39 protein-coding genes are annotated in these 49,480 nt (G+C 72.7%); 23 read left to right on the plus strand and 16 right to left on the minus strand.

Going from position 1 to position 49,480, the window contains the following annotated elements:
- Positions 1-335 precede the first annotated feature (335 nt).
- The 3 genes from ACIPJI_RS35295 to ACIPJI_RS35305 all read left to right on the plus strand — a co-directional run bounded on the left by ACIPJI_RS35295 (position 336) and on the right by ACIPJI_RS35305 (position 3,428).
- Entirely contained in the window at positions 336-1,712 is a 1,377-nt protein-coding gene (locus tag ACIPJI_RS35295; RefSeq protein WP_402251015.1) for a peptidase C39 family protein, read from the plus strand.
- A 150-nt stretch (positions 1,713-1,862) separates the two neighbouring features.
- Positions 1,863-2,012, plus strand: coding sequence for an SCO1431 family membrane protein (locus ACIPJI_RS35300; protein WP_307705354.1), 150 nt, complete (start codon positions 1,863-1,865; stop codon positions 2,010-2,012).
- Between the two features lie 243 nt (positions 2,013-2,255).
- Positions 2,256-3,428 carry an acyl-CoA dehydrogenase family protein gene (locus ACIPJI_RS35305; protein ID WP_307710287.1) on the plus strand — a complete coding sequence of 391 codons (1,173 nt, stop codon included), beginning with the start codon at positions 2,256-2,258 and terminating at the stop codon, positions 3,426-3,428.
- 402 nt (positions 3,429-3,830) lie between these two features.
- Here the strand turns inward: ACIPJI_RS35305 and ACIPJI_RS35310 are convergent, their stop codons facing one another.
- A complete protein-coding gene (locus tag ACIPJI_RS35310) occupies positions 3,831-4,247 on the minus strand; it encodes a hypothetical protein (RefSeq protein ID WP_402251017.1) in 417 nt (138 codons plus the stop codon).
- 205 nt (positions 4,248-4,452) lie between these two features.
- Between ACIPJI_RS35310 and ACIPJI_RS35315 the strand changes: the two genes are divergently transcribed.
- The 4 genes from ACIPJI_RS35315 (at position 4,453) to fxsA (ending at position 8,599) form a co-directional block, all read left to right on the plus strand.
- Positions 4,453-4,893, plus strand: a complete 441-nt coding sequence (locus ACIPJI_RS35315; protein WP_159693926.1) for an Lrp/AsnC family transcriptional regulator — start codon at positions 4,453-4,455, stop codon at positions 4,891-4,893.
- Positions 4,894-4,972: 79 nt separating this feature from the next.
- Positions 4,973-6,619 (plus strand): amidohydrolase, encoded by a 1,647-nt coding sequence (locus ACIPJI_RS35320; RefSeq protein WP_402251019.1) that lies wholly within the window; start codon positions 4,973-4,975, stop codon positions 6,617-6,619.
- Between the two features lie 545 nt (positions 6,620-7,164).
- Positions 7,165-7,980 carry a polyprenol monophosphomannose synthase gene (locus ACIPJI_RS35325; RefSeq protein WP_307705351.1) on the plus strand — a complete coding sequence of 272 codons (816 nt, stop codon included), beginning with the start codon at positions 7,165-7,167 and terminating at the stop codon, positions 7,978-7,980.
- 46 nt (positions 7,981-8,026) lie between these two features.
- The gene (gene fxsA, locus ACIPJI_RS35330; protein ID WP_402251020.1) at positions 8,027-8,599 is read left to right on the plus strand and encodes an FxsA family membrane protein; all 573 of its coding nucleotides are present in this window, start codon (positions 8,027-8,029) and stop codon (positions 8,597-8,599) included.
- A 395-nt stretch (positions 8,600-8,994) separates the two neighbouring features.
- Here fxsA and ACIPJI_RS35335 read toward each other — a convergent pair whose 3' ends face one another.
- The 4 genes from ACIPJI_RS35335 to ACIPJI_RS35350 all read right to left on the minus strand — a co-directional run bounded on the left by ACIPJI_RS35335 (position 8,995) and on the right by ACIPJI_RS35350 (position 12,536).
- Positions 8,995-9,369 (minus strand): RNA polymerase-binding protein RbpA, encoded by a 375-nt coding sequence (locus tag ACIPJI_RS35335; RefSeq protein ID WP_003959706.1) that lies wholly within the window; start codon positions 9,367-9,369, stop codon positions 8,995-8,997.
- 266 nt (positions 9,370-9,635) lie between these two features.
- The gene (locus ACIPJI_RS35340) at positions 9,636-10,994 is read right to left on the minus strand and encodes an MFS transporter (RefSeq protein ID WP_402251022.1); all 1,359 of its coding nucleotides are present in this window, start codon (positions 10,992-10,994) and stop codon (positions 9,636-9,638) included.
- Positions 10,995-11,055: 61 nt separating this feature from the next.
- Entirely contained in the window at positions 11,056-11,820 is a 765-nt protein-coding gene (locus ACIPJI_RS35345) for a glycerophosphodiester phosphodiesterase family protein (RefSeq protein WP_402251024.1), read from the minus strand.
- Positions 11,817-12,536, minus strand: a complete 720-nt coding sequence (locus ACIPJI_RS35350) for a YitT family protein (RefSeq protein ID WP_307710286.1) — start codon at positions 12,534-12,536, stop codon at positions 11,817-11,819. The genes ACIPJI_RS35345 and ACIPJI_RS35350 overlap by 4 nt, the downstream gene beginning before the upstream one ends.
- Before the next feature lie 30 nt (positions 12,537-12,566).
- Between ACIPJI_RS35350 and ACIPJI_RS35355 the strand changes: the two genes are divergently transcribed.
- Complete coding sequence (locus tag ACIPJI_RS35355; RefSeq protein WP_005320063.1) at positions 12,567-14,066, plus strand: PLP-dependent aminotransferase family protein; 1,500 nt, start codon at positions 12,567-12,569, stop codon at positions 14,064-14,066.
- Between the two features lie 73 nt (positions 14,067-14,139).
- Here ACIPJI_RS35355 and ACIPJI_RS35360 read toward each other — a convergent pair whose 3' ends face one another.
- Both ACIPJI_RS35360 and ACIPJI_RS35365 read right to left on the minus strand, forming a co-directional pair.
- The gene (locus ACIPJI_RS35360; protein WP_307705346.1) at positions 14,140-15,723 is read right to left on the minus strand and encodes a hypothetical protein; all 1,584 of its coding nucleotides are present in this window, start codon (positions 15,721-15,723) and stop codon (positions 14,140-14,142) included.
- A 33-nt stretch (positions 15,724-15,756) separates the two neighbouring features.
- Entirely contained in the window at positions 15,757-15,951 is a 195-nt protein-coding gene (locus ACIPJI_RS35365; protein WP_005320068.1) for a hypothetical protein, read from the minus strand.
- 295 nt (positions 15,952-16,246) lie between these two features.
- On the opposite strand from ACIPJI_RS35365, the gene ACIPJI_RS35370 reads away from it, so the two are divergent.
- The 5 genes from ACIPJI_RS35370 (at position 16,247) to ACIPJI_RS35390 (ending at position 21,842) form a co-directional block, all read left to right on the plus strand.
- Complete coding sequence (locus ACIPJI_RS35370) at positions 16,247-16,639, plus strand: ankyrin repeat domain-containing protein (RefSeq protein ID WP_307705345.1); 393 nt, start codon at positions 16,247-16,249, stop codon at positions 16,637-16,639.
- A 267-nt stretch (positions 16,640-16,906) separates the two neighbouring features.
- Entirely contained in the window at positions 16,907-18,325 is a 1,419-nt protein-coding gene (locus ACIPJI_RS35375; RefSeq protein ID WP_356625569.1) for a HEAT repeat domain-containing protein, read from the plus strand.
- A 207-nt stretch (positions 18,326-18,532) separates the two neighbouring features.
- Entirely contained in the window at positions 18,533-19,657 is a 1,125-nt protein-coding gene (locus tag ACIPJI_RS35380; RefSeq protein WP_402251026.1) for a glycosyltransferase family 4 protein, read from the plus strand.
- Entirely contained in the window at positions 19,654-20,823 is a 1,170-nt protein-coding gene (locus ACIPJI_RS35385) for a glycosyltransferase (protein WP_402251028.1), read from the plus strand. Before ACIPJI_RS35380 ends, ACIPJI_RS35385 begins: the two co-directional genes overlap by 4 nt.
- Positions 20,820-21,842: an SGNH/GDSL hydrolase family protein gene (locus tag ACIPJI_RS35390; RefSeq protein ID WP_402251030.1), complete on the plus strand. Its 1,023-nt coding sequence runs from the start codon at positions 20,820-20,822 to the stop codon at positions 21,840-21,842. Before ACIPJI_RS35385 ends, ACIPJI_RS35390 begins: the two co-directional genes overlap by 4 nt.
- 58 nt (positions 21,843-21,900) lie before the next feature.
- Here ACIPJI_RS35390 and ACIPJI_RS35395 read toward each other — a convergent pair whose 3' ends face one another.
- The gene (locus tag ACIPJI_RS35395) at positions 21,901-23,178 is read right to left on the minus strand and encodes an MFS transporter (RefSeq protein ID WP_402251032.1); all 1,278 of its coding nucleotides are present in this window, start codon (positions 23,176-23,178) and stop codon (positions 21,901-21,903) included.
- A 363-nt stretch (positions 23,179-23,541) separates the two neighbouring features.
- Between ACIPJI_RS35395 and ACIPJI_RS35400 the strand changes: the two genes are divergently transcribed.
- From ACIPJI_RS35400 to ACIPJI_RS35410, 3 genes are all read left to right on the plus strand, one after another.
- The gene (locus tag ACIPJI_RS35400; RefSeq protein WP_402251034.1) at positions 23,542-25,086 is read left to right on the plus strand and encodes a hypothetical protein; all 1,545 of its coding nucleotides are present in this window, start codon (positions 23,542-23,544) and stop codon (positions 25,084-25,086) included.
- Between the two features lie 85 nt (positions 25,087-25,171).
- Positions 25,172-26,095, plus strand: a complete 924-nt coding sequence (locus ACIPJI_RS35405; protein ID WP_356625262.1) for a hypothetical protein — start codon at positions 25,172-25,174, stop codon at positions 26,093-26,095.
- A 39-nt stretch (positions 26,096-26,134) separates the two neighbouring features.
- Entirely contained in the window at positions 26,135-30,940 is a 4,806-nt protein-coding gene (locus ACIPJI_RS35410) for a hypothetical protein (protein ID WP_402251036.1), read from the plus strand.
- Positions 30,941-31,104: 164 nt separating this feature from the next.
- Here ACIPJI_RS35410 and ACIPJI_RS35415 read toward each other — a convergent pair whose 3' ends face one another.
- Positions 31,105-31,545 carry a hypothetical protein gene (locus ACIPJI_RS35415; RefSeq protein WP_356625259.1) on the minus strand — a complete coding sequence of 147 codons (441 nt, stop codon included), beginning with the start codon at positions 31,543-31,545 and terminating at the stop codon, positions 31,105-31,107.
- Between the two features lie 487 nt (positions 31,546-32,032).
- On the opposite strand from ACIPJI_RS35415, the gene ACIPJI_RS35420 reads away from it, so the two are divergent.
- Genes ACIPJI_RS35420 through ACIPJI_RS35435 form a run of 4 tightly spaced genes read left to right on the plus strand, consistent with a single transcriptional unit; the run spans position 32,033 to position 36,314 of the window.
- A complete protein-coding gene (locus tag ACIPJI_RS35420) occupies positions 32,033-34,858 on the plus strand; it encodes a nitrate- and nitrite sensing domain-containing protein (protein ID WP_402251048.1) in 2,826 nt (941 codons plus the stop codon).
- Positions 34,855-35,310 carry a roadblock/LC7 domain-containing protein gene (locus tag ACIPJI_RS35425; RefSeq protein ID WP_307705336.1) on the plus strand — a complete coding sequence of 152 codons (456 nt, stop codon included), beginning with the start codon at positions 34,855-34,857 and terminating at the stop codon, positions 35,308-35,310. Before ACIPJI_RS35420 ends, ACIPJI_RS35425 begins: the two co-directional genes overlap by 4 nt.
- Before the next feature lie 4 nt (positions 35,311-35,314).
- On the plus strand, positions 35,315-35,719 hold the full coding sequence (locus tag ACIPJI_RS35430) for a DUF742 domain-containing protein (RefSeq protein ID WP_356625258.1): 405 nt from the start codon (positions 35,315-35,317) through the stop codon (positions 35,717-35,719).
- Positions 35,700-36,314, plus strand: a complete 615-nt coding sequence (locus ACIPJI_RS35435; protein WP_005320097.1) for an ATP/GTP-binding protein — start codon at positions 35,700-35,702, stop codon at positions 36,312-36,314. The genes ACIPJI_RS35430 and ACIPJI_RS35435 overlap by 20 nt, the downstream gene beginning before the upstream one ends.
- Positions 36,315-36,525: 211 nt before the next feature.
- On the opposite strand, the gene glpK is transcribed toward ACIPJI_RS35435, so the two are convergent.
- From glpK to ACIPJI_RS35455, 4 genes are all read right to left on the minus strand, one after another.
- On the minus strand, positions 36,526-38,040 hold the full coding sequence (gene glpK / locus ACIPJI_RS35440) for a glycerol kinase GlpK (protein ID WP_356625255.1): 1,515 nt from the start codon (positions 38,038-38,040) through the stop codon (positions 36,526-36,528).
- A gap of 78 nt (positions 38,041-38,118) precedes the next feature.
- On the minus strand, positions 38,119-38,880 hold the full coding sequence (locus tag ACIPJI_RS35445; RefSeq protein ID WP_307705331.1) for an MIP/aquaporin family protein: 762 nt from the start codon (positions 38,878-38,880) through the stop codon (positions 38,119-38,121).
- Positions 38,881-39,345: 465 nt separating this feature from the next.
- On the minus strand, positions 39,346-39,696 hold the full coding sequence (locus ACIPJI_RS35450) for an Mpo1-like protein (RefSeq protein WP_402251039.1): 351 nt from the start codon (positions 39,694-39,696) through the stop codon (positions 39,346-39,348).
- A gap of 31 nt (positions 39,697-39,727) precedes the next feature.
- Positions 39,728-40,543 carry a M15 family metallopeptidase gene (locus tag ACIPJI_RS35455; RefSeq protein ID WP_402251041.1) on the minus strand — a complete coding sequence of 272 codons (816 nt, stop codon included), beginning with the start codon at positions 40,541-40,543 and terminating at the stop codon, positions 39,728-39,730.
- A gap of 59 nt (positions 40,544-40,602) precedes the next feature.
- On the opposite strand from ACIPJI_RS35455, the gene ACIPJI_RS35460 reads away from it, so the two are divergent.
- Entirely contained in the window at positions 40,603-41,112 is a 510-nt protein-coding gene (locus tag ACIPJI_RS35460; RefSeq protein WP_356625253.1) for an NUDIX domain-containing protein, read from the plus strand.
- Positions 41,113-41,125: 13 nt separating this feature from the next.
- Here the strand turns inward: ACIPJI_RS35460 and ACIPJI_RS35465 are convergent, their stop codons facing one another.
- Positions 41,126-43,501, minus strand: a complete 2,376-nt coding sequence (locus ACIPJI_RS35465; protein WP_402251043.1) for a glycoside hydrolase family 31 protein — start codon at positions 43,499-43,501, stop codon at positions 41,126-41,128.
- Between the two features lie 214 nt (positions 43,502-43,715).
- On the opposite strand from ACIPJI_RS35465, the gene ACIPJI_RS35470 reads away from it, so the two are divergent.
- Both ACIPJI_RS35470 and ACIPJI_RS35475 read left to right on the plus strand, forming a co-directional pair.
- A complete protein-coding gene (locus ACIPJI_RS35470) occupies positions 43,716-45,692 on the plus strand; it encodes an acetoacetate--CoA ligase (protein ID WP_402251045.1) in 1,977 nt (658 codons plus the stop codon).
- 135 nt (positions 45,693-45,827) lie between these two features.
- Positions 45,828-46,736 (plus strand): hypothetical protein, encoded by a 909-nt coding sequence (locus ACIPJI_RS35475; protein WP_402251047.1) that lies wholly within the window; start codon positions 45,828-45,830, stop codon positions 46,734-46,736.
- A gap of 88 nt (positions 46,737-46,824) precedes the next feature.
- Here the strand turns inward: ACIPJI_RS35475 and ptsP are convergent, their stop codons facing one another.
- A complete protein-coding gene (gene ptsP, locus ACIPJI_RS35480; protein WP_356625247.1) occupies positions 46,825-48,495 on the minus strand; it encodes a phosphoenolpyruvate--protein phosphotransferase in 1,671 nt (556 codons plus the stop codon).
- Positions 48,496-48,569: 74 nt separating this feature from the next.
- On the minus strand, positions 48,570-49,019 hold the full coding sequence (locus ACIPJI_RS35485; RefSeq protein WP_159693978.1) for a PTS glucose transporter subunit IIA: 450 nt from the start codon (positions 49,017-49,019) through the stop codon (positions 48,570-48,572).
- Between the last annotated feature and the right edge of the window lie 461 nt (positions 49,020-49,480).

The following is a 49,480-nucleotide window of genomic DNA, read 5'->3' on the forward strand; positions in this document are numbered from 1 at the left end:
TGCCGCCGCGGCGGACGAGCAGGCAACAGCGGAGCCACACGTTCCCACAGGTCATCAGGCACAAGATCAGCAGACACCCAACAGATCCTGCCGACGCAACACCCAACTGCCAAGGCCCACAACGAACTTCATTCTGAAACGATCAGTAAGAGGCAGTTGTCCGGCGCGGCAGGCCGGTCCGGTACGGCGCCGCAGGTCACCTGCCTGACCCGGACGGCGCAGCCGCCGGTGGACCAGACCAATATTGCTTGTGCGACGCGAGGCGAATCCCTGGCAGAAGCGAGGCGCGAACCGCGATAGTGGCCCCACTGTCGCGCTCCTTACTTGGGGGTCCCATGGCCAGACCTACTTCGCGCAGAGACGTTCTGGGTGCCGCGCTCGCGGTAGCCGCCACCGCCGGAACCCTTTCCGTCGCCGCCGGCCGGGCGGCCGCCGCGAGCGGTACGGCCGCCGTCCCCGCGGCTCCTGCCAGGCGCCCGCAGCCGCTCGTCGACAACCGCTTCTGGTCCTCCTACACGGACTGGCGCTGCGGCGACCGCGCCGGCACCAAGGCCGTCGCCGGTAGCCGTCCGGGAGTGGTGATCGCCCAGCCCGTCGGCACCGCCGACTACACCGACCCGCACACCGGCACGACCGCGAGCTGGGAGTACGCGACCTGGACATCGCCGGTGCACCGCTCACGCGTACCCGCCACCGAGGTCATCGCCTCCTGGAACGCGGACACCCCCGCCGGGACATGGCTTCAGGTGGAGCTGAGCGGCACGTACTCGGACGGCACCGCGACGCCCTGGTTCGTGATGGGCCGCTGGGCCGCGGGTGACCAGGACATCCGCCGGACCTCGGTGGACGACCAGGGCGACGGCAGGGCGAGCATCTGGACGGACACCTTCTCCGTCGACGACGCCGCGAGCGGGCTGCGCCTCGACTCGTACCGGCTGCGGCTCACGCTCTACCGCCGGCCGGGGACCTCCCTCACGCCCACGGTGTGGCGGCTGGGCGCGATGGCCTCCGACATCCCGGACCGCTTCGGCGTGCCCGCGTCGGAGCCGGGCCTCGCCCGCGAGCTGATCGTGCCGAGGTACTCCCAGAACATGCACGTGGGCCAGTACCCGGAGTACGACAACGGCGGCGAGGCATGGTGCAGCCCCACGTCGTCGCAGATGATCATCGAGTACTGGGGCCGCCGGCCCACCGCCGACGACCTGGCGTGGGTCGATCCCGCCTTCGCCGATCCGCAGGTCTGTCACGCCGCCCGTTTCACCTTCGACCACCAGTACGAAGGCTGCGGCAACTGGCCCTTCAACGCCGCCTATGCCGCGACCTACCGCGACATGAGCGCCGTCGTCACCCGGCTGACCTCGCTGACCGACCTGGAGACACTGATCGCCGCCGGCATCCCGGCCATAACGTCCCAGTCGTTCCTGAAGGAGGAGCTGACGGGGGCCGGCTACGGCACCGCCGGCCACCTCATGACGGTGATCGGCTTCACCGCCGACGGTGATGTGATCGCCAACGACCCGGCTTCCCCGAGCAACGAGGCGGTGCGCCGCGTCTACCGCCGTGCGGAGTGGGAGAAGATCTGGCTCCGTACCAAGCGCTACAACGCGAGCGGGAAAGTGGTCTCCGGCACAGGAGGCGTCTGCTATCTGTACTGGCCCGCACACCCCACGGCCGCCCAGCGTGCGGCTCTGGCGGCCGTCGGCGTCCACTGACGCACCGCGCGGCCCCCGACGGCAGTGACGAATGTCTCTACCCCGGGGGCCTCCGCCGCTGGCACTGTGGTGTGGCCAGGATCTTCCGCCCGATCCGGACGAAAGATCCCCAGGGGGAGCCACCTGCCGGACGACCGAACGAGACGCACCATGACCTCGAACGCAGCAACCGCCGACCGCACCCTGCCGACGACCCGCACCGGCGGCCCGGACGACGGACCCGACCTCCTCGAGCACGTCCTCGGCTGGACGCTCGTCGTGGTCCTGGCCATGCTCATCACCCAGGTCGGTCTGATCTAGTCCCACGCCTGTCGCCCGCGACGCCCTCACCTCCCGGGAAGCGCCCCGCGGGCTGCGGCTTTCGCCTCCGGCACACCCGTGACGCCCGCCTTCCGATCGGGCATACTCATGCGCGCCACAAGCCGCTATGCAGCCTCTTTCGTGATCCGGAAGGGCACCATCGGCCTGGCAGAACAACCGGCGGCGCGCCCACACCCTTCGCGCGTGACCGCCGCAGCGCCCGACAGGGAGGAGAGCGCCGCCATGCCCGACCGCGCCCCGCAGCCGGTGGACCGTCAGCTGCCCACCGAAGAGGCCAGGGATCTGATCACCCTGGTCCGCGACATCGTCCAGCGGGAGATCGCCCCGCGCGCGGCCGAGGAGGAGGACGCCGGGCACTTCCCGCGCGAGATCTTCTCGCTGCTGTCCGAATCAGGACTGCTCGGCCTTCCCTACGACTCCGAGTTCGGCGGCGGGGACCAGCCGTACGAGGTGTATCTCCAGGTCCTCGAGGAGCTCGCCGCGGCCCGCCTCACCGTCGGTCTCGGCGTGAGCGTCCATTCCCTGTCGTGTCATGCGCTGGCCGGATACGGCACCAAGGAGCAGCAGGGCGAGCATCTGCCCGCGATGCTCGGCGGCGGTCTGCTCGGCGCCTACTGCCTCTCCGAGCCCGCCTCCGGGTCCGACGCCGCGTCGCTGCGCACCAAGGCGGTCCGGGACGGCGACGACTGGGTCATCACCGGGACGAAGGCCTGGATCACCCACGGCGGTGTCGCCGACTTCTACACGGTCCTCGCCCGCACCGGCGTGGAAGGCCCGCGCGGCATCACCGCGTTCCTGGTGCCGGGCGACGCGCCGGGGCTGAACCCCGCGGCACCCGAGAAGAAGATGGGCATGAAGGGATCGCCCACGGCCCAGCTCCACTTCGACGGGGTCCGGATCCCCGACTCGCGCCGTATCGGTGAGGAGGGCCAAGGCTTCGCCATCGCGCTGTCCGCCCTCGACTCGGGCCGTCTCGGCATCGCCGCCTGCGCCATCGGTGTCGCGCAGGCCGCGCTGGACGAGTCGCTCGACTACGCCACCGGACGCAAGCAGTTCGGACGTCCCATCGCCGACTTCCAGGGCCTGCGCTTCATGCTCGCGGACATGGCCACCCGGATCGAGGCGGGGCGCGCGCTGTACCTCGCCGCTGCCCGGCTGAGGGACGCGGGACAGCCGTTCTCCCGGCAGGCCGCCATGGCGAAGCTGTTCTGCACGGACGCGGCGATGAGCGTCACCACCGACGCCGTCCAGGTCCTCGGCGGCTACGGCTACACGCAGGACTTCCCCGTGGAGCGCTTCATGCGCGAGGCCAAGGTGCTGCAGATCGTCGAGGGGACGAACCAGATCCAGCGGATGGTCATCGCCCGCCACCTGGCCGGCCCTGAGACGCGCTGACCCGCCCGCTCTCCGCCGGCGGCGCCGCGAGTCTGACCCACTCGGGGTCGCGGCGCCCCGGCAGCGTTCTGCCCCGGCTCGCCCAGAGTTGGAGAAGCTCACGGTAGATGGGCGGATCGGCCGGGCGCGGAACCGATTCTTCACGAACGGGCACGACGAGGCGCCGACGGCCTTGCGTGGTCGGGGGGTGCAGGCTCATGCCCGGCCAACGCGCCACGCGCGGAAGCGGTTACCGGCAGGACTATTCGAGCGCCAGTGCAGGGGCTACACCACCCGCCGACCTCGGCGCGGGACCTGCGCGGTCGCGTTCATACGGCGCCGGGAGCGCGTGCGGCCCCCGGGGCACGTGTGCGGTCACGCTCACTGTCCGGGGAGCGCGTCGGGCTCCCCGGGGCACGTCCTTCAGGCGGCCCGTCGCATCGGCGGCACCTTCAGCGGCCGTGAGCCGGGGCCGCCGACGTGCGAGAACGGCTGGGTGCGCCAGTCAAGGCCCTGCGGCAGCGTCAGCAGGAGCGCGGTGTCCTGCTCCTGGGCCTCCAGCGACTCGTCGGCGGGACGGGCGAGGGCGGCGTCCCGGCCGGTGCCCGAGCAGACCGTCAGGCCGAACGGGTTCCACGGGGTGGGGCACAGCGCGTGCTCGGGCAGGACGTCCTCGTCCGCCAGCAGCGCGATCGGCTGAGCGCAGTCCGGGCAGATCACCCGGTACATCTCGAAGGTGTCGTACGCGTCCAGGACGTCCGTCTCGTCCGGCTCGGCCGGATCAACAGGCTCCGGTTCGGTACGTCCGGTCTTGGAAGACACATTCTTGACACTCTGCATGGAGAATCTCCCCCTTGGATGGGCCGACCAGGCATGTGCGGCCTCGACCACAGCAAGCAATGCCCACCGTGCCGGTCGGGTAACCGTGGGGTCACGGCGCATCGGCCGGGCAAACCTGTGGCGTTGGTCACATGGAGGCCTCTGGCGCCCGTCCGGACGCTCCGGGACTGTGCCGGAAGCGATCCAGGGCCATAGGTTGATCCGCATGGAGGAGCTGGATCGTCAGATCGTGGACCTGCTCGTCAAGGACGGGCGGATGAGCTACACCGACCTGGGCAAGGCCACCGGCCTGTCCACATCGGCGGTGCACCAGCGCGTCCGCCGCCTCGAGCAGCGGGGCGTCATCCGCGGCTACGCGGCGGTCGTCGACCCGGAGGCCGTCGGGCTGCCGCTCACCGCGTTCATCTCGGTGAAGCCGTTCGACCCCAGCGCTCCCGACGACATCGCGGACCGGCTCGCCGGCGTGCCGGAGATCGAGGCCTGCCACAGCGTCGCCGGTGACGAGAACTACATCCTCAAGGTGCGCGTCTCGACGCCCCTCGAACTGGAGCACCTGCTCACCCGTATCCGCTCGCTCTCCGGTGTCTCCACCCGCACCACGGTCGTCCTCTCCACCCCCTACGAGGCCCGCCCGCCGCGGATCTGACACCCGGTGGTCCAAGGCCCGTGGCCGTGGACCACCGGCCCGGTACGGGGCGTGCCCACCGGCTCTCTAGGCTTGCTCCATGACCGAGAGCACCGCCCCCCAGAGCGAACACCGCACCGTGCTGCTGCGCGGTGGAGAAGTCCACAGCCCCGCCGACCCCTTCGCCACCGCGATGGTCGTCGAGAAGGGACACGTCGCCTGGGTGGGCTCGGAAGGCGCCGCCGACGCATTCGCCACCGGCGTCGACGAAGTGGTCGACCTCGAAGGGGCCCTGGTCACTCCCGCGTTCACCGACGCCCACGTTCACACCACCTCGACCGGCCTCGCCCTCACCGGCCTCGACCTGTCAGGTGCGACCTCCCTCGCCGAGGCCCTCCGCCTCGTACGGGAGTACGGCGCCGCCCACCCCGCCGCCGGCCAGGTCCTTCTCGGGCACGGCTGGGACGCGACTCGCTGGCCCGAGCAGAGGCCCCCGAGCCGCGCGGAACTGGACGAGGCGGCCGGTGGACGGCCGCTGTACCTGCCGCGGGTCGACGTCCACTCGGCGGTCGTCACCACCGCGCTGCTCGACCTCGTTCCCGGCGTCACCGGCCTGGCCGGCTTCCACCCGGACGCCCCGCTGACCGCGGCGGCGCACCACGCCGTGCGCGCCGCCGCCCATGCGGCCGTCACCCCCGCCCAACGGCGGGCGGCGCAGCGGGAAGCGCTCTCCCGCGCCGCGTCCCTCGGCATCGGCAGCATCCACGAGTGCGCGGGCCCCGAGATCTCCGACGAGGCCGATTTCACGTCCCTGCTCGTGCTCTCCCGTTCGGAGCCGGGCCCTCGGGTCGTGGGCTACTGGGCCGAACAGGTCACCGACGAGAAGGACGCCCGGCGCATCCGCGAACTCGGCGCCTCCGGCGCGGCAGGGGACCTGTTCGTCGACGGCTCGCTCGGCTCGCACACCGCGTGCCTGCACGCCCCGTACGCCGACGCCCCCGCCACCACCGGAAGCGCCCATCTCGACGCGGCGGCCGTCGCCGCCCATGTGACCGCGTGCACCCGGGCGGGGCTGCAGGCCGGGTTCCACGCCATCGGCGACGCCGCCCTGAGCACGGTCGTCGACGGTGTCCGGGCAGCGGCCGACCGGCTCGGGCTCGAGCGGGTCCGTGCCGCGAGGCACCGGATCGAGCACGTCGAGATGCTCACCCCGGAAACCATCGCCGCCTTCGCCGAGTTCGGCCTCACCGCATCCGTCCAGCCCGCCTTCGACGCGGCCTGGGGCGGCGAGGACGGCATGTACGCCCGGCGCCTGGGCGCCGAGCGGGCACGCACCCTCAACCCGTACGCGGCGCTGCTGCGCGCCGGTGTGCCGCTCGCGTTCGGCTCCGACAGCCCGGTGACCCCCCTCGACCCGTGGGGCACGGTACGGGCCGCCGCCTTCCACCGGACGCCCGAGCACCGCATCTCCGTACGGGCGGCCTTCACCGCCCATACCCGCGGCGGCTGGCGTGCCGTCGGCCACGACGACGCCGGCGTGCTCGTGCCGGGCGCCCCGGCCGACTACGCGGTCTGGCGCACCGGGGCCCTGATCGTCCAGGCGCCCGACGACCGGGTCGCCCGCTGGTCCACCGACCCGCGCTCCGGCACGCCCGGTCTGCCCGACCTCGGACCCGGTGCCGAACTGCCCGTATGCGTCCGGACGGTGGTGGGCGGACGAACCGTCTTCGAGGGACCGAACGGGTGACGTAAGGACATTTCGCACCGCCGGGCCGCGTTCCCGTCGTTCCGCCTCGACCTGCGGATCTTCGCCTCTGACCTGGCGGTTCCGGTAATTCTCGCTGATCAGGCGACTGTTGACAGCGAGCGGCCACCGGCCGGTAGGTTCGGGACAGTCCACCGAAGAACTCCGACCGGCAACCTCCACGCAAGTCGTCGAACGCCGCTGGGTCATGGGGTGGTGTGCCGCACCGGCGCACCACCGCTGGGAGCCAGGTTCAGCGCCCGCGCCTCGGGGGCAGAGGGAAGGTTTCCGCCGGTCGGCAGGTGAGACCCGGGTGGGGCCCGGCGTTCAGTAGACAACGGCTCTCGGTCGACCCGCAGCCAGCGGGCCCCAGGTCGGCCCGAAGGACGCCGGGCCCGATCCGCTGCGTCCGGCCGGCCCCGCGCACCGTTCCGTCCCCTGCGTGGCGCCCTCGTCGTTCCGCCGCAGCCGCGAAGATCCGTGCCGCCGGGAGCGCCCCGCGGGGGCTCGCTATGGTTGGGCTCTGCGACGGACTTTAAGGGGCAGCAGTGAACGACGGTGGTGCGGTTCCCCATGGTGGACCCCAGGGGAGGCGGTACGGCCCGCTCGGCCGAGCGTTGGTGATCATTCCCACCTACAACGAAGCCGAGAACATCCGGTCGATCGTCTCCCGGGTGCGCGCCGCCGTGCCCGACGCGGACGTGCTCGTCGCCGACGACAACAGTCCTGACGGCACGGGCAAGTTCGCCGACGAGCTCGCCGTGCAGGACGAGCAGGTGCACGTCCTGCACCGCAAGGGCAAGGAAGGGCTCGGCGCGGCCTACCTGGCCGGCTTTCGCTGGGGCATCGAGCACGACTACGGCGTCCTGGTCGAGATGGACGCCGACGGCTCCCACCAGCCCGAGGAACTGCCCAGGCTGCTGACCGCCCTCAAGGGCGCCGATCTCGTCCTCGGGTCCCGCTGGGTACCCGGCGGGCGTGTCGTCAACTGGCCCAAGCACCGCGAGATCCTCTCGCGCGGCGGCAGTACCTACTCCCGTCTGCTGCTCGGTGTGCCGCTGCGGGACGTCACGGGCGGCTTCCGGGCCTTCCGCGCCGAGACCCTGGAAGGCCTGGGGCTCGACGACGTCGCCTCCCAGGGCTACTGCTTCCAGGTCGACCTGGCCCGGCGGGCCGTGGCCGCCGGATTCCATGTCGTCGAGGTCCCGATCACCTTCGTCGAGCGGGAGCTGGGCGACTCGAAGATGAACAGGGACATCGTCGTCGAGGCCCTGTGGCGTGTCACCGCGTGGGGCGTGGAGGAGCGGGCCGGCCGCCTCCTCGGCCGCAAGGGGTCACCGCCCCGGCCTCCCCGATCTTCCTGACCACCCCCTTACGCCGCTCCGGCAGGCGCCCAGGCACACTGGGGGCATGACGACCGGCGCACCGCCCCCGACCGCCCCGAGGCGCTCCCGCGCCCGCTCCTTCGTCCCCTTGGCCCTCGCCGCCTGGCTGGTCCTGGAGATCTGGCTGCTGACCGTCGTGGCGGACGTGGCGGGCGGCTTCGCCGTCCTCGGGCTGCTCGTCGGCGCCGCGGTGCTCGGTGCCGTGGTGGTCAAGAGGGCGGGGCGGCGGGCCTTCGCCAACCTCACCGCGACACTTCAGCAGCAGACGGGCAGCCAGGAGGCCGTGCCGCCCGGGCGCGCCGAGGGCAACGGGCTGCTGATGCTCGGCGGTCTGCTGCTGATGCTGCCGGGCCTCGTCTCGGACGTGGCCGGTCTGCTGCTTCTGGTGCCGCCGGTCCGGGCACGTCTGGGCCGGGCCGCCGAACGCTCGCTGGAGCGGCGGATGAACGCCGCGAGGGCCGGCGGTCTCGGCGACGCGTTCCAGCAGGCCCGCATGCGCCGCCCGGACGGCAAGGTCGTCCAGGGCGAGGTCATCCGCGAGGACGGCACGCGGCCCCGCGACGACGAAACTGGCCGACGGCCCCCGCTGACCCCCTGATCCTCGCCGGACCGGTGCCGGTGCGGCCCCTTCTCTGACGTCCGGGCGCCGCACCAGGCCGCGCGAAGCCCCCAGGTCCCCGGATGCCGACACGACGAGAGCCGCGGGGGGGGGGGCCCCGGGGGGGGGGGGGGGGGGGGGGGGGGGGGGGGGGGGGGGGGGGCCGCGCCGGCCGGCGCGGCGGGGGGGGGGGGGGCGGGGGGGGGCGCCCTACGTCCCCCCCCCCCCCCCCCCCCCCCCCCCCCCCCCCCCCCCCCCCCCCCCCCCCCCCACCCCCCCCCCCCCCCCCCCCCCCCCCCCCCCCCCCCCCCCCCCCCCCCCCCCCCCCCCCCCCCCCCGGGGGGGGGGCCCCCCCCCGCGGCTCTCGTGCTGCTCGCTTCGCGCGCCTGAACGCGCTACGCGGACTTGCGGCTGTCGCGCGGGTGCACCGCGATGTTCATGGCGCCGGAACGAAGGACCGCCAGCCGTTCGGCCAGCACCTCTTCCAGCTCCTCGCGGGTACGCCGCTCCATCAGCATGTCCCAGTGCGTGCGCGCCGGCTTGCCCTTCTTCTCTTCGGGGCCGTCCCCGTCGACCAGGAGTGCTTGGGCGCCACACGCCTTGCACTCCCACTCCGGCGGAATCTCCGCCTCGACCGAGAACGGCATCTCAAAACGATGTCCGTTCTGGCATGCGTACTCCACCGCCTGGCGCGGGGCCAGGTCGATGCCGCGGTCCGTCTCGTAGCTGGTAACCACAAGTCGCGTGCCGCGGAGAGCTCGCTCACTCATGAATCGTGCCTCCCGGGCTTGTCGCCCACAGGACAGGTGTCGCTGTCGTCGTCATCCGGTCAACGTCCGGTCGGCGGTAAAGATTCCCGTTCCGGGTCATGCGTCGCCCGTCGTGCCGCTGCTTTGCCATTGGTTGGGGTACCCACCAGTGCCCGGTTTGTCACATCTGACAGAAAGTGTCACCCACTGATTTCACTATTCCAGCACGCAGTAACGGTCCGCCTGGCAAGCCAAAGGCGTACACTACCGGCCTTTCACTCAGGCGTCTAAATCCGCTCCGGTACCGGGTTCCCCGCAGCGGCCACCGCACGCCTCACCGGAACCCTCGCGAGCAGCACGAATCCCGCTCCGAAGAAGATCACCAAAGAGATGATCGCGTCACGGTAGCTGCCCGACATCTGATACGCCAGGCCGAAGACGAGCGGTCCGAGCCAGCTGAGTCCCCGGTCGCTCATCTCGTAGGCCGAAAAGTACTCCGCCTCCTTGCCCCGCGGCACGAGATGCGAGAACAGCGACCGCGACAGCGCCTGGCTGCCGCCCAGGACCAGTCCGATGCCGGCCGCGAGGCAGTAGAACCACACCGGCTCGCCGGTGGGCAGGAAGTACCCCGCCGCCAGGATCAGGGTCCACACCGCGAGCGAGGCGAGGATCGTGCGCTTCGCCCCGTACGTACGGGCCAGCCTGCCCATGCCCAAAGCCCCCGCGACCGCGAGCACCTGCACCAGCAGCACCGCGGTGATCAGGGTGGTCTGGTCCAGGTCCAGTTCCTCCGAGCCGTAGACGGAGGCCTGCGAGATGACCGTCTGCACGCCGTCGTTGTAGACGAGGTACGCGAGCAGGAACGAGAGGGTGAGGGGGTGCCGGCGCATGTCCCGAAGCGTCGAGACGAGCTGCCGCCAACCCGAGCCGACCGCACCCTCGCCCGACGGTGCGATCCTGCGGTCACGCAGCCGGCGCAGCGGGATCAGCGTGAAGGCGCCCCACCACAGACCGGCGGAAGCCAGGCAGACGCGGACCGCGTCGCCCTCGGAGAGGCCGAACGACTCGTGGCCCGAGTAGACGATCAGGTTCAGCACCAGCACGAGGGCACCGGACGTGTAGCCGAAGGCCCAGCCGCGCGACGACACCGCGTCACGCTCCTCCGGGCCGGAGATCTGCGGCAGATACGCGTTGTAGAGCACCATCGACACGGCCAGCGCGGCGTTCGCCACGATCAGCAGGAGCGCGCCCAGCAGATAGCGGTCGCCGTCCAGGAAGAACATCCCGGTCGTCGCCGCCGCACCCACGTACGCGGCGACGGCGAGCAGCGGCTTCTTGCGGCCCGTACGGTCCGCGGCCGCCCCGGCGAGCGGCATGATCAGCACCGCGAGAAGCACCGAGACCGACACCGCGTACGGGAAGACGGAACCCGCACGCACCGGGATGCCCAGGGGATGGACGAAGCCGTCGGCGTCCGCCGCGGCCTTCGCCACCGACGTCAGATAGGGCCCGAGGAAGACGGTGAGCACGCTCGTCGAATAGACGGAGCACGCGAAGTCGTAGAAGTACCAGCCCCGTTGTTCGCGTCTGCGTGCGCTCTCGTCCTCGCCGGTGCCCTCCGTGCTGTCCGCCGTGTCCGCAGTCACTCGGCGCCCCCTCGCTCATGCCGTCGAAGGCGCCGGTGCCCCCGCGGCCGCGCGGGCGCGATCAGACCCACACTCCCCGGTCGGTCAGCACCGTGCGCAACGTCTCAAGATGATCGGTCATGATGCCATCCACGCCAAGGTCCAGGAGCCGGGCCATCCGGTCGGCGTCGTTCACCGTCCACACATGGACCTGCAGACCCCGCCGGTGGGCCGCGCGCACGAAACGCCGGTCCACCACGCGGATCCCGCCCTGCGTCTCCGGCACCTGCGCGCACACCGCGCCGCTGCGCACCGCCGCCGGTATCCCGTAGGAACCGAGCCGCAGGCCGAGCACGCCCCGCACCCCGTACGAGGTCGCCAGGCGCGGACCCGCGAGCCGCGTCGCCCGGGCCACCCGGGCCTCGGAGAACGAGCCGACGCACACCCGGTCCCAGGCCGCCGTCCGGCGGATCAGCTCCACCAGCGGCACCAGCGCGGACTCCGCCTTCAGATCCACGTTCCACCGGGCGTCGGGGAACTCCTCGAGCAGCTCCTCGAACAGCGCCAGCGGCTCGCGGCCCGCCACCCTCGCTCTGCGTACCTCGCTCCACGGCAGGGCGGCGATCCGCCCGCTGGCGTCGGTCACCCGGTCCAGCGTGGGGTCGTGGAAGGCGACGAGGTGTCCGTCCGCCGTCGTGTGCACATCGGTCTCGAAGTAGCGGTATCCGGCCGCGGCGGCCCGCCGGAAGGCCGCCGCGGTGTTCTCGATGCCGTCGGCCGCGCCGCCACGGTGGGCGAAGGCGAGCGTCGCGGGGTGGTCCAGATAGGGGTGGCGTATGCGGGTCACCGCGGCAGTATGGCCTGCGAGGGTGACCCGGTGGCGACCACGGTGCTGCGTCCGTCCGTCTCCGGGACGGCGAACAGCCTCAGGAACAGCTGCGCCAGCGGCCCGATCGCCAGCGCGTACGCCACCGTCCCGATGCCGACGGAACCACCGAGCACGAAGCCGGTCGCGACGACGGCGACCTCGATCGCGGTGCGCACCAGCCGGATCGAGCGGCCGGTCAGCCGGTGCAGGCCGGTCATCAGGCCGTCCCGCGGGCCCGGTCCGAAACGGGCCGCGATGTACAGGCCCGTCGCCGCGCCGTTGAGGACGATGCCCGCGGCCATCAGCGGGATCTGCCCGACGAGCGTCGTCACCTGCGGTACGAGGGACAGCGTGGCGTCCATGGCGATGCCGATGACGAACACGTTGGACACGGTCCCGAGGCCGGGCCGCTGGCGGATCGGTATCCACAGCAGCAGCACCACGGCGCCCACGATGATCGACACCACGCCGATCGTCAGCCCGGTCAGCTCGGCCAGCCCCTGATGCAGCACCCCCCACGGCTCGAGGCCGAGGCCGGCGCGCACCAGCAAGGCGGAACTCGCTCCGTACAGCGCGAGGCCGACGTACAGCTGAAGCAGTCGGCGGGTGAGATGCGCGGACACGATGGCGCCCCCTGTCTGGTGTTCGTGGACTGATGCATGACACTCTGTGGCTATGGAACGACCGGCAACCATGGCCAATTCGAGGAAGGTGGACCGACTTCCATGACGCAGTGGACTTCTGCCGTGGGCGCGGCCCAGCTCGCCCGACAGCTCACCTCCCAGCAGGCGCGCCCCGCGGGACCCGGCACCCGCAAGCCACCCGCCTACCGCGCGCTCGCCGACGGCATCCGCCTGCTCGTCCTCGAGGGCCGCGTCCCGGTCGCGGCACGGCTGCCCGCCGAGCGGGAACTGGCGCTGTCCCTCTCGGTCAGCCGCACCACCGTCGCCGCCGCGTACGAGGCGCTGCGCGGCGAGGGCTTCCTCGAGTCCCGCCGGGGCGCCGGCAGCTGGACCGCCGTACCCGCCGGGAACCCGCTGCCCGCCCGCGGTCTCGAGCCCCTGCCCCCGGAGTCGCTCGGCTCCATGATCGACCTGGGCTGTGCCGCCCTGCCCGCGCCGGAGCCGTGGCTGACCCGGTCCGTCCAGGGCGCCCTCGAGGAGCTGCCGCCCTACGCCCACACCCACGGCGACTACCCCGCCGGTCTGCCCGCCCTGCGCCAGATGCTCGCCGACCGCTACACGGAACGCGGCATCCCGACCATGCCGGAACAGATCATGGTCACCACCGGCGCGATGGGCGCCATCGACGCGATCTGCCACCTGTTCGCCGGCCGGGGCGAGCGCATCGCCGTCGAATCGCCCTCCTACGCCAACATCCTCCAGCTGATGCGCGAGGCCGGCGCACGGCTCGTGCCCGTCGCCATGGCGGAAGGCCTCACCGGCTGGGACCTGAACCGCTGGCGCCAGGTGCTGCGCGATGCCGCGCCGCGGCTCGCGTACGTGGTCGCCGACTTCCACAACCCCACCGGCGCGCTCGCCGACGAGCACCAGCGCCGCGCCCTGGTCGAGGCCGCCCGCTCGGCAGGGACGGTGCTCGTCGTCGACGAGACCATGTCGGAACTGCACCTCGATCCCGACATCGAGATGCCCCCGCCCGTCTGCTCGTTCGACCCGGCGGGCTCCACGGTCCTCACCGTCGGCTCGGCCAGCAAGGCCTTCTGGGCCGGCATGCGGATCGGCTGGGTCCGCGCCGCCCCCGACGTGATCCGCTCACTCGTCGCCGCCCGCGCCTACGCCGACCTCGGCACGCCCGTCCTGGAGCAGCTCGCCATCAACTGGCTGATGCGCACCGGTGGCTGGACCGAGGCCGTCTCCATCCGCCGGGAGCAGGCCCGCGACAACCGTGACGCGCTCGTTGCCGCGGTGCGCAAGGAACTGCCGGCCTGGGAGTTCGACGTCCCGCGCGGCGGCCTCACCCTCTGGGTCCGCACCGGGGGCCTTTCCGGCTCCCGCCTCGCCGAGGTCGGCGAGCGCGTCGGCGTCCGGGTGCCGTCGGGGCCGCGCTTCGGAGTCGACGGCGCTTTCGAGGGCTACGTACGACTGCCGTTCACCGTGGGCGGCCCGGTGGCGGAGGAGGCGGCGGCCCGCCTCGCCGCGGCGGCGCGTCTGGTCTCCAAGGGAGCGACTACGGGCACGGAGGCCCCGCGCACGTTCGTGGCGTAGGCGCCCCGGTGCCCCTGCACAACGCCGTCGGACCGGGCGATCGCCCGGTCCGACGGCGTTGTGCCGAGAGGCCCTAGGGTTCCGCCGGGACCGTGGGCGGGAAGAGCGGCTTCGCCGGGATCGCCGGCGGCGCCGGAGGAGCTTCCGGGGTGTCCGGCCCGGCGGGCAGGAGGGCCAGGACCGCCTGCCGGTGGGCCTCCGTCGTCGCGTCGTCGAACGGGTCGGGCGTCGCCGGGACCTGGAGCCGCAGGACCGGGCCGTTGCCCAGCCGTGCGTAACCCCGGCCGGCCGGGACGTCGGAGACGGGCGTGGTGCGTGGGGTCTCCCCGAGCACGGACCGGATGTCGTCGACGCCGGCCCCGCCGAGCACCACCCGGGCACGGGTGTGGGTGCGTACCGCCTCGGTCAGCGCGCCGACGCTGTCGAACTGCTCGGCCACGACCACCGTCACCTGCGCGGCCCGTCCGTGCCGCAGCGGCACGGACAGCAGCTCCTGGGGGTCCATGTGCCCGTCGGCCGCGGCCAGGTGTCCGAAGACGCTGGGCCGGTCCACCAGGATCCAAAGCGGCCGCCTGGTGTCCTCGGGGGCCGGCTGCCCGGCCTGCCGGGCCCGGTTGGCGGCGATGAGCCGCCGCTCCGTCTCGTGGGCGGCCCACTCCAGGCTCGACAGCGCGCCGGTGAGACCGCATTCGACGGCCAGCACGCCCGCACGGCCGGTGAGACAGGCGTACTCGCCGGTTCCGCTGCCCTCCACGATCAGTACGTCCCCGTGCTGCAGCGCCTGCAGGGCGATGGAGCGGAGAAGGGTCGTGGTGCCGCTGCCCGGCTCGCCGACGGCCAGTAGGTGCGGCTCTGTGGAGCGGGGGCCGGTGCGCCAGACGACCGGGGGCGCCTGGACGGTCTCGTCACCCATCATGACCGGCACCGTGCGCTGGACCGCGTCGGCGTCGGTGAAGCCGAGGACGGTCTCGCCGGGGACGGTGACGAAGCGCTGGGCGGCGATGCCCGTGGACAGGGCGGGCAGCACGCTCATCACGAGCTCGTTGCCCTCCTCGTCCCAGGTGAAGAGGTATTCGCGCCCGCGGCCGGACTTCGCGTGCAGCAGCTGCTCGATCCGGGCCCGGGCAGTTGCCTCGCCGTCGGTGAAGTACGCGGGGTATGTGACGCGTAGCCGGGTGAGGCGGCCGTTTCCGTCGAACTCGTACTCACTGAAGGCCTTGCCCCACTGACCGCCGTGGGCGAACAGCGGAGCCGGGTCCTCGGGGACGGAGAAGTACGGGACGAGTGCCTCGTACAGCGCCCGCAGCCGGGCGGTCTCCGCCTCGTCGGGTCCGGTCCTGACCGGCGTCCTGACGCGGCCCTGCCAGGCGGCCGCGGCCATCACCGTGATCAGGGCGACCAGTGGCCCGTACGGGATGAGCGCGACCACCAGGATGCAGGCGGCGACAAGGAACAGGGTCGGACCACGCCGCTCCTTGGGGGTGCCGGCCCACTTCTGCCGGCCCTTCGCGGCGAGCTTCCGCAGACCGCGGGAGACCGTGATCAGCGGATGGAGGACGTCCGTGGCGCTGTCGGCGGCCGTGCGCGCGATCTCTCGGCTGCGGGTGATCTGCGCGCTGCCGCTGCTCAGAATGCGGGGGAGTGGACGCCGGGCCACATCGTCTCCTGTGGGTGCCGAAGGGACAGGCGGTCAGAACTTGATCCCGCCCAGCAGACCGGCCAGGCTCGTCGTGCCTGCCTGGATGCTGGGGGCGATCGCGGTGCCGGCGAGGAAGAAGCCGAACAGCGCTGAGACGAGCGCGTGCGAGGCCTTGAGGCCGTCCTTCCTGAAGAACAGGAAGACGATGATGCCGAGCAGCACGACGCCTGACATGGACAGAATCATGAGGTTCTCCTGGGTGAGGGGACAGTCACCATGAGTTCTTCCAGGCTTACCGAAAGTATCTATGCGACAAAAGGTGCAAAAGAGTGAAATTCTTGGCATTTCACTGCACTGGCGGGCAGCCGGTCGTTGCCCGGCGGGCAGAGGGCAGGACCGCGCGGCACAGTGCCTCCGCGGCGGGATCCATTGCCACCGCCGCGCCGCGTCATGTCGGCCGCCGGGCAGTACCCTGTCGATTCACTCGTACGGCTGCTCCTGCCGTGCGGACCAGGTCAAACGGTGAAAGGCGGTACGTCCGATGAGTGAGGTCCCGGACCCCGAAGTGATCGAACTCGCGACCAAGGTCTTCGACCTGGCGCGCCAGGGGGAGACCGAGGCGCTCGCCGCGTACGTCGACGCCGGCGTCCCGGCCGACCTCACCAACGACAAGGGCGACACGCTCGTCATGCTCGCCGCCTACCACGGCCACGCGGCCGCCGTGGAGGCGCTCCTCGCCCGCGGCGCAGAACCGAACCGGGCCAACGACCGCGGGCAGACCCCTCTCGCCGGCGCCGTCTTCAAGGGGGAGGACGCCGTCATCCGCGCTCTGCTCGCCGGAGGCGCCGACCCCAAGGCAGGCACCCCGTCCGCGGCGGATACCGCGCGGATGTTCGGGAAGACAGATCTTCTGGAGCTGTTCGAAGGCCGCTGAGCGGCTCGCGGGCAGCTGTGCAAGGGCCACCGCGGGGGGCGCCGTAAATGTGGTCGCGGTGGCGAAATGGGTGGGTCATCATGACGTCAGCCCCATCCCGGACGACATCAACCGGGAGTTTCCCCTGGGGCCACCGAAGAGAGGCAGAGGAAGATGGTCTACACCGAGCGGAAGACGCGTACGACGACGGGCGGCCCTGCATGCTGCTGCGTGGCCTAGGCACACCAGTCCCCGGTTGCGTCGACAGCTTGATGTGAGGCATTTTCCATGTTCGATCCAGTCATAGCGCCGAGCGGCACCTTGCTCGGCCTGCTGCAGAGGGGCCGTGGCGACGGCACGCTGCACGCGCTCGCGGCCCCGCGGGCCGAAGCACTCGCCGCCCTCAACCACTGCGTGCTCAACGACCCCCGCCACGACTGGCAGGTCGAGAACCGCTCCCTCTACTACGCACGCCTCTACCTCGATCTCCACGGCAGCCTCGAGGAGATCGAGCGGCACCTGTGCGACGCCGACGACCACCTCGACACCGAGGAGTGCCGAACCGGCCTGGCCCTCGCGGTGCTCGGACATCTCGCCTCCTACGGCAGGGGCGACGCACTCGCCCTGCTGCGGCAGTACGCGAGGAACGGCGCCAACTGGGCCTGGGCGCTCGACGAGCTCGCCCTCCGCGACGACGACGCGGGGCTGCGGGCACTGGCCCTCCCCGTCCTGTCCCGGTTCCCCGCGACCCCCGAAGGCGACGCCGAACTGGCCGCCGCCGTGCGGGACTCCTTCGAGCCGCGGCCCTGGCGGCTGTGGGCGGAGGACGCGCGGGAAGCCGTGGGCGCCAGGATCAGGGCCGCGCAGGAAGCAGGTTCCTTCGACCGCTGGCAACGCCAGATGCGACCCTCCGGGCCCCGGCCCGGCTGGAGCGTCCAGGCCGTCCTGGACTGGGCGGACGAGGGCCTGGAGCGAGGCAGCGCCTTGCACGTCCCGGCCGCCCGGTGCCTGACCGCCGTCGCGGGGCCTGAGGACCGGCCCGCCATCGTCGAAGCGGCCCGCGGCGGCTCGGACGGCGCGCGCTGCGCCGCCCTCCACTACCTCGCCGAGTCACGCGACGCCGTCGTCCTCGACCTGATCGAGACCGCCGTGGGCGCCGGTTCGACGACCGTCGCCGAAGCCGCCGTCGCCGCCTTCGAGCGGATGTGCGGCGAGGAGGCCGTCGAGCGAGCACGGGCCTGGGTGCACCGCCCCGACGCCCTGGGTGCCTCCGCGGCCGGCGTGCTCGCCTGCCGGGGCGTCCCCGCCGACGCGCAGCTCGTCCTCGGCGCCCTGCGCGAGACGGTGCGGGGCGACGGACCCGACTCGCCCCGGCTGTGGACCCTGGTCGACGGGGCGGGACGGCTCGGCATCGCCTGCGCCGCCCCCGTCCTGCGCCATGTGTACCGGGAGACCGCCTCCTCGCATCTGCGGGGCCGCGCCGCCCGTGCCCTCGCCACGACCGACCCCTCCTTCGCCACCGGCTTCGCCGTCGAATGCCTGTGGGACTGCGAGGAGACCACCAGAGAAGTCGCCGCACTCCACGCGGAGACAGGTGACGTACGCGTCGCCGACCGGCTGCGCCGGCTCGCCGCCGATCCCGCGGAGGAGGCCGAGGTGCAGACCGCCGTACGGAGCCGGATCGGCCCGGACCGGCCGACGGTGTGACACACGGCCCGTGACGGACCCCGACGCCTCGGGGTCCTGGAACGGCGCCGCCCGACCGTCCGACGCCTGCGGGGGAGGGCGATCCGCGGCGATCGCGGCAGCTGACACCGGTTGACACCCGGCCCGGACACAAACGCTCACGGGACGTTCCACATACGGAAAGATCCACGTTGTCGCAGCCACTTCGGGGCCGACGACAACACGGGTATGCGTGTCGTCATCGTCACAGAATCCTTTCCGCCAGACGTCAACGGTGTGGCGCACTGCGCCCAGCAGACCGCCCGGCATCTCGCCGCCCGCGGTCATGAACCGCTCGTCGTCGCCCCGGCCGCGGCCGGGGCGACGAGCTGTGACGCGGCCGCCCCCTACCCGGTGGTGCGCGTGCCCTCGCTGCCGCTGCCCGGCTATCCGCAGGTACGCGTCGCCCTGCCGAGCCGGCGGGTCGCGGCGGCGATCACCGCGCACCGGGCCGACCTCGTCCACCTCGCCGGCCCGTTCGTGCTCGGGGTGCGCGGCATGGCCGCCGCGACGCGCCTCGGCCTGCCGGCCGTCGCCGTCTACCAGACGGACCTGGCCGGTTACGCGCGCACCTATGTAGGAGCGGGGGAGGGCGCCGCATGGCGGCGTATCAGGGCCGTGCACGGTGCCGCCGACCGCACCCTCGCGCCGTCCACCGCCGCCATGCGCGACCTCGAGGAACACGGTGTCGAGCGGGTGCGGCTGTGGCCGCGCGGCGTGGAGACCACACGATTCCGGCCGCAACTGCGGGACGAGGAGCTGCGCCGCACGCTCGCGCCGCACGGCGAGGTGATCGTCGGATACGTCGGCCGGCTCGCACCCGAGAAGCACGTCGAACTCCTCGCCGGGGTCTGTGCGCTACCGGGCGTACGGCTCGTCGTCGTCGGCGACGGCCCCAGCGGGACGGCACTGCGCGCCGCCCTGCCCGGTGCCGTGTTCCTCGGCCGGCGGACCGGGGACGATCTCGCCCGGATCTTCGCCTCGCTGGACGTCTTCGCGCACACAGGCCCGTACGAGACGTTCTGCCAGACCGTGCAGGAGGCCATGGCAAGCGGGCTTCCCGTGATCGCGCCGGCCGCAGGCGGCCCGCTCGACCTCGTCGCGCACGGCCGGACCGGGCTGCTCGTGGCGCCGCACAGTGCCGACGCCGTACGTACGGCGGCCGCAGCGCTCGCCGGCGACCCCGCCCTGCGCGCTGCGTACGGGCGGACCGGGCTCGCCGCCGTCGAGGGCCGGACCTGGGCGGTGGTCGGGGACCTGCTGCTCGACCACTACGCCGATGTGCTCGGCGCGCGTACGGCGGTGGCCGCATGAGCGAGGGACGCGGGCTGCGCATCGTACGTCTGGCGAACTTCGTCACGCCCTCGTCCGGAGGGCTGCGCACCGCGCTCGCCGAACTCGGCCGCGGCTACCTGGCAGCGGGCCACGAGCCGGTGCTCGTCGTCCCCGGTGAGGTGGAGAGCGACCGGCCGACCGAGCAGGGGCGCGTCATCACCCTGCCCGGACCGGAGATCCCCGGCACCGGCGGTTACCGGGTGCTCGCCGGGCGGCGCCGGCTCCGGCGGCTGCTGGAGGAACTGGCGCCCGACCGGCTCGAGGTCTCCGACCGCACCACCCTGCGCTGGACCGGCGAGTGGGCGCGGAGGCGGCGGATCCCCTCGGTGATGGTCTCGCACGAGACCGCCGACGGAGTGCTGCGCACCTGGGGCCTTGCCGAGTCCGTCGCCGCCGCCACCGCGGACCGGCTCAACCGCCGCAGCGCATGGGCCTATTCACGGATCGTCTGCACGACGGAGTGGGCGGAGCGGGAGTTCGTACGGATCGGGGCGCGCAATGTCGTGCGCGCACCTCTCGGGGTCGACCTGCGACGCTGCCGGCCGGAGCGGCGCAGCGCGTTGCTGCGCGCACGGCACGCGGCGGGAGCCGACGTACTGCTCCTGCTGTGTTCGCGGCTGTCCGTGGAGAAACGTCCCGCCACTGCCCTCGACGCGCTCGCCGCACTGCGCGAGAGGGGCATGCGGGCGTCGATGGTCGTCGCGGGCGACGGGCCGCTGAAGGCCTCGCTCGTACGCCGGGCACACGCGGACCGGCTGCCCGTCCACTTCCTCGGCCATGTCCCCGACCGGGAAGCGGTCGCCGACCTCCAGGCGGCGGCCGACGTGTGTCTGGCCCCCGGGCCGGCCGAGACCTTCGGGCTCTCCGCCCTCGAAGCGCTGGCCTGCGGCACCCCGGTCGTCGCCAGCGCCTCGTCGGCGCTGCCGGAGGTCGTGGGTGACGCGGGAGTGGCAGCGGCCGACACGGGCGCGGACTTCGCGGCCGCTGTCCTGGACCTGCTCGCCCGCCCGGATCAGGCGCGCCGCCGGGCGGCACGGGCGCGGGCCGAACTCTTCGACTGGCAGCGGTCGGTGACCGCGTTCCTCACGGCACACCAGGCGCTGCCGGCCGGGGACCCGGCGGCCGGCCCCGGGAGCACACGATGACGCCGGCCGGCACGCCCGACTGCCTCCGGGCGCCCGCGACGGCGAGGGAAGGGGGCATCGGGCCCCGTACGGTCGAGCAGGCCCACGGTCCCGGTTGCCCGGCCGCGCCGTCCCGCCGCACGGGTGCCGCTCCGGGCGCGCGTGCCGCGCGGACCGTACGGTTCGCGGCGCTCGGAGACTCGCTGACCGCCGGCGTCGGTGATCCCGTCGAAGGCGGCCGGCGGGGATGGGCGGTGCTGCTCGCCGACGCGATCGGCGGCGCCGGCACGTCCGTGGTCTTCCGCAACCTCGCCGTCAGCGGCGCCCTCAGTAAGGACGTCGCCGAGGTTCAGGCGCCCGCCGCTCTCGCGTTCGCACCGGACATCGCGTCCGTCGTCGTCGGCGTGAACGACACCTTGCGCCGCACCTTCGACATAGCCGACGTCGCCCGGCGGCTGGACCACGTCACGTCCGCGCTCGCCGGGCGCGGGACCGTGCTGCTGACGGCGTGCCTGCCCGACCCCGGCGCCATGTTCGGCCTGCCGGCCCCGCTCGCCCGCCCGCTGGCCAGACGCCAGCGGGCGGTCAACGCAGTGGTGCACGCGCTGTCCGGCCGCTACGACACCGTCCACCTGCACGCAGCCGACGCGGGATGGGTGGCGGACCGCGCCATGTGGAGCGCCGACCGCCTGCACCCCGGCGAGCGCGGCCACCGGCTGCTCGCCCGGCGCTTCTACGAACTGCTCGCCGCCCGCGGTCTCGCCGACGGCCACCCACCGGACGCCGAGCCCGACCAACCGCATCCCACCACGGCGGCGTCGCTGCTGTGGCTGGCGACGGCGGGCACGGCCTGGGTGGGCCGCCGCTGCACCGACCTGCTGCCGCAGCTGCTGCGGCTCGCCGGTGACGAGGTGCACCACTGGGCCCGTGGCACGAGCGCCCGCCTCGACCGCAGCGCGGAACTCGCCCTGTCCGCGGCGCTCGCGGCGATGTCACCGGCCGTTCCCGGCGCGCATCTCGGGCCGGGAACGGGAGACTGACGGTGGCGCGTCCGGCAGGCGGCAAGTCACCCGCCCAGCCCGGCCGTTGCGCGGCAGATCAGAGGAGTTCGCGATCGCGCGTCTCCGGCAGGCCGGTCAGGGCGAGCACGGCGAGGCCGTAGCCGGCGGCGCCGAGGACCAGGGCACCGCCCACACCCCAGCTGTCGGACAGGAAACCGACGAGCGTGGGCAGGAACGCGCCCACCGCGCGGCCGCTGTTGTACGTGAAGCCCTGCCCGGTGCCGCGCACCGCCGTCGGGTACAGCTCGCTCAGGAACGAACCGAAGCCGCTGAAGATGGCCGACATGCAGAACCCGAGCGGGAAACCGAGCAGGAGCAGCAGGCCGTTGGAGCCCGGAGGAATGTTGGTGTAGGCGAGGATCCCCACCGAGGACAGCACGGCGAACAACGCGATGTTCTTCTTGCGGCCGATCCGGTCGGTGAGATAGCCGCCGGTCAGATACCCGACGAAGGCGCCGGAGATGAGGAACGTGAGGTACCCGCCGGTGCCGACGACCGTCAGCCCGCGTTCGGTCTTCAGATAGGTGGGCACCCAGGTGGCGAGCGTGTAGTAGCCGCCCTGGACGCCCGTGGACAGCAGTGTGGCGAACAGCGTGGTGCGCAGCAGGTCCTTCTTGAAGATCGTGGTGAACGATCCGCGCGCGGTGCCGGCGCGGCGCAGTTCCGCCGCCTTCGGGGCGTCGCTCACATTGCGGCGCACATAGATCACCAGCAGTGCGGGCAGCGCGCCGGTCCAGAACAGCACGCGCCACGCGGTGTCGGGGTCGACGAACCGGAAGAGGAGTGTGTAGACGATCACGGCGAGCGCCCAGCCGGCCGCCCAGGCGCTCTGTACCGCGCCGAGCGTGCGGCCGCGGTGCTTGGCCGTGGCGTACTCGGCGACGAGGATCGCGCCGACCGCCCACTCGCCGCCGAAGCCGAGGCCCTGCAGGGCACGGAAGACGAGCAGCGTCTCGTAATTGGGCGCGAAGCCGCAGAGCACGGTGAACACGGCGTACGTGATCACCGTCGCCATCAGTGCCTTCACCCGGCCGACACGGTCCGCGAGGATGCCGGCGAGGGCGCCGCCGACCGCGGAGACGACCAGGGTGACGGTGGTGAGGAGACCGGTCCTGCCGTTGTCGAGGCTGAAGTACGCGGAGATCGCCACCATGCTCAGCGGCAGGGTGAAGTAGTCGTACGAGTCGAGGGCGTAACCGCCGAACGCGCCGCCGAAGGCGCGCCGGCCCCGTGGGCCGAGGGCGCGCAGCCAGGCGAACGTGCCGGTGTCCTCGGGAAGTCGGGCGTGCTTCGGCTGGACCTGTGGCGTGCTCATCTGCACCTCGCTGGGGGAGGAGAGCGGGAGGGGAGCATCTGTCGGTGTACGGTCACGCCAAGGTAGGGGATTGTTGAACGATACGGCAAGAGTCGTGTTGAGCGTTCCTGCTGTCGCTCCCCGGTCCGGGCCTCGCAGCGGCGTGCGTGGACAGGCACTCCCTCGCCTGCGGCAACCAACCACCCGCAAACGCAGGCTGGTTGAGGCACCTCCCGACGTCCTCCGCCGGCGCCTTTCGGCAGGGAGCGCCGAGGCCGGCGACCCAGGACGGCTCCGGTGGCACGGCCGTCCCGGGCGCTCGGTGCCGAAGGGCGCTCTGCGCCGTTTCGACCGTTGTCGGTGCGAGGACCTAATCTGTGCTCCGTGACTTCGCCTGCCTCGACGGACCTCGCTCCGCCCCAGCTCAGCGCGGGGCCGCGCCCCGCGCAGGGCCCGGCCGCCGACGAAGGGCTCGCGCGGCGGCTCCGCGCGCTCGCGTGCACCGCGCCCCTGCACGACCTGGACGTGCGCAAGGCGAACCTCGCGGGCGAGTACTCGGTCTACGCCATGGCGGAGGTCGCCCTCGCGGCCATCGACCTCGTCACGCTCAACATGGACTTCGACACCGGCGCCGACCACGACCAGATAGTCGCGCGCCTCCTCCCGCGCGTCGCCGCCCAGGCCCCGGGGCGGCCGGCCGCGGAGCACGAGCGCGTGGCCCGCTGGGTGCTGGAGAACCTGATCAACGTGGGCAGCGTGGACCGCGGCTTCCGCGCCGTGTACGGCACCTTCGGCCCGGACGGCGTCTACACCCGCCGTGACTACGACTTCAAGCTCATCGAGGAAGTCCCAGGCAGCGACGGCACCGTCTATCTGCGCACCACCGACGAAGCGGTCAACGTGCTGGTCGGCGCACTCGACACCGATGTCACCAGCGCGCAGATCGCCGCCGAGGTGAAGCTCGAGGTGCTCATCAACCGCGGCCGCCTCGCCGACGCGCAACTCGCCGCCGAGCAGGCCCGCTACCGGACCGTGCAGTACAGCGAGACGCTGCGCCGCACCCTCGAGGCCACCCGGCGCAACGTCCGCGCCGTCGACTGGCTCCGGACGGTCCCCGACATGATCGCCGAGGCGCTCGACCACGTCGCCGACCGCTACCGCCACGAGAACGCGATCCTCACCAACATCCGCAAGGCCCGTGACGAGGCCGAGACCGGCGCCGATCCGAAGACGGCCGAGCACAAGCGGCGCGCCGCCGAGCTCGTGGACATAGTCAAGGACTGCATCCGGCGGCACACCCAGCTCCAGTCCCGGCTGCTGGAGGCCGGACCGCTGTTCCGCGCCGAGCAGGACCGGCAGGCCTTCGCCCGGCCCGCCGCCAACAGCGGCCTCGACCTGTACGGCCAGCTGCTGGCCCCGCTGCTGCCGCTGCCCGTGGAGTCGGCGATCCGCGTCACCGACGCGTTCTTCGCGAGCGGCACCGGGCTGCGCACACCGTCCTCCGTACGGGTCGGCGATCTGGTCGACCTGCTGCTGACCCCGCCGGCGGAACGCGAACACCTCGGCGCGGAGATGCCGGAACCGGACCTCATCGCCACCCCCGACGACAGCCGCTTCAGCGAGGAGCAGCTCGCGAGCGCCATGGAACTGCTCGACCTCGAGCACGACGCGCCGCGCCGCCTCTCCGGGCTGCTCGCTGAGGCCCGCCGCAGGGACCCTGAGCTGCCCTACCTGGTCGCGCTGCTGGCCGTCCATGCGGCGAGCCCGCCGGTCGGCACCGCGTACCGCCAGGGCGAGCAACGACTGCTGTTCGCCGTCGACGACGGCACCGAGCTCGACGACCCGGAGTTCGGCGGCGCCGACCTCATCGTCGGCACGGCCCTGCTCGACGCGGTGGGCATGGCGGCGGCGCGCGCGGAGGCGACATGACCTCCCGCCGCACCGGCCGTCCCGCCGCCGCACCGCCGTCCCCGGCCCCCACCTCCGCCCCGACCACCCCACACCGAGGAGCCCCGTGAGCGACCACCACGCCGAGCCCCCCGCCGCGTGGAGCGACCAGGCCGCCCCGCAGGGACCCCCCTCCGGCCCGATGTCCACCACCGCGCCCGGCGCCGGCGGCGTCACGCCCGCCGACGCGGCAGACGCCGCGCGGCTCGTCTCCTTCGGCCTCCAGCCCAAACTGCTGCCGGCCCGCGACGCCGAGTACGCCGAACTGCTGCGCCGCTACCGCGAGGACCCCGCCTTCGCCCGCCTCGCCGACGCGGTCGCCACCGGCCTCGGCCTGGTCGTGCTCGAGGTGTCGCCCCGGGCCGGCATGGCCGTCACCGCGGGCGAGGACTCGGTGTTCGCCGTCCGCATGGGCGACTACGCCCGCCGGGCCTCCGCCGAGTCCGCCGACCGCTTCCTGCACGGCCTGGCCCATCTCGCCGTCGCCGCCATGGCCTTCCCGCGCCCCGAGGACCTCGCCGACGACGGGTACATCGGCCGGATCACCGTCAACGGCGTCGACGCCTTCGTACGTCAGGCCTGCCGGCGTCTCGAGGAGCGCGCCGACGAGCAGGGCGACAACACCGACCCGGCGAGCGACGCCCCCGGCCTGGAGGCGGCCTGGCGGGTCTACGCGCGCCGCAGCGCCACCGGTGCCACCAAGGACGCCCGCCGCCTCGCGGGCTCGACCACCGGCATCGTCGGCAAGGCCGTCGCCTTCCTCACCGACTCCGGCTTCCTTCAGCGGACCGGCGACGACGCCGGCGGCGCGTACCGCACCACCGCCCGCTACCAGTTGCAGGTCCGCGACATGGCGGGCAGCGCCGCGATGGCCGAGCTGCTGGAGCTGGGCGTCGTCCCGGTCGGCGACGGCTCCGCCACGCTCGTGGCGCCGCCCGACGGCGACGACCTCGACCTGGCCGCCGACGCCGGCCTGCCCTTCCACGCGTAACCGCCCGCGCAACTGTTAGACGACTGAGAGTCCGCCGCCATGTACGAGTTGTCCCGGGTCCGCCTCTACTCCATCGGTCCCGCCGGTGCGCGCTACGCCGACACCGTGCTCGACCTGCGCGGAGTCGGCGAGCCCGTGCCCGATCCCGCCCCCACGCAGGCGGAGTTCTTCGAGGAGGAGCCGGTCGGCCCGCCGCGCCGGCCCGCGCCCGCGGGTGTGCTCTTCCTCGAGAACGGCGGGGGCAAGTCCGTCCTGCTGAAGCTGATCTTCTCCGTGATGCTGCCGGGCCACCGCAACACCCTGGGCGGCGCCAGCTCGGGCGTGCTGCGCAAGTTCCTGCTCGCGGACGACTGCGGACACGTCGCGCTCGAATGGCAGCACACGCTCACCGGTGAACTGGTCGTCGTCGGGAAGGTCAGCGAATGGCGCGGCCGCCAGGTGTCCAACGACCCCCGCAAGTTCGCCGAAGCCTGGTACTCCTTCCGGCCGGGCCCCGGCCTCGGCCTCGACTCCCTCCCGGTGGCCGAGTCCACCGCCGTCCGCCCGCCCGTCGAGGGAGTCTCCGGCGCCCAGGGCCGCCGCCGCACCATGAAGGGCTTCCGGGACGCGATCACCGAGGCGGGCAAGGCGTATCCGCATCTCGACGTGTGCTGGGAAGAGATCCACGACCGCTGGAACGAGCACCTGGGCGACCTCGGCCTCGACCCCGAACTGTTCCGCTACCAGCGGGAGATGAACGCCGACGAGGGCGAGGCGGCCGGCCTGTTCGCGGTGAAGAAGGACTCCGACTTCACCGACCTGCTGCTGCGCGCCGTCACCGACACCCGTGACACGGACGGCCTCGCCGACCTCGTCAGCTCGTTCGGCAACAAGCTGGGCCGCCGGGCGGAGCTCACCGCGGAACGGGACTTCACCGCGGGCTCCGTCGACCTCCTCGGCCGGATCGTCGACGCGGCGGAGGCCAGGACCAGGGCCCGGGACGTCCACACCGGCGCGGAGCGCCGCACCCGCACCCTGGCACGCCGCCTCTCCGCCCGCGCCGCGGACGAGCGCTCCCGCGCCGCGGACCTCGCCCAGCAGGTCACCGCCGCCGCGCACACGGTCACCGGCGCCGAGCAGGAACGCGACCGCAGCTCCCTCGTCGCCGCCGAACTGGCCTACCGGCACGCCTCACTGGCACTCGCCGCCGCGGAGAAGGGCGCCGCGGCCCAGCGCCGTGAGCTGATCGACGCACGCACGCTGCACTCCGCATGGCTCGCCGCGGAGGCGGTGCTGCGCCACCGGGCCGCCGCCGACCGGTCCGCCCGTGTCGCCGTCGCGATCCGCGAGGCCGAACGCGACGCCGCCCCCGCGCTCGCCGCCCGGGCCAAGGCAGCCGGCGACCTGGTGCGCGCCCTGCACACCGCCGCGGAGGACGGCGAACGCGTCGCCAACGAGGAGGAGGAGCGTTCCCGCGCACTCCAGGAGACGGGCGAGGCCGCCCACCGCGACGCCACCGTCGCCGCGACCGAGGCGCAGCGCGCCCGCAGCGAGATCGGCCACCTGCGCCAGCGGCTGAGCGAGGTCGAGCAGGAGACCGCCGAGGCGGTTCGGGCCGGATGGCTCGACGACACCGCTCCCGACGCCGATCCGGCTCGTGCCGCCCTGGCGGCGAGCGACGCGGAGAAGACCGCCGTCGCCGCATGGGACGAGGCCCGTGAGGCGGCCCGCTCGACGGCGGACCGGGCGAAGGAGGCAGCCGCCGCGGAGTCCCGCGCGGAACTGGCCGCGGCCCGCGCCGCGGACGCCGAACGCGGCGCCGAGCACGCCTACGAAGCGGAGCGCCGCTCCGCGGAATCCATCGCGGCGGACGAACGCCTCGCGGACCTGCTGAGCCTCGCCCCCGCGCTTCCCGTTCCGGTCCCCTCCCCGCGCACCGCGGCGGCCGACGGGCAGAGCCCCGCGACGGACGCACCGGACACCGGTCACGCCCCCCGCTCGGCCGACGGGGCCGCCGACGCCCCTGCGGGCAGCCGCTCCGGCCAGGCCTCCGGCGGCCGCCGCGGCCCCCGCCGCACCGGCGAAGGGCCCCTCACCGTCGAGGAGTTCGACGGATTCGCCGACGAGCTGCGCGAACTGCTCGAGCAGTCCGTCTCCTCCGCGGAACGGCAGCTGTTCGACCTGCGTACCGCCGCAGCCGACGACGCCCGCATCCTCGGCGCCCTCGGCGACGGCGGCCTGCTGCCGCCCGGCCCCGACGTCCTCGCCACCGTCGAATACCTGGGCGAGCACGGCATCCCCGCCCTGCCCGGCTGGCGCTACCTCGCCCAGTCCGTCGACCCCGCCGACCACGCCGCCGTGCTGGCGGCGCGACCGGAACTGGTCGACGGTGTCGTGATCACGGACCCGGCCTCCCACACCCGCGCACGCGAAGTCCTCGCCGGGGCGGCCCTGTTGCCGCGGTCCGCCGTGGCTGTCGGGACCGCCGCAGCACTGCTCGCCCCCGTGCCGCAGGGGGACACCGGCGGGGACGAGGGCGTCTTCCTCGTGCCGCCGAACCCGGCGATGCACGACGAGCACGCCGCCGACGAGGAGCGTCACGCGCTGCGCGCCAGGGCGGCCGCGCGGGACGAGGAGATCCGCGTCCTCGCCGCACGCCTCGCCGCCGACCGGTCGCTCGCGGCCCGGATCGGCGCATGGCGGGCGGACTGCCCGCCCGGAATGCTCGCAGAGCTCGCCGAAGGCGCCCGTACGGCCCGCGAGACCGCACGCGAAGCGCAAAAGACACTGGAAGAGGCCCGCACCGCCCGTGCCGAGGCGGACGAGGTGGCGGCCGACGCCGCCCGCGTACGCGACGAGCGGCAGGAAGCGGCCCAGCGTGCCCGCCGGGTCGCGGACGCCCTCGCCGGCCTCGCCTTCCGGCTCCGCGAACGGGCCGGCTGGCAGGTGAGGCTCCGCGAACTGGCCGACGAGGCCGCCGAGTCGGAGGCCCGCGCCGCGACCTGCCTGGAGCGGGCGAAGGCCGCCGACGAGGACCGCAGGGCCGCCCAGCGCGCGGCGGACGACGCACGGCGCACCGCCCGCGCGCTGCGGGCAGAGCGTGCCGAGATCGCCGGAGCGCCCGAAAGCCTGCCGGAGCAGGACGACCGGACCCCGCGCCCCTCGCTGCCCGCGCTGCGCGAGGCGTACCGCGCGGCCTCCCAGCTCTACGAGAAGGTCGGCGTCGGCGCGGACCTGCGCGCCGAACAGGCCCGCGCCGAGAGCGACGAGAGCGCCGCCCTCGCCGAACTCGACCGGCTCACCAACAAGGTCCGCACCCGCGCGGCCCAGCTTCTCGAGGGCACGGACGGCGCCGACGGGCCCTCCCGCCAGGCGGCAGTCGTCCGCGCGGAGTCCCTGGTGCAGATGTTGGAGACCCGTGCCTCCGAGGCCAGCGAGAAGCTGGGCCGGCTGCGCGGCGAGGCGGAGCGGCTCGCCCCGGTCGACGGCGAGTCGCACACCGAGCTGCCCGACGACCTCGTCCCCGCCGACGCCGAACACGCCCAGACCCTCCTGCGCACAGCCACCGCGGGGCTGGCCGCCTGCAACGACACGCTGGAGACGGCCCGCACCGCCCACGCCGGACTTCTCCACGCCCACCGGGCCGCGGAAGACGCGGCGGGCGGCTTCGACGAGACGGCCGCGCTGCTCCGGGACCTGCTGCGCGACCACCACCAGGACGACGAGCCGGGGCAGAGCCCGGAGCCGTACCCCGGCACCCTGGAAGAGGCCCGCCACTTTGCCGCCGAGGCACGCCGCTCGCTGCGCGGATGCGCCACCGACCTGTCCACCGCGGAGGCTGCGGTACGGGAGGCGAGCGACGTACTCGTACGGCACGCCAACTCCACCCGCTACGAGCAGGTGCGCACCCCGGCCCGGCAGCAGATCCGCGAACTGCCCGCCGCCGCGCTGCCCGAGCACGCGGCCAAGTGGGCCGAGGCCTTCGCCCCCAGGCTGCGCGTGCTCACCGACGAGCTGGAGCAGCTCGAACGCAACCGCGACACCATCGTCGACCGGCTGCGCGGCCTCGTGGAGTCCGCGCTCGCGACGCTCCGCTCGGCCCAGCGGCTCTCCCGCCTGCCGGAAGGGCTCGGCGAGTGGTCGGGACAGGAGTTCCTGCGGATCCGCTTCGAGGAGCCGGACCAGGCGACGTTGGCCGAGCGGCTCGGCGAGGTCATCGACGAGGCGACCCGCGCGGCGGTCAAGAAGAACTCCGACCTGCGCAGGGACGGGATGTCGCTGCTGCTGCGCGGAGTGCAGGCCGCCCTCGAACCGCGGGGCGTGGCCGTGGAGATCCTCAAGCCGGACGCGGTGCTGCGCGCCGAGCGGGTGCCGGTCGGGCAGATGGGCGACGTCTTCTCCGGCGGCCAGCTGCTGACCGCGGCCATCGCCCTGTACTGCACGATGGCCGCGCTGCGCAGCAACGACCGGGGCAGGGACAAGCACCGGCACGCCGGGACGCTCTTCCTCGACAATCCCATCGGCCGGGCGAACGCGACCTATCTGCTGGAGCTCCAGCGCGCGGTCTCCGATGCGCTGGGTGTGCAACTCCTCTACACCACCGGGCTGTTCGACACGACGGCGCTGGCGGAGTTCCCGCTGGTGATCCGGCTGCGCAACGACGCGGACCTGAGGGCGGGTCTGAAGTACATCAGCGTCGAGGAGCATCTGCGCCCCGGTCTGCCGCAGGTGGACCCGGCCGGCGCGACGGTACACGGGGAGATCACCGCGACCCGTATGTTCAAGCGCGCGCCGCTGCCCGAGCAGGCGACGGGGGAGCAGTCGGCGACCCGCTCCCCGGACGCGGCCGCGCAGGGCCGGCCGTAGCGGGCCCGCCACGCCGGCACGGCCCTCGGCCCGCCTGACGTCGGGCGACCGCCCCCGCGCCGTGCGGCGGTACAGGCGCTACGCCTGGTGCCGCACGGCGTACCGAGGACGCCTTGTGCCCCACGGCGTACCGAGGCCGTCCGGTGCCGCAGGGCGTGCCGGCGCTACGCCTGGGAGAGCCTTCCGCCGGCCCGTTGCCGTATGCGGGACGCCCCCCGCGCGGCGGCGCGCGCGGCCCGGCGGGCCCGGCGGCGGTCGCGACGCAACTGGCGCGCGGTGCTGCTGGGGACCGACACCACGCCGTTGCGCTGGTTCCACACCTGGCGGGTCACCCACACGTCGAGCACCGCCCATGTGGCGACCACCGTGCCGGCCACGGTGCTCAGCACCAACGGGAAGGCCAGCCACGCCCCGGAGAGTGTGAAGAGCAAGGCCGTCACCGCCTGAATCATCGTCAGCGACACGATGATCACCGCGCGGACCGCGGCTCTGCGGACAGGCTCGGCCATACGCCTTCTGGTCGCCGGCTCTTCCACCCAGAGCTGCCGCGGCACATACAGGTCGTCCGCCGTCGGCGTCGCCTCACGACGCTCGTCCGTGTCCATGGATCGTGTCACTCCCCACCTCTGTCCGACTTAACGGTGGCTGCCCGGATTCTGCCGTCCTACTCCGGTTGCCCGCACAACCGCGGCGCAACCGCGGCGCACCGCAGTGCGCTTCAAGAGCCCCGAAGCGCGCTTCAAGCGCTCCGGAACCGGATTCCGCCGCCGACAAAGGCCGGATCCGTGTGCGTGGCGAGTGCGAACCCCCGGTGCCCCCGCAGGGAATGACGTACGACCAGCCGCGATGATTCCCGCAGAGCGAAGAGATCCAGCCATCTGCCCGGCTCCCGAAAACGACGTGCCGACGCCGTCGTCCGGTACTCGCGGTAATGCCATCTCCACGAATACCAGGACATCCCATGATCAGACGGAGTGACGAAGGCCGAAAACCGTCCGGACATGTCTTCGAGATGCCTGTGCGGCAGTAGTAGGCTCACGCCGTTTGCTGACGGAACACCACCCGCATGTGCGGGTCGAGCAGGGGGAGGCCATGCGCTTTCGCGGGAAGTCCATCCGCCGGAAGATCGTGGCGCTGCTGCTCGTCCCGCTGCTGTCGCTGACGGCCCTGTGGAGCTTCGCCACCGTCCTGACCGGTCGGGAGGCGAGCCAGTTGCTGGCGGCGAGTTCCGTCGCGGAGCAGGTCGGCAAGCCCGTCGAGGACACCATCGACGTCATCCAGAAGGAACGCCGGCAGACGCTCGTCTACCTCGCGGACCGGCGTGCCTCCGGCGCGCAACAGACCATGAACTCCCGCCGGTCGGCCACCGACAGCGCCGTCGCCGCCGTGCGCCGCAACGCGCAGTCGTCCTCGGTCCGCGACGACCTGACCTCCGACGCGTCGCGCCGGCTGACCTCTCTGATCGACGCGTTCGACGGGCTCGACGCCCTGCGCCGGTCCGTCGACACGAACACCGTGACCCGCGCACAGGCGCTGGAGTTCTACAACGGCCTTATCGATCCCTCGCACGGGTTCCTGCTGACGCTGCACGCCCTCGACGACGTCGAACTCGAACGTCAGGGCCGCGCGCTGGTCGGCCTCTCACGGGCCCGCGAGATGCTCTCCCGCGAGGACGCCCTGATCGCCTCCGCGCTGACGACCCGGAAGACGACCGCCCGCGAGATCCGCGAACTCACCGACCACGCCGCGCACCGGCAGGTCTACTACGAGACCAACCTCGAGATGCTGCCCGCCCGTGACCGGGGCACGTTCCAGCAGTACTGGCGCAGCCCCGAGACGGCGCCCCTGCGCGGCGCGGAGGAACGCATCATCGCCGCCGGGCCCGCCGACGGGCTCCCGCCGTCGGAGGCCGAGCGCTGGCAGCAGGCCGCCACCCCGGTCCTCGACAACCTTGACCGCGAGGCCGCCGACGCCCGCGCCCGCTACCAGGACCGGGTCGAACCCGCCGCGTACGGCGTCCTCGTCAAGGCGGGCGTGGCGGGCGTGCTCGGCTTCCTCGCCCTGCTCGTCTCCGTCATCGTGTCCGTCCGCATCGGCCGCGACCTGGTCCGCGACCTGTCCCGGCTGCGCAAGGAGGCCCACGAGGTGTCCGGTGTGCGGCTGCCGAGCGTCATGCGCCGCCTCGCTGCCGGAGAGCACGTCGACGTCGAGACGGAGGCACCGCGGCTCGAGTACGAGAAGGACGAGATCGGCCAGGCCGGGCAGGCCCTCAACACCCTCCAGCGGGCAGCCGTCGAGGCAGCGGTGCGCCAGGCGGACATGCGGCGCGGTGTCTCCGAGGTGTTCGTCAACCTCGCCCGCCGCAACCAGGTCCTGCTCCACCGTCAGCTGTCGCTCCTCGACACCATGGAGCGACGCACGGAGGACACCGAGGAACTGGCCGACCTCTTCCGGCTCGACCACCTCACCACCCGTATGCGGCGCCACGCGGAGGGTCTGGTGATCCTCTCGGGTGCGGCGCCCTCACGGCAGTGGCGCAAGCCCATCCAGCTGATGGACGTCGTGCGTGCCGCGGTCGCGGAGGTCGAGGACTACGAGCGCATCGAGGTGCGCAGGCTGCCGCGGATCGGCGTCGGCGGTCCCGCCGTCGCCGACCTCACCCACCTCATAGCCGAACTCCTCGAGAACGCCACGGTGTTCTCGCCGCCGCACACCGGCGTCCAGGTCCTCGGCGAGCGGGTCGCCAACGGCTTCACCCTCGAGATCCACGACCGCGGTCTCGGCATGGCGGCCGACGCCCTCCTCGAGGCCAACCTGCGGCTCGCGGAGACACCCGAGTTCGAGCTCTCCGACACCGACCGGCTCGGCCTGTTCGTCGTCAGCCGCCTCGCCCAGCGCCAGAACGTGCGGGTGTCGCTCCAGCAGTCCCCGTACGGCGGCACGACCGCCGTGGTCTTCATACCGGCGGCCCTGCTGACAGAGGCGCCGGAGACCCAGGGCACCGGGTTCCGGCTCGACCGCAAGAGCGAGAGCGCCGCAGGCAGGCGCGGCGACGGCAGGCAGCCGGCGCTGTCGAAGCGGCCCAGCGGCATCGGGGCTGCCGCCGTCCTGGACGGCCCCGTCGAGCTGGAGGCCCCGATCGGCGCGCTGGGCCTCGACGAGCGCGACCGCTCGCTCCTCGGCGACGACCGGTCCATGCCGGCGGACCCCGGCCGCCTCGCCGACATCGAGGACAGCGAGAGCGAGCGGGGTGGCATCTTCCGCCCGCGCCGCCGCGGCGAGGTGACGGGCGAGCAGCACCAGCAGGCTCCCGAGCAGTCACAGGAGCACCGTGCCGGCCCGGTGCCCCTCCCGAGGCGCAGGCCCCCGACGCTCGTCGCCGACCACGGCCGCAGGGTCGACGAGCGAGGCGCGGACGGTCGCGGCCATCCGGCCCCGGAGTCCGGGCGGGCCGTGGAGCCGACCCCGTTCGCGAGGCCGCCGCTCTCGGCAGCCCCCACACCGCGCATGTCCGACCGCCGCGACCGGGGCAGGTCCGGGCCCACCTCCGGTCCCACCCCCGTGCCGCCGTCCGGTGACGGGGCACGACCGTGGCCTGTGCGGCAGCCCGAGGAAGGCCCCGCGCCCGCCGCTCCACTGCTGGACGGCCTGCCCCGCCGCGTACGGCAGGCCAGCCTCGCACCCCAGCTCCGTGCCTCGGCAGCCGCTGCCGCAGAGCAGGGCGCCGCCTCCCCGGCGGCGGGCGAACCGGAGCGTGACGCGGACGAGGTCCGTAACCGCATGGCCTCCATGCAGCGCGGCTGGCAGCGCGGCCGCCGCCGCAACGCCGAGGAAGCCGCGGCAGAACAAGGCACCGACCCGGCCGTCGGCGACGGCCGGACCGCACCAGGATCGACATCGGAGGGGGACGGTCGATGACCGCACCGCACGCCGCAGCAACCGACGCCACAGGGGACCGGTTCGGGTCCCAGCGCCCGGGTGGCCTCAACTGGCTCCTCGACGAGCTGGTGGACCGCGTCGCCAGTATCCGCAAGGCCCTGGTGCTCTCCAGCGACGGCCTTGCCACCGGTACCTCCCGGGAACTCACCCGTGAGGACAGCGAGCATCTCGCCGCCGTCGCGTCCGGCTTCCACAGCCTGGCCAAGGGAGTCGGCCGCCACTTCGACGCGGGTCAGGTCCGCCAGACCGTCGTCGAGCTCGACGAGGCGTTCCTCTTCGTCACCGCCGCGGGCGACGGCAGTTGCCTGGCCGTCCTCGCGGACGCCGACTCCGACGTGGGGCAGGTGGCGTACGAGATGACGCTGATGGTCAAGCGCGTCGGAGCGCACCTCGTCACCGCGCCACGGACCGGTCAGGCCGCCGGAGGGTGAGGCCATGAGTGAATCGCTGCGGCACGGCCGCAGGTCGCACCACTGGATCGACGCCGACGCCGGCCCGGTGGTGCGTCCGTACGCGATGACCCGCGGCCGCACCAGCCATGCCGGCCGCCACCGGCTCGACCTGATCGCCCTGGTCGTGCCGGAGGCCGCGGCCGACGATCCGGGCCGTGACCAGACCCTCTCGCCGGAACACGTCGAGATCGTCGAACGCTGTGGCAGTACCCCCCAGTCCATCGCCGAACTGGCCGCCGGTCTCGACCTGCCCGTCGGCGTGGTCCGTGTTCTCGTCGGCGACCTCGTCGACGACGCGCTCGTACACGTAACCCGTCCCGTTCCGCCGGCCGAACTGCCGGACGTGAACATTCTCCGCGAGGTGATCAATGGTCTTCGGGCGCTCTAGCCGCCGCAAGGCGCCGATCGAGCCGGTGACGCTGAAGATCCTGGTGGCAGGCGGCTTCGGCGTCGGCAAGACCACCCTGGTGGGCGCGGTCAGCGAGATCAAACCGCTGCGCACCGAGGAGACGCTCACCGAGGCCGGGCGGCCGGTGGACGACATCGCCGGCGTCGAGGGCAAGACGACCACCACGGTCGCCATGGACTTCGGGCGGATCACGCTCCGCGAGGACCTGGTCCTCTATCTGTTCGGCACCCCCGGGCAGGACCGGTTCTGGTTCCTGTGGGACGAGTTGGCGCAGGGCGCGCTCGGAGCGGTCGTCCTCGCGGACACCCGCCGCCTGGAGGACTGCTTCGCGGGCGTCGACTACTTCGAACGCAGGGGCATCCCGTTCGCGGTCGCCGTCAACTGCTTCGAGGGGGCGAACCGCTTCCCGGAGGAGTCCGTCCGGGCGGCCCTCGACCTCGACCCCGAGGTGCCGCTGCTGATGGGCGACGCGCGCTCCCGGGAATCGGTCAAGGACATCCTCGTCGCCGTCGTCGAGCACGCACTGACCCGTGCCGACCAGGTCCGCGAACACGCCGCGACCGCCGGGACCTGAGGCCGGTCCCGTACCTCGCAGGCACCTGGTACGGACACGGCCCCTGCCTTCGCAGCCGCTTGGGGCCGGGCCCCTGCTCTCGCAGGCACCCGAGGCGAACACGGCCCGTACCCCCACCGACCGGGGTACGGGCCGTGAGCTCTTCGCCGCCCAGGTCCTGAGGGCCACCAGGTCGTCGGGACCTGGGCGATCGGACCCACCGGGCAAACCCCTAGCTGCCGCCGGCGTCCTCCTCCCAGCCGAAGCTCCTCTCCACCGCCTTGCGCCAGTTGTGGTACTCGCGCTCGCGGACCTCGGCCTCCATCCGCGGTGACCACTCGACATCGCGCTGCCAGTGGGTCTTGAGCTCGTCCAGGTCCGCCCAGACACCGGTCGCGAGCCCGGCCGCGTAGGCCGCGCCCAGGCAGGTCGTCTCCGACACCTTCGGCCGGATCACCGGCACGCCCAGCACGTCCGCCTGATGCTGCATCAGCAGGTTGTTGGCGGTCATGCCCCCGTCGACCTTGAGCGTGGTGATCTGCACGCCGGAGTCCTGGTACATCGCGTCGACCACCTCCCGCGTCTGCCAGCTGGTCGCCTCCAGTACCGCCCGGGCCAAGTGGGCCTTCGTCACATACCTGGTCAGGCCGGTGACGACGCCGCGCGCGTCGGCACGCCAGTAGGGCGCGTAGAGGCCGGAGAAGGCCGGCACGATGTACGCGCCGCCGTTGTCCTCCACGCTCGCGGCGAGGGTCTCGATCTCGCCCGCCGAGCGGATGATGCCGAGCTGGTCGCGGAACCATTGCACGAGGGCGCCGGTGATGGCGATGGAGCCCTCCAGGCAGTAGACGGGTGACTCGTCGCCGATCTTGTAGCCGAGCGTGGTGATCAGCCCGCTCTTCGACGGGACGGGCCGGTTGCCGGTGTTGAGGAGCAGGAAACTGCCGGTGCCGTAGGTGTTCTTGGCCGTTCCGGTGTCGTAGCAGGCCTGGCCGAAGATCGCGGCCTGCTGGTCGCCGAGCGCGGAGGCCACCGGGACGCCCGCGAGCTGTCCGACGGCCGTCCCGTACACCTCGGAGGAGGACCGGATCTCGGGCAGCACCGCCCTGGGTACGTTCATCGCGGCGAGGATCTCCTCGTCCCACTGGAGGGTCCGCAGGTCCATCAGCATCGTCCGGGACGCGTTGGTGACGTCGGTGACGTGCACACCGCCGTCCGTGCCGCCGGTGAGGTTCCAGATCAGCCAGGAGTCGATGGTGCCGAAGGCGATCTCGCCCCGCTCGGCCCGTGCGCGCAGCCCTGGCACGTTGTCCAGCAGCCAGGCGGCCTTGGGGCCGGAGAAGTAGCTGGCGAGCGGCAGGCCGGTGGTGTCGCGGAAGCGGTCCTGCCCGTCGGCGCCGCCCAGTTCGTGACAGAGCGCGGCGGTGCGGGTGTCCTGCCAGACGATGGCGTTGTGCACGGGCTTTCCGGTGGCCCGCTCCCACATGAGGGTCGTCTCGCGCTGGTTGGTGATGCCGAGGGCGCTGAGCTGGTCGGCCCGCAGGCCGGCCTTGGCGACCGCCCCGGCGACGACGGCCTGCACCTTCGACCAGATCTCGGTGGCGTCGTGCTCCACCCAGCCCGGCTTGGGGAAGATCTGGCGGTGTTCGCGCTGGTCGACGGCGACGATGGCGCCGTCCTGGTTGAAGATGATGCAGCGGCTGGACGTGGTGCCCTGATCGATGGCGGCGACGAACCTGTCCGTCATGGCGTCCCCTTGTCGGATCGGCTTCGGATCGGCCCCGGGCCGGCCGGCGGGAATGCCGGAGGCGCAGGGCCCAATGGCCTAGAAGGCTGCGTTGAAGATGACTCCGGCCAGTAGCCCGCCGATGATCGGTCCGGCCACCGGCACCCAGGCGTAACCCCAGTCGGAGGTCCCCTTGTTGGGGATCGGCAGCACGGCGTGCACGATGCGCGGGCCCAGGTCGCGGGCCGGGTTGATGGCGTAGCCGGTCGGGCCGCCGAGCGAGAGGCCGATGCCGACGACCAGCAGCGACACCAGCAGGATGGAGATGCCCGAGCCGTAGATCCCGGCGTCCTCCCCGGGGATCTGCCCGATGCCGATGCCGTCGTTCCGCCCGAACGCGAGGAGCGGGAGCACGAGTCCGATCGTGGCGATGACCTCGGTGAGGACGTTCGCCCACGGCTTGCGGATCTCCGGACCGGTCGCGAAGATCCCCAGCGTCGGCTGGGCGTCGGCGATGTTCGCGTTGGCCTGGAACTGTGCGAAGTAGACCAGGTAGGCGAGTACGGCGCCGAGGACAGCCCCCACCATCTGCGCCAGGATGTAGAGCGGTACCTTGCCCCATTCCCCGGTGTCGACGGCGAGTCCCACGGTCACGGCCGGGTTGAGGTGGCCGCCCGACAGCGGTGCGGCGGTGTACGCGCCGGCCAGCACGCCGAAGCCCCAGCCGAAGGCGATGACGACCCAGCCGGCCGCCCTGGCCTTCGAGTGGTGCAGTGTGACGGCGGCGCAGACGCCCGCGCCGAAGAGGATGAGTATCGCGGTTCCGATGACCTCACCGAGAAATATGTCCGAGTTGCTCATGGCGGCTCCTTGGCCCTCACCCGGGACACCGGCCCCGGCCCTTGGTGCAGGGTTCGCGCTCCATGTGCGTTCCCATGGATTCCATGGCTGCGGAGCCGAGGGCAGGGCGGGTCCCTGCCACGCCCGGCGTCCGTGACGAGCGTGGTGAGCGTGTGCGGCGGCCTTCGGGGGCTGCCGACGAACAGGCAGTTTTCACCTGCCGTGATGGGCCGTCAAGGTCGCGGACAGCATGCGCAGTTCACGGCCGGTGCTGGACACAGCCGCCAGGAACGTCAAGGTTCTCCGGACCGCTCGGGGGACGCCCACGACCGCGGAACCATGACAGAAGAGCCCCTGGTTCGCGGTGATCCCGGCACGCGCGCGGGACCCGCCGGCCCCCGGTCGTGCCGCGCACCTGCCGGGTCGGTTCACGGTGCGGGCGTCCCGTCCCGTCCCGTCAGTGGTGTGCCGCGGCGGACCGGGCCGTCAGCGGTTCTCCGCCAGCCACTTGGCCGCGATCTCGGCCAGTTCCCCGTCCCTGCCCGACAGCATCATCCGGATCATCTGCACGTCGCCGCGGAGCGACCACGCGGGATGCCCGAACGTCGCCGGGTTGTTCTTCTCGATGAGGAAGTGGGCCGGCCATGCCGTCCCGTACCCGATGAGCGGCAGGGCGGCCAGATACCGCTTCCGACCCCGCGCAAGGCCGTACACACTGACCGCGAGCCCGGTCAGTGTGCCCGTCAGATGCACCCAGCGGGTCACCGCCCGTGAGTGCATCGCGACGTAGTAGGGCCAGAACTCCTCGTACGACTCGAACGTCTGCTGCTGCGCCATTCCCGCACCGTAGCCGCCACGGCGCTCCGCGTCAGCCCACCCGGCGACCCGCCACCGAACGCACGGCGACGGGGAAGTCGAAGTACGTGCCGGGGAACGGCTCCGGCTTGTACGTGAAGTGCCACCACTCCTCGGGCAGGTTGACGAACCCGACGGCCGCCAGCGTGCCCCGCAGCAGGTCGCGGTTGGCGCGCTGTTCGCCGGTGACCCGCGGGTCGTCGGTGTGCGACAGCGTGTCGAAGCAGTCGTAGCCGGTCCCCATGTCGACGGAGTTGTCCGGGAAACGGTCGCCCTTCGGGGCGTAGCACGGCACGAGCGCCTCACCGGGGACGTACGGACGGGTGGGCGCCGCCGGCAGCTTCACGATCGTCAGGTCCACCGTGCTGCCCCGGCTGTGGCCGGACTTCTCCGCGATGTAACCGTCCGCGAACAGTCGCGACTTGTCGACCTGCGGATAGAACTCCTCCTTCATCGCCTCGTCCTCGAGGTCCTTGGCCCACCGCACGAAGTGGTCGACGGCGCGTTGCGGGCGGTAGCAGTCGTACACCTTCAGCGAGTACCCCTGACGCAGCAGCTGGGACTGCGCCCTGCGCAGGGCCTCGGCCGCCGGGCGCGTGAGGATGCACACCGGCTGCCGGTAACCGTCCACCGGCTCGCCCACGAAGTTGTGCTCCGTCGTGTAGCGCATCTCCTGGATGATGGTCGGCGCCACGGTGCGCAGCGCCACGAACTCCCGTGGTGCCTTCGGCTCCGGAGCGGCCTGCGCGGCGGGCGCCACCGAGGAGACGCAGAGCAGAGCCGCGGCCGCGGCGATCAGAACACGGACAGCTGAACCAAGTCGAGTCATGGCCCACCGTTTACCAGTAACCGCTCTTCGCGGAAAGGGTGATCGGATACAGTCCGCGCGTGTCCAAGGACTCCCACTGCGGCCATTGCGGAGCGCCCTACGGCGCGGACGCCGGCTGGCCGCGCACCTGCCCGGCCTGCGGCACGACCTCCTACCGCAATCCGCTGCCCGTCGCCGTCGCCCTTCAGCCCGTGCACGACCCCGCCCACGGCACCGGCCTCGTCGTCATCACGCGCACCATCGAGCCCGCCCGTGGCGGCACCGCCCTGCCCGGCGGTTTCATCGATCACGGCGAGGACTGGCGACATGCCGTGGTCCGCGAACTGTGGGAGGAGACCGGTATCAAGGCCCCGGAGCACGAGGTGCGGCTCGCCGACGTCCTCAGCTCCCCGGCCGGCCACCTGCTCGTGTTCGGGCTGCTGCCGGAACGCCCGGCGGCCGCTCTGCCGCCGTTCGTCCCCAGCGACGAGACCGGCGAGCGGCGGCTCCTGCACGCCCCGGAGCCCTTGGCCTTCCCGCTGCACACCGTCGCGGCACGCAACTGGTTCGCCGGCGCCTACGACCACTGAGGCCGCGCACGTCTCACTCGAGCCCCCGTACCCGCACCGGCCCCTCCACAGCGGACTGCCCCTCGTCCGTGGCCCGTTCCACCACTACACGCCCGTCCGCCAGCCGGGACGTGTACCGCTCGATCTCCGGCTCCGCCCACCCGTCGCCGGCGTCCCGTACCACCAGCCCGCCGCCCCTGCGGCCCGCGGCCGGCGCCCACACCTCCAGCCCGACCCGGCCCGCCCGCGTACCGCCGTCCTCCGTGCCACCGTCCCGGGCGCCGCCGTCGTCGTCGAGCACCGGAAGCACCGCCCCCGCCCGCGCGAGCACCGGGATGCGCGACAGCGGCGCGTCCACCAGCACCTGCCCGGGACCCTCGTACGGCCGGCCCGAGTCCGTGTCGTACCACCGTCCGCGCGGGAGCCGCACGGCCCGCCGGTCCGCCCCGGGCTCCAGGACCGGCGCCACCAGCAGCGAATCGCCCAGCAGGAACGCGTCCTCGCAGTCCCGCAGCGCCCGGTCCCCGGCAGAACGCCACCACAGGGGACGCACGAACGGCGCCCCCGTCAGCCGCGCCAGGTGCGCCAGTGTCATGAAGTACGGCGCGAGCCGCTCCCGCTCCACCAGTACGGCCCTCGCCTGCGCCGTCACCTCCGGCCCGTACACCCAGGGCGCCGCGGAGTCCCGGACCCGCAACAACGGCAGATACGCCGACAGTTGGAGCCGGCGCAGGTACAGCTCGGCGGACAGCCCCTCGCCGTCCTCCACGTCCGGGCCCGCGTACGGGACGCCACAGAGCCCGAGGCCCATCACCAGCGACAGCGCGGCACGCAGCCCCGGCCAGCCCGTCGTCACATCCCCCGCCCAGGCACCCCCGTACCTCTGCATGCCCACCCAGCCGGACCGGGAGACAAGAAACGGCCGCTCGTCGGGAAGCGCCCCGCGCATCCCCTCGTACGCGGCCCGCGCCATGGCCAGCCCGTAGACGTTGTGGGCCTCCCGGTGGTCGCCGCCGCGGCCCTCCAGCACGTGTCGTGACGAACGGGGGAGCGTCGCACCGGCGAACGCCGTACAGGACACCGGCTCGTTCCCGTCCAGCCACACACCGGCGAAGCCCTCCGCGGACACCCGCCCGGACAGCTCTCCCCACCACTCACGCACCCGCGGATCCGTGAAATCCGGGAACACGCAGTCGCCCCGGCCGGCCGTTCCCCGCACCTCCGCGCCGCCCGCCTCCCGGACGAACAGCCCCGCGGCCGAGCCCTGCCCGTACAGCACGTCCTCGGGCCCGGCGCTCACCGCCGGACCCATCGCACGCACCAACCGCACCCCGTCCTCACGGAGATCCTTCGCCAGGACGGACAGCCGGGGAAAACCCTCGAGGTCCGCCGCCGGCCCGGACTGCGCACCATGGACGCCGCCGCCGACATGGACGGCGGACAGCGGCAGCCCGCGCTCCCGATGGGCGTCGACCGTGCGGCGCACGTCCTCCTCGCCCACGGCCGGACGGACATGCTGCGGGCCCAGCGCCCACGACGGGGGCAGCGCCGGCGCGCCGGTCAGCTGCGCCCAGCCGCCGAGGACGCGCGCCGGTGTGCCTACCAGCACCCAGCTGCGCAGCGGCCCACCTTCCATCCGGACCTCGACCGTGCCGGGCCTGTCGTGCCCGGAACCGGCGCCCTCCTGGCCCTCGCGCACGATGACGCGGCCGTCCCACGTGTTGTCGTGGAAGGCCAGATGGCAGCCGGCGTCGGCCACCACGGTCTGCACCGGCATCGTGATGTGCAGCGGATCGTCGCCAGGGCCGGATCCGGCCCGCGGCGCCGTGTTCCACAGCCGGTACGACCCGTCACGCAGCCGGGGCCCCGACGCCCGGCCGCCGAGGCCGAACAGCCGGGCGTCCGCCGCGATCTCACTGCGCTGCACCCAGCGTGCCGGGCCCCCTTCCACCGGCTCCCACCAGCGCGGCGGCAGGTCCCGGCGCAGCACCACACCGCCGGGTGTACGGATCTCCACCGCGCCGTGCCGTGAGACGGCGACCGTCAGACGCTCGGACACCACCTGCCAGCCGCCGTCCTTGTCCGGCTCCAGCCCGGCCCGCGGATCCGGCTCCGGGGGAGCACCGGCCAGCGCGTACGACGGCTCCGGCCGCGCACCGTCCCAGCCACGGAACACCGCCCCGCCCACCGTCACCATGATGTGCAGCTCGGAACGGGCGAACCGGACCGTCCCGCCGCCCGGCAGCGGCTCCGCCCCCTCCGCCGGCCCCGGCACTCTGGCCCGCTCGGCACCCCGGGCCGGCAGCCCCACTGCATCGGCCCTGTGCCGGCGCCACGCCGAGCGCATCGCCCGCAGCCCCTGTGTCGTACCGAGAGTTGTCACCGCGCGCACCAGATCCCGACCGTCCATGCCGTTCACCCTGCCATCGGCCAGGGAGCTCCGACGCGCTGTTCAACTGCCGTTCACCCATGGTGGGAGCACATATTCGCCACGCCGACCATGGGGGATCCGCCCTGGTGCGAATGACGATCACATGGCATCGTCCTGTCAGCCGCGTCCGCGCACACCCCGCCCGTGCGCGGCGCACGCATACACCGCGTAGAGCCAGCCCGGGAGCCGCCCCATGACCTCAGCAGCGAACCATGCCCCTCTCTGGCAGCCCGATCCCGACCGCATCGCCGCCGCCCGGATCACCCGCTTCCAGGCCTGGGCGGCCGAGCGCCACGGGGCTCCGGCCGAGGGGGGATACCAGGCGCTGCACCGCTGGTCCGTCGACGAGCTGGAGACTTTCTGGCAGGCGGTCGCCGAGTGGTTCGAGATCCGCTTCTCCACCCCCTACGGCCGCGTGCTCGCCGACCGCTCGATGCCCGGCGCCCAGTGGTTCCCCGGCGCCACCCTCAATTACGCGGAGCACGCCCTGCGCACCGCCGAGGACCCGGCTCGCGCACATGACCCCGCCCTGCTCCATGTGGACGAGACACATGAGCCGACGCCCATCAGCTGGTCCGAGCTCCGCCGCCAGGTCGGAGCGCTCGCCGCGGAGCTTCGCGCCCTCGGCGTACGCCCCGGCGACCGCGTCAGCGGCTACCTCCCCAACATCCCGCAGGCGGTCACCGCCTTCCTCGCCACCGCCGCCGTCGGTGCCGTGTGGACCTCCTGCGCCCCCGACTTCGGGGCCCGCAGCGTCCTCGACCGCTTCCAGCAGGTCGAACCCGTCGTCCTGTTCACCGTCGACGGCTACCGCTACGGCGGCAAGGAGCACGACCGCACGCAGACGGTCGCCGAACTCCGCCGTGAACTGCCCACGCTGCGCGCGGTCGTCCACATCCCGCTGCTCGGCACCGACGCCCCTGAAGGCGCCCTCGACTGGTCCGCGGTGACCTCGCAGGACGTCGAGCCGGTCTTCGAACCGGTTCCCTTCGACCACCCTCTGTGGGTGCTCTACTCCTCCGGCACCACCGGCCTCCCCAAGGCCATCGTCCAGTCGCAGGGCGGGATCCTGCTGGAGCACTTCAAGCAGATCGGCCTGCACTGCGACCTCGGCCCTGACGACCGCTTCTTCTGGTACACCTCCACCGGCTGGATGATGTGGAACTTCCTCGTCTCCGGCCTGCTCACCGGCACCACCGTGGTCCTGTACGACGGCAGCCCCGGCTACCCCGACACCGGCGCCCAGTGGCGCGTCGCCGAACGCACCGGCGCCACCCTGTTCGGCACCTCCGCCGCGTACGTCATGGCCTGCGCCAAGGCCGAGGTCCACCCTGGACGGGACTTCGACCTCTCCCGCGTCAAGTGCGTCGCCACCACCGGCTCCCCACTGCCGCCCGACGGCTTCCGCTGGCTCCACGACGAGGTGGCGGACGACCTGTGGATCGCCTCCGTCAGTGGCGGAACGGACGTGTGCAGCTGCTTCGCCGGCGCCGTCCCCACCCTCCCGGTCGAGATCGGCGAACTCCAGGCCGCCTGCCTCGGCACCGATCTCCAGTCCTGGGACCCGCAGGGCAAGCCGGTCATCGACGAGGTCGGCGAACTGGTGGTCACCAACCCGATGCCGTCGATGCCCATCCGCTTCTGGAACGACCCCGACGGCAGCCGCTACCGCGACAGCTACTTCGAGATGTACCCGGGCGTATGGCGGCACGGAGACTGGATCACCATCACCGACCGCGGCTCCGTGATCATCCACGGCCGCTCCGACTCCACACTCAACCGCCAAGGCGTCCGCATGGGCTCCGCCGACATCTACGAGGTCGTCGAACGCCTCCCGGAGATCCGCGAGTCCCTCGTCATCGGCCTCGAGGAACCGGACGGCGGCTACTGGATGCCGCTCTTCGTCCACCTCACGGAAGGCGCCGCACTCGACGACGCCCTCCGCGCCCGGATCAAGCAGTCCATTCGCGAGAACCTCTCCCCCCGCCATGTACCGGACGACATCATCGAGGTCCCCGGCGTCCCCCACACCCTCACCGGCAAGCGCATCGAGGTCCCGGTCAAGCGTCTCCTCCAGGGCACCCCGCTCGCCAAGGCGGTCAACCCGGGCTCCGTCGACGACCTCGGACTCCTCGGCTTCTACGAGGACATCGCCCGCAACCGCAACTAACCCCTGACCGCACCCCGGACCCGGACCCGCCGCACGACGGGTCCGGGCCGGGCCCGCACAGCTGCCGGAGCCGATTGTCAGTGATTCCCACTACCGTGAGTCACGAATGATCGACAGCGCACTGGGGGAATCGGCATGGCGCACACCAAGCAGTCCAAGCGGACCGGCACCAACGCATCGCTGCGGCGCGCACTGCGCCGGGAAGTCCCGAGCACGGTCGGCATCCTCGCCGACGAACAGGACTTCACACGGATGCGCCGCTACCGCACCTTCGCCTTCGACGACTACACGGCCTACCTCAGGCAGGCCGAGCAACTGCTGAAAACTCTGTCCGCCCAGCAACTGCACACGTCCGTCGCCCTCTTCGACCCCGAAGAGTTCGCCGAGTACTGCGCGGAGGCCGGGATCGACGCCGACGCCCCCGCCGGCCGCAGCCGATTCACCGCGGAGCTCGCGGGCCGCAGCGCGAACGTCCCCTACACCGGCCAGCCGCTGGGAAACCTGCTGCCCCAGCTGATCAACAAGACCGTCCGCCAGGCCACCTGGGAGTACGCCACCCTGCTCCTCGCCGACCTCGGCATGTGCGCCGACTGCGGCCAGGACATCGGCAGGTCCGCCTTCGACCGGGCGTCGAGCATCCTGATGCGCCTCCTCGAAGTGGCCGGGCCGGGGGAGCACCACCTCGTCTGCAGCGTCCCTGGCCCCGACGAGCAGCTCCTCGCCGTGCTCCACGCCCAGGGCGGCACAGCGTCCTCCGCCCGGATCGACGCGGAGGAGGGAGCCGAGTTCGTCACCGTCCTCGCAGCCGGCATCGCGCTCGAGAGCACCGGCGGACTGGTCCTGCGCACCAGCGCACCGGACACCGCCGACCGTGTCCACGGCTGGCGCCTCCACCAAGGGCGCCTGGAGCCGCTCACCGCCGGAGAGGTGTTCAGCGCCTACTGCACCGACGCGGCCACCGGCGACCCGCTGTCCCCGGAACCGGGCGTCGAATACTGCGCGGGCTTCCCCGTCACCACGGACGACCCGGGCAACCACCACTGACACACGAGCCGAACAACCCACCACTGACGGAGAAAGGGGCTTCCCGCCGTCGGCGGGAAGCCCCTTCTGCACCGTCGTCCGGGAGTGCCTACTCCCCGGAAAGAACCGCCTGCGCGGCCGTCCGGGCCTCCTCGGCGGTGTCCGACGCACGCGCCGCGGCGGCCGCGCGCTCGCACTGCGCCAGCGTGTACTTCGCCAACGTCGCCCGCACATACGGGATCGACGCGGCGCCCATCGACAGCGACGTCACGCCGAGACCGGTGAGCACACAGGCCAGCAGCGGATCGGAGGCGGCCTCACCGCACACACCACAGCTCTTGCCCTCGGCCTTGGCGGCCTCCGCGGACAGCGCCACCAGGTCGAGCAGCGCCGGCTGCCACGGATCCTGCAGCCGGGACACCGCACCCACCTGCCGGTCGGCGGCGAAGGTGTACTGCGCGAGGTCGTTCGTGCCGAGGGAGAGGAACTCGACCTCCTGGAGGATCGACCGCGCGCGCAAGGCGGCGGACGGGATCTCCACCATCGCCCCGAACTTCGCCTGGAGCCCCGCCTGCCGGCACGCGTCCGCGAACGCCTTGGCATCGGTACGGTCCGCCACCATCGGCGCCATGACCTCGAGGTAGACGGGCAGCCCCAGCGCCGCCTTCGACAACGCCGACAGTTGCGTCCGCAGCACCTCCGGGTGGTCCAGCAGCGAACGCAGCCCGCGCACACCCAGCGCGGGGTTGGGCTCGTCGGCCGGCGTCAGGAAGTCGAGCGGCTTGTCCGCGCCGGCGTCCAGCACCCGCACCACCACGCGGCCCTGGGGGAACGCCTCGAGCACCTTGCGGTACGCCTCGACCTGCTTCTCCTCCGACGGCGCCTGCTTGCTGTCGTCCAGGAAGAGGAACTCGGTACGGAACAGACCCACACCCTCCGCCCCGGCGTCCACGGCCGCCGGAACGTCCGCGGGTCCCCCGATATTGGCCAGCAACGGCACCTTGTGCCCGTCCGATGTCGCCCCCGGCCCGCTGGACGCGGACAACGCCGCCTTGCGCTCCGCGGCGGCACGCTCCATCTGCGCCCGCTTCTCGTCGCTCGGCTCCACGAAGATCTCGCCGGTGCTGCCGTCGACGGCGATCAGCGTGCCCTCGGCGAGCTCACCCGCCCCCGGCAGCGCGACCACGGCAGGCACCCCGAGCGCCCGCGCCAGGATGGCGCTGTGACTCGTGGGCCCGCCCTCCTCCGTGACGAACCCGAGCACCAGGGCCGGGTCCAGCAGCGCGGTGTCCGCCGGCGCCAGATCGCGCGCGATCAGTACATACGGCTCGTCGCTGTCCGGCACACCCGGCATCGGCACGCCCAGCAGCCGCGCCACGATCCGGTTCCGCACGTCGTCAAGATCCGCGACCCGGCCGGCCAGGTACTCGCCGGCACCCGCCAGCAGAGCCCGGTAGGCCGCGAACGCGTCGTACACCGCACGCTCGGCGGTGCTGCCGACGGCGATCCGGCGGTCGACGTCGGACATGAGCTCCGGGTCCTGCGCCATCATGGCCTGCGCCTCGAGCACGGCCTGCGCCTCACCACCGGCCAGGTTGCCCCGCGCGATCAGGTCGGCGGCCACCGCTTCGACGGCCTGGCGGGCGCGCCCCTGCTCGCGCTCCGCGTCCTGCGCAGGGATCTGCTTGGCCGGCGGCTCGAGAACCGCCGTGCCCATGTGCCGCACCTCGCCGATCGCCACACCGTGGCTCACGCCGACGCCTCGCAGCGTTGTCTCCATTTCACCGTCTCCGATTGGGCGGCGGTCCAGCCGCCGCGATGGATGTCCGACTCGCCGTCACCGACGTCGGCGGGTCACTGCCAGCCGAAGAGGCTTTCCCCGGCCTTCACGTCCCCGTTCTCACGGACGTCGGACAGGGAGTCGGGCGTCGCCTCGAGTGCCACGACCGGGCAGATGGCGGACTTCCCCGCGGCCTCCACGGCCGCCGGGTCCCAGCGCACCACGGACTGGCCGCGCCGCACCGTGTCGCCCTTGTTGACGAGGAGCTCGAAGCCCTCGCCGTTGAGCTGCACCGTGTCGATACCGAGGTGCGTCAGCACACCGTGCCCCTCGTCGTCGACGACGACGAAGGCGTGCGGGTGGAGGGACACGATGATGCCGTCCACCGGAGAGACCGCCTCTGACGGTTCGCGCACGGGATCGATGGCCGTCCCGGGCCCGACCATCGCACCGGAGAACACCGGATCGGGCACGGCCGCGAGACCGATGGCCCGGCCGGCAAGAGGGGACGTCACTGTGGTCATGGAGCCTCCCAGGGGCGGAGATTCGGCAGGCGTCGTCACTGCTGGTACCGGACGACGCGCTGCTCTGAAGAGTAGGTCATGAGAAGTCCTAGTTCCGCCCGTGATCTACCAGTTGACGGACCTAGGTGTGCACCGGAAACGATTTGCGTCATCTGCCGGCGGAGTTGTACTCTCGTAAGTCGGTTGGACCCCGAGGCGACGCTGTGTCGGGGGTCCCCGGCAGCGCCTGTCAGGGCGAGATCCTAACTGGTCTAAACCACTGGACGTCCTCCGGGACGACCGCAGGGTGGTGGTCAGGAGGGCCGGAAAAGCCTGGTAGTGTTGGAAACACCGAAGGGAAGCGCCCGGAGGGCCCCGAGAAGGGCCCAAAGGAAGCGTCCGTTCCTTGAGAACTCAACAGTGTGCCAAAAATCAACGCCAGATATGTTGATACCCCGTCCATCTTCGGATGGTCGAGGTTC

Origin of the sequence: Streptomyces sp. NPDC086835, from assembly GCF_044745705.1 — a bacterium.
Lineage (GTDB): Bacteria > Actinomycetota > Actinomycetes > Streptomycetales > Streptomycetaceae > Streptomyces.

What these genes read in the sequence shown, in the direction of transcription:
- ACIPJI_RS35350 (WP_307710286.1), bottom strand. Translation starts at nt 12,536, where the DNA reads ATGGTTGCCGGTCGTTCCATAGCCACAGAGTGTCATGCATCAGTCCAC.
- ACIPJI_RS35380 (WP_402251026.1), top strand. Translation starts at nt 18,533, where the DNA reads ATGCGTGTCGTCATCGTCACAGAATCCTTTCCGCCAGACGTCAACGGT.
- ACIPJI_RS35295 (WP_402251015.1), top strand. Translation starts at nt 336, where the DNA reads ATGGCCAGACCTACTTCGCGCAGAGACGTTCTGGGTGCCGCGCTCGCG.
- ACIPJI_RS35430 (WP_356625258.1), top strand. Translation starts at nt 35,315, where the DNA reads ATGAGTGAATCGCTGCGGCACGGCCGCAGGTCGCACCACTGGATCGAC.
- ptsP (WP_356625247.1), bottom strand. Translation starts at nt 48,495, where the DNA reads ATGGAGACAACGCTGCGAGGCGTCGGCGTGAGCCACGGTGTGGCGATC.
- ACIPJI_RS35485 (WP_159693978.1), bottom strand. Translation starts at nt 49,019, where the DNA reads ATGACCACAGTGACGTCCCCTCTTGCCGGCCGGGCCATCGGTCTCGCG.
- ACIPJI_RS35300 (WP_307705354.1), top strand. Translation starts at nt 1,863, where the DNA reads ATGACCTCGAACGCAGCAACCGCCGACCGCACCCTGCCGACGACCCGC.
- glpK (WP_356625255.1), bottom strand. Translation starts at nt 38,040, where the DNA reads ATGACGGACAGGTTCGTCGCCGCCATCGATCAGGGCACCACGTCCAGC.
- ACIPJI_RS35475 (WP_402251047.1), top strand. Translation starts at nt 45,828, where the DNA reads ATGGCGCACACCAAGCAGTCCAAGCGGACCGGCACCAACGCATCGCTG.
- ACIPJI_RS35445 (WP_307705331.1), bottom strand. Translation starts at nt 38,880, where the DNA reads ATGAGCAACTCGGACATATTTCTCGGTGAGGTCATCGGAACCGCGATA.
- ACIPJI_RS35335 (WP_003959706.1), bottom strand. Translation starts at nt 9,369, where the DNA reads ATGAGTGAGCGAGCTCTCCGCGGCACGCGACTTGTGGTTACCAGCTAC.
- ACIPJI_RS35470 (WP_402251045.1), top strand. Translation starts at nt 43,716, where the DNA reads ATGACCTCAGCAGCGAACCATGCCCCTCTCTGGCAGCCCGATCCCGAC.
- ACIPJI_RS35355 (WP_005320063.1), top strand. Translation starts at nt 12,567, where the DNA reads ATGACGCAGTGGACTTCTGCCGTGGGCGCGGCCCAGCTCGCCCGACAG.
- ACIPJI_RS35455 (WP_402251041.1), bottom strand. Translation starts at nt 40,543, where the DNA reads ATGACTCGACTTGGTTCAGCTGTCCGTGTTCTGATCGCCGCGGCCGCG.
- ACIPJI_RS35320 (WP_402251019.1), top strand. Translation starts at nt 4,973, where the DNA reads ATGACCGAGAGCACCGCCCCCCAGAGCGAACACCGCACCGTGCTGCTG.
- ACIPJI_RS35465 (WP_402251043.1), bottom strand. Translation starts at nt 43,501, where the DNA reads ATGGACGGTCGGGATCTGGTGCGCGCGGTGACAACTCTCGGTACGACA.
- ACIPJI_RS35425 (WP_307705336.1), top strand. Translation starts at nt 34,855, where the DNA reads ATGACCGCACCGCACGCCGCAGCAACCGACGCCACAGGGGACCGGTTC.
- ACIPJI_RS35370 (WP_307705345.1), top strand. Translation starts at nt 16,247, where the DNA reads ATGAGTGAGGTCCCGGACCCCGAAGTGATCGAACTCGCGACCAAGGTC.
- ACIPJI_RS35415 (WP_356625259.1), bottom strand. Translation starts at nt 31,545, where the DNA reads ATGGACACGGACGAGCGTCGTGAGGCGACGCCGACGGCGGACGACCTG.
- ACIPJI_RS35365 (WP_005320068.1), bottom strand. Translation starts at nt 15,951, where the DNA reads ATGATTCTGTCCATGTCAGGCGTCGTGCTGCTCGGCATCATCGTCTTC.
- ACIPJI_RS35305 (WP_307710287.1), top strand. Translation starts at nt 2,256, where the DNA reads ATGCCCGACCGCGCCCCGCAGCCGGTGGACCGTCAGCTGCCCACCGAA.
- ACIPJI_RS35310 (WP_402251017.1), bottom strand. Translation starts at nt 4,247, where the DNA reads ATGCAGAGTGTCAAGAATGTGTCTTCCAAGACCGGACGTACCGAACCG.
- fxsA (WP_402251020.1), top strand. Translation starts at nt 8,027, where the DNA reads ATGACGACCGGCGCACCGCCCCCGACCGCCCCGAGGCGCTCCCGCGCC.
- ACIPJI_RS35395 (WP_402251032.1), bottom strand. Translation starts at nt 23,178, where the DNA reads ATGAGCACGCCACAGGTCCAGCCGAAGCACGCCCGACTTCCCGAGGAC.
- ACIPJI_RS35390 (WP_402251030.1), top strand. Translation starts at nt 20,820, where the DNA reads ATGACGCCGGCCGGCACGCCCGACTGCCTCCGGGCGCCCGCGACGGCG.
- ACIPJI_RS35435 (WP_005320097.1), top strand. Translation starts at nt 35,700, where the DNA reads ATGGTCTTCGGGCGCTCTAGCCGCCGCAAGGCGCCGATCGAGCCGGTG.
- ACIPJI_RS35450 (WP_402251039.1), bottom strand. Translation starts at nt 39,696, where the DNA reads ATGGCGCAGCAGCAGACGTTCGAGTCGTACGAGGAGTTCTGGCCCTAC.
- ACIPJI_RS35420 (WP_402251048.1), top strand. Translation starts at nt 32,033, where the DNA reads ATGCGCTTTCGCGGGAAGTCCATCCGCCGGAAGATCGTGGCGCTGCTG.
- ACIPJI_RS35385 (WP_402251028.1), top strand. Translation starts at nt 19,654, where the DNA reads ATGAGCGAGGGACGCGGGCTGCGCATCGTACGTCTGGCGAACTTCGTC.
- ACIPJI_RS35410 (WP_402251036.1), top strand. Translation starts at nt 26,135, where the DNA reads ATGTACGAGTTGTCCCGGGTCCGCCTCTACTCCATCGGTCCCGCCGGT.
- ACIPJI_RS35315 (WP_159693926.1), top strand. Translation starts at nt 4,453, where the DNA reads ATGGAGGAGCTGGATCGTCAGATCGTGGACCTGCTCGTCAAGGACGGG.
- ACIPJI_RS35375 (WP_356625569.1), top strand. Translation starts at nt 16,907, where the DNA reads ATGTTCGATCCAGTCATAGCGCCGAGCGGCACCTTGCTCGGCCTGCTG.